Here is a 44,141-nt window from a genome sequence, read left to right on the forward strand (position 1 = left end):
TCGGCGCGACGGCGATGTTCCACTTTCTGTTTGTACCCCTCACCCTGGGGCTGTCCTGGATCCTGGTGATTGCCGAGTCGGCCTACGTGATGACCGGCAAGGTGATCTACAAGGACATCACCCGCTTCTGGGGCAAGTTGTTCGGTATCAACTTCGTGATGGGGGTGACTACCGGGATCACGTTGGAGTTCCAGTTCGGGACCAACTGGGCCTACTACTCCCACTACGTCGGCGACATCTTCGGCACTCCGCTCGCGGTGGAGGGACTGATGGCCTTCTTCCTCGAATCCACCCTGGTGGGACTCTTCTTCTTCGGCTGGGACAAACTCTCCCGCGGTCAGCACCTGATGGTGACCATGCTGGTGGCGCTCGGCTCCAACCTCTCAGCGCTCTGGATCCTCATCGCCAACGGCTGGATGCAGAACCCGGTCGGCGCCGAGTTCAACCCCATGACGATGCGCATGGAGCTGGTGGACGTGGCCGCTGTCATCTTCAACCCGGTGGCCCAGGTCAAGTTCGTGCACACGGTGGCGGCGGGCTATGTGGCTGCTTCCCTGTTCGTGATGGGGGTGAGCAGCTGGTATCTGCTGCGCCGCATGGAGGTGCGCTTCGCCCTGCGCTCCTTCGCCATCGCCTCGGGTTTCGGTCTGGCCGCCATCCTCTCGGTCATAGTACTGGGTGACGAGTCTGGCTATCGCACCGGCGAGGTACAGAAGGTGAAACTCGCCGCCATCGAGGCGGAGTGGCACACCGAGCCTGCCCCGGCCTCCTTCACCCTGTTCGGTCTGCCGGATCAGAGCGCCGAGACCACCCACGCCGCGGTCAAGATCCCTTATCTGATGGGCATTATCGCCACCCGCTCCCTCGATGAGCAGGTGACGGGCCTGAAAGATCTCAAGGCCGAGCACGAGGTGCGCATCCGCAGTGGCATGCTGGCCCACGATGCCCTGGAAGCCCTGCGGGCGGATGGCGGCAATGCCAAGGCCTGGGCCACCTTCGAGCGCCACCGCGCCGATCTCGGCTACGGCCTGCTGCTGACCCCCTACGCCAAGGAGATTGGCAAGGCGGACGAGGTGGCCATTGCCAAGGCGGTGGACGACTCCATCCCCCAGGTGGCGCCACTGTTCTGGAGCTTCCGACTGATGGTAGGCATAGGCGTGGTGTTGCTGCTGCTCTTTACCGCCGCCTTCCTGCAGCTGTGCCGGGGCCGGCTGGTGCAATCGACCCAACTGCTCAAGGCCCTGTTCTGGAGCATACCGCTGCCCTGGATTGCCATCGAGGCGGGCTGGTTCGTGGCCGAGTTCGGTCGCCAACCCTGGACCATCAGCGACGTGCTGCCGGTGTCGGCATCCGTCTCCTTGCTGCGCCCGGGCCCACTCTGGTTCAGCCTCATCTCAATCTTCCTCATCTACAGCACGCTGCTGGTGGTGGAGCTGTTCTTGTTGCGTCACGTGATCCGCAAAGGGCCCGCCAGCCTGCAGACGGGTCGTTATCAAGGTGAAGTGTTGAAAAACGGGAGTCCCGTCTGATGGATTACGAAACCCTGAAACTCGTCTGGTGGGGGTTGGTGCTCTTCCTGCTCATCGGCTTCGTGGTGATGGATGGCTTCGATCTCGGGGTCGGCATGCTGTTGCCCGTGGTGGCCAAGAACGATGAGGAGCGGCGGGTGCTGCTCAACAGCGTGGGCCCCGTGTGGGAGGGCAACCAGGTGTGGCTCATCGCCGGTGCCGGCACCCTGTTCGCCGCCTGGCCCCTGGTCTATGCCGCCTCCTTCTCGGCGCTCTATGTGCCCTTCATGTTCCTGCTGTTCGGCCTCTTCCTGCGCCCGGTCGGTTTTGACTATCGCAGCAAGCTGCCGGACCCCGTGTGGCGCCGCTGGTGGGACAGGGCCCTGGTGATGGGGGCCCTGCTGCCGACCCTGGTGTTTGGCGCGACCCTGGGCTTCTTGCTGCAAGGCTTGCCGTTTCGCTTCGATTCGGCCCTTCGCATCCACTATGGCGCCTTCGATTTCAACTGGCCCCTGCTCTTCACCTGCATGGGCACGGCGCTGGCCCTGCTGATGCTCCATGGCTGCAGCTTCCTGCAGTGCAAGACTCAAGGGGTGATAGCGGCGCGCTGCGCTCGCCAGAGCCGCTGGCTCGGCCCTCTGGCAAGCGCTCTGTTTGCCTTGGGCGGCTTCTGGCTCAGCCAGATGCGCGGCTACCAGATAGCCGAGATTGGGGATCTCAACAGCTCCCTGACCCCCCTGATGAAACAGGTAACGACGGCGCCGGATGGCTGGTTTGGCAACTTCATTGCGCACCCCGTGCTTTGGGCTGTGCCGGCCCTTGGCCTCTTGCTGCCGCTCTTGAGCTCGCTGGCAAGCGCCCTTGGTCGGGCGCGGCTCGCCATCTTGGCCAGCGGCGGTGCCTGCACCGCCATGATGCTGACCATCGCCATCGCCCTGTTCCCCTTCGTGCTGCCCTCGTCCCTGGATCCGTCGAGCAGCCTGACCCTGTGGGACGGCACCTCCAGTGAGCGCACCCTCTTCATCATGCTGGGGATAGTCGCCGTGCTGATGCCCATCAACATCGGCTACACCCTCTGGGTTTACTGGGTGGCGCGGGGCAAGATGAGCACCGAGCAGGTGCGCGAACACGGCCATAGCCTCTACTAACAAGAGAATTGAGGAGTCATCGATATGTGGTATTTCACCTGGATACTGGGGCTGGGGTTTGCGCTGCTGTGCGGCCTGGTCAATCTGCTCTGGCTCGAGGCGCGCTGGGCCGCGGATGAGGATCTCAAGGAGTCTTGAGCCGCGCCATCTTGCCAATGAAAAAGGCCGACACTGGGTGTCGGCCTTTTTGTTGCCCGGGGCTTAGGCGATCGCCGGGCGCGCGGCGCGCCGTGCACTGGCCTCGCTGACATGGGTGAGACCATAGGCCAGCAGCACGATGAGGGCCCCAATCCAGGGGGTGTGCATCAACCCAAGGTGCTCCACCACGAAACCACCCACCACAGAACCCAGGGCGATGCCGACGTTGAAGGCGGCGATGTTGAGGCCGGAGGCCACGTCCACGGCGCCCGGGGTGTGGATTTCGGCCTGTTTCACCACCAGCACCTGCAGCCCAGGCACGTTGCCGAAGGCAAAGGCGCCCCACACCAGCACGGTGAGCACGGCGAGCACAGGGTGGGTTGCGGTGAAGGTGAGGGTGAGCAGCACCAGGGCGAGGCCTGCAAACAGCAGCTTCAGGGCGGGCAGCGGGCCCATCTTGTCGGCGAGCTTGCCGCCCCAGATGTTGCCGACCGCCACCGATACCCCGTACACCAGCAGGATGAGACTCACCGCGTTGGCACCAAAACCGCTCACCTGCTGCAGGATGGGGGCGAGGAAGGTAAAGGCCGTGAAGGCGCCACCGTAACCCAGCGCCGTCTTGGCGTAGACCAGCAGCAGCGGCTTCTTGGTCAGCACGACGAGCTGCTCGCGGATGCTGGAGGCCGCTCCCTTGGGCAGGTTATTCGGGATGAGCAGCAGGCTGCCCACCATGGCGACGATCCCGAGCAGGCTCACCACCAGGAAGGTCTCGCGCCAGCCGAACTGCTGACCAATCCAGGTACCGAGGGGCACGCCGGTCACCAGTGCCACGGTCAGGCCGCTGAACATGATGGCGATGGCACTCGCCGCTTTTTCTTTGGCCACCAGACCGGTGGCGATGGTGCTGCCCACCGAGAAGAAGACCCCGTGGGCCAGCCCGGTGAGGATGCGTGCGATGATCAGGCTCTCGTAACCGGGGGCCTGCCAGGCCAGCAGGTTGCCGGCGGTGAAGAGCGCCATCAGCCCCACCAGCAGCCATTTGCGTGGCAGCTTGCCGGTGAGTGCGGTCAGCACGGGAGCGCCGATGGCGACGCCGAGGGCATAGAGGCTGACCAGGAGGCCCGCCGAGGGCAGGGATACCTGCAACTGCTCGGCGATGGTGGGAATGAGCCCCACGATGACAAATTCGGTGGTGCCGATCGCAAAGGCACTCAGGGTGAGGGCAAACAACGCCAGTGGCATACAAACTCCTTGAAATGGACTCCCGACGGGAGAATGGCGGCAGTATGCCCCCGGAGTTTGTTGGCAAAAATGACGATGACATCAAATTACTTTTGCCAAATGAGCAGCAATACATCGAGGGCGGCGGGGATTATCGGGTTAGACGTGATGTGGGACGTACACCAAACCAAAAAAAGCGGGAGGCACAGTGCCTCCCGCTTTCACAACATCATGGTGCAGTTGAATATGCTGACAGATCAGTCCCAGGCCGGTGCAAAGTCCGGATTGGCGCAGCGCTCGCCCCGCTCCAGGGTGGCGATTTGCGCCATCTCATCGCGGGTGAGTGTCACCTCGAGGGCGGCCAGGTTGGCGGCCTGATTCTCCCGCTTGGTGGAGCTTGGGATCACCGTCATGCCCTGGGCCAGCAGCCAGGCCAGGGACACCTGGGCGGCCGAGACCCCGTGGCGTTTGCCTATTTCCAGCAGGAGCGGCTCGGTGAGCACCTTGCCATAGGCGAGCGGCATATAGGCGGTGAGGGCGATGCCCTGCTCCTGGCAGAACGCCACCACCTTGCGGTTTTGCAGCAAGGGGTGAATTTCCACCTGCTGGTGAGTGATGGCGCCCGGCCCCAGGATGGCGACGGCCTCTTTAAGTTGAGCCACGGTGAAGTTGGAAACCCCTATCTCCCGGGTCAGCCCCTGGGCTTTCGCCTCGGCCAGCTGCTCCAGATAGACCGCCATCGGCACCTCATCCTTGGGAGAGGGCCAGTGAATAAGGGCCAGATCCAGGTAGTCGGTGCGCAGTTTTTCGAGGCTGGTTTTGAGGCTCGGGATCACCTTGCCCGGGCCGAACTCGCTGGTCCACACCTTGGTGGTGAGATAGATATCCTGGCGAGGCACGTTCGTGCTTGCCAGCACCTGACCCACCTCGGCCTCGTTGCCGTAGATCTGGGCGGTGTCGATATGGCGATAGCCCAGCTCGAGGCCGGTGTTCAGGGTGGCGATCAGGGGCTCGCCCTTGAGGCGGAAGGTCCCCAAACCCATTGCGGGCATTTTCATCATCAATTTCCTCATGGTCTCTATTTTTTACGCTCTTGTTTATGGGGTTGCTCATCACTCGGGTCGCCATCATCGGCTGACCCTCTTGATGGGCAGTAAAGCGGTGCTGGCGGTCAGGTCAAGTGATAGCGGCGAACCTGGCTCGTGGCAAGCCAGTCCCGGGTCCGGGCCCGGAAGGCGATAAAGTGGGGCGCTTGTTGGTGGGCGACAAGCGCATCTTCGCTCGCCCACTCCTCGTGCAGCATCCAGCGGTGGGGCGCATCCAGGCTCTGATGCAACTGGTAGCGAAGGCACCCCGGCTCTTGCAGACTGGCCGCGATGAGCGGGGCCAGGGCGGATGGCAGCTCGGCGCCAAACTCGGGTCTGGCCTCCAGCTCGGCAATCACTGTGATGGGGACGGGCATCTGACTCTCCTCGGGACAACGAGGGTCAGTATGCCTGCGGCGGCGGGTGTGAAAGAGGGGACAGGTCGCAAAACACTATTGAGGCCAGAGCAGCAATCGGGGCAGCAAGGAAGGGATTGGCAGGCAATCCCTCAAGGGAAGAAGTGGAATAGGCCGTGCGGGATCAGGTGCTGGCTGCCTCAGACCAGACAGCAAACTCATTGCCGCTCGGTTCGACGAAATGGAAGCGGCGACCGCCGGGGAAGTCGAACAGGGGGCGGTTGATGATGCCGCCCCACTGGCTCACCTTGGCCTGGGTCGCGGCAATATCGGCGCTGTAGAAGATCAGCAGGGCGCCTCCCTGGTGGCTGTGGCTGCACAGGTCCGCCCGGTAGAAACCGCCATCCAGCCCTTCTCCCGCAAAGGCGCAGTAGTCGGGGCCGTAATCGACGAACTGCCAGCCAAAGGCTCCCTCGAAGAAGGCCTTGGTGGCGGCGAGATCCCTGGCGGCAAACTCCACATAGTTCAGTTTTTCATGAGCTCTGGTCATGGCTGCGTCCCTCTGCTGCAAATGTTCTGTAATGGCGGACTCGCGACTATCTGGGTTGCCAGCGCTGCTGGGTCCGTGGGGTGGAGCCGGGCAGTGCCTCCCAGGGGGTCAGCTTGAGCTGCCTACGGCGTACCCAGAAGACGATGGCCATCAGCAGCCCGACACCGATGGCAAAAAAACAGGTCTGGCGCAGGGCATACCCCAGGCTCACCTCATGCTCCCAGCCGAAGAACCACATCAGCAGACCCCAGATGATGCCTGTCGGCAGCCCCATGGTGAGCAGGTTGACCATAAAGTGCTCATAGTAGGGCGGTCTGATATTGATCCCCGCCTTGCGCAACAGCCAGATGAGTGGCGGGTTGTAGTTGAGTTCCTTAATGCCCTTGCTGGCCAGCTCTTTGTGGGCGGCGAACAGGCGGTGTTCAAATGACATCTGCTTCCCTTTCATGACAGCAAAGCGGAACTGGCGACAAGACGTCGGCTCCGAATATCCCTATGTGGGCGTCGATAGTAACCTTGTTGTGGGCTGGAGAGTTAGCGCCAGATCCCATCCTGGGGGTGAGGGATTGACAGAGCCTGAGGGAGGGGCGGTGGTGCAAAGGGGGCACGCCAGGGCTCGATGGCCCCGGCGTACGAATGATCTGATTCAGCGCCGACTCACAGGGCCCGGCCATCGTAGTGCTGCACCGGCAGGGCGTCGGGATCCACTCCCTCCAGGCAGCGGACATTGACGGCGACGATGTGATTGCCCTTGGGATCCACGCCGTCGCAGTAGGGGTGGATGCCGCACACCGGGCAGAAGCGGTGTTTGACCACGTGCTTGTGGAAGGTGTAGGTGCTGGCCGCCTCGTCCGGGGTCAGCAACGTCAGCTTGGCGCGCGGCAGCATCCACAGCAGGGCTCCCTTGCGCTGACAGATGGAGCAGTTGCAGGCCATGGCCTGGGTCAGCTCCCCCTCCACTTCAAATGCCACCTTGCCGCAGTGGCAGCTTCCCTTGTACTTCATGACTGACTCCTTGGTTGATGGAGCGCCGAGCCGGCGTCTGCGTGATCCAGGGCATGCCTGTGACGGGGCGATAAGCGACCCGCCTCAGTATAGTCAGGCCCCATTGCGGGGGCCGGGAGCGACAAGGGGCCTGTCTGCAGGGAAGGGTTGCGGCGCCAGTAAAGGGGCTGAGCGCCCTCATCCGTCTTGCCAACTAACCGGTATTACGCCTATAAAGACCCATCTTTCTTGCCGGGATAACAACAATGAAGACCCATTCCGATGAACTGACCCTGTTCGTGGCCGTGGTGGAGGCGGGCAGCTTTCGCCAGGCGGCGGAGAACCTGGGGATGGACAATTCCGTGGTGAGCCGCGGCATCAAGCGCCTCGAAGAGAAGCTCGCCACCGTCCTGCTCAATCGCACCACGAGGCGGGTCAGCCTGACGGAGGAGGGGAGCTGGTTCTATCAGCGGGCGGTGCGGATCCTGACCGAGATGAGCGAGGCGGAGGGGCATCTGCTGATGCGCCGGGAGCAGCCGGAAGGGGTGCTGCGGGTCGATGCCGCCACCCCCTTCATCCTGCACCGGCTGGTGCCCCTCATCGGCGAGTTCCGTCGCCGCTACCCCGGCATCGAGCTGCAACTGCACAGCTCCGAGGGTTTCATCAATCTGATGGAGCGGCGGGTGGACATGGCCATCCGCATCGGTGAGCTGACGGACTCCTCCCTGCGGGCCCTGCCGCTCGGTCGCTCCCGGCTGCGGTTGCTGGCGTCCCCGGCCTATCTGGCGGCGCGGGGCACGCCGCGCCAGCCGGCGGATCTGCTGGCTGGCCACGAGCTGCTCGGCTTTTTGCACCCCGATCACCTCAACCACTGGCCGCTGCTGAGCAGCGAACAAGGAGACAGATTCGCCATCACCCCGACGCTTAGGGCCAGCAGCGGCGAGACCTTGCGTCAGCTGGCGCTGGCGGATCAGGGGATCGTCTGTTTGTCGGACTTCATGACAGGGCCGGACAGGGCGAGCGGCGCCCTGGTGGAGGTGCTGGCTCGCAGCAACAGCGGCGCGTCCCGCCCCATCCATGCGGTGTTTTACTCCGATGCCCAGCGGGATATCCGGCTGCGGGTCTGGCTCGACTTCCTGAAGGAGCGACTCGGCGCCAATGAGCTGTGACGGGCCGGTTTTGACAGCGTATTTGCGCTGTTTTTATGGCTTTTAAAGCATAAACAAGAGGCCGACATCGCTGTCGGCCTCTTTTTCATCTTACGAAAGGACAGGTCGCCCTATCAATCCTCTTCCGCCCAGCGGCGGGAGCGCTCCACAGCCTTCTTCCAGCCGTTGTAGCGCTTGGCGCGATCGTCTCTGTCCATCTGTGGGATGAACTCACGGTCCACGCTGAACTTGTCTTCCAGCTCTTCCGAGCTCTTCCAGAAGCCGACCGCGAGGCCCGCGAGGAAGGCCGCGCCCATGGCGGTGGTCTCGATGCGGGTCGGACGCACCACTGGGGTGTGCATCATGTCGGCCTGGAACTGCATCAGGAAGTCGTTGGCGACGGCGCCGCCATCCACTTTCAGGGATGCCAGTTTGATGCCGGAGTCCTGCTGCATGGCATCCAGCACGTCACGGCTCTGGTAGGCGATGGATTCGAGCGCCGCGCGGATGATGTGGTTGCGGTTCGCACCCCGGGTCAGGCCGACCATGGTGCCGCGAGCGTAGGGATCCCAGTAGGGGGCGCCCAGGCCCACGAAGGCCGGTACCAGGTAGACGCCGTTGGTGTCACCCACCTTGGAGGCGAAGTAGTCGGTGTCGCGGGCATCGTGGATGATCTTGAGTTCATCACGCAGCCACTGGATGGTGGCGCCGCCCATGAACACGGCACCCTCGAGGGCATAATTCACTTCCCCTTTCGGGCCGATGGCGACAGTGGTCAGCAGGCCGTTGCTGGAGCGAACCGGCTCGGTGCCGGTGTTCATCAGCATGAAGCAGCCGGTGCCGTAGGTGTTCTTGGCCATGCCTTTCTCGAAGCAGAGCTGGCCGAACAGGGCGGACTGCTGGTCACCGGCGATGCCGGCGATGGGGATGCGGGAGCCGCCGCCACGGGTGGTGTAGCCATAGATCTCGGAAGAGGGTTTCACTTCCGGCAGCATGGACATGGGGATGCCGAGCTCGTCCAGCATGCGCTCATCCCACTTCAGATCGCGGATGTTGTAGAGCATGGTGCGCGACGCGTTGGTCGGATCGGTGACGTGCACCTCGCCGTTGGTCATCTTCCACACCAGCCAGGTGTCGATGGTGCCGAACAGCAGTTCGCCGTTCATCGCCTTCTCGCGGGCCCCTTCCACGTTGTCCAAGATCCACTTCACCTTGGTGCCGGAGAAGTAGGCATCCAGCACCAGGCCGGTGTTCTCGCGCACATACTCTTCCAGGCCACGGGCTTTGAGCTCTTCGCAGATGGCGGCGGTGCGGCGGCACTGCCAGACGATGGCATTGTAGATGGGCTTGCCGGTGGCCTTTTCCCACACCACTGTGGTTTCACGCTGGTTGGTGATGCCGATGGCGGCGATCTGCTCGCTGTGCAGGCCGCTCTTGGCCAGCACCTCGGTGAAGACGGAAGACTGGGTGGCCCAGATCTCCATGGGGTCGTGCTCGACCCAGCCCGCCTTCGGGTAGTGCTGGGTGAATTCGCGCTGGGAGGTCGCGACTATGTTGGCGTCCTGGTCAAACACGATGGCGCGGGACGAGGTGGTGCCTTGATCCAGGGCGACGACATATTTCTTTTCAGCAGACATGATGTTCTCCACGTTTTTATTTTCCACGTTGTTACACGCAGGGGAGGGCCGCTCTTACGCGGCGGCCTCTTCTTTATTGGACAGCTTGGCGGCCTCTTCGGCGGCGGCAACACGGTTGCCCGGCACGCAGGGAGCCAGCACTTTCACATAGAGGGCGGTACCAATCTGGGCGCCGACGATGGGGCCGAGGATGGGAACCCAGAAGTAGGGGTTGTCACGACCACCGGTCAGGGCCACGTCACCCCAGCCGGCGAAGAAGGCGAACAGCTTGGGACCAAAGTCACGGGCCGGGTTCATGGCAAAGCCGGTCAGGGGGCCGAGGGAGGCGCCGATCACCGCGATCAGGATACCGATCAGCAGGGCGGCGGCGAAGCCCTTGGGGGCACCGTTGTTGTTGTCACCGAGCGCCATGATGCCGAGCATCAGCACGGCGGTGATCACCAGTTCCACCGCAAAGGCCTGCATGTTGGAGAGCAGGGCATTGGGATAGGTGGAGAAGATGCCGGCGGTGCCGAGGCTTTCGACGCTGCCACGCACCACGTTGTGGGTCAGTTCCCACTGGGTGAAAAGGTTATCATACAGGAAGTAGACCAGGGCGGCGGAGGCGAAGGCACCCGCTATCTGGGCGATGATGAAGGGCACCACCTTGCGCTTGTCAAAACCGGCGAAGGTCATCAGTGCCAGGGTCACGGCCGGGTTCAGGTGGGCACCTGAAATGCCGCCGGTGACATAGATGGCGATGGCAACGCCCAGCCCCCAGGTAATGGAGATTTCCCATTGCCCGAAGTTGGCGCCAGCCAGCACCATGGCGGCCACACAACCGACGCCGAAGAAGATCAGCAGGCCGGTTCCGATAAACTCGGCGATGCACTCGCCAAGCAGGGTATTGGGTCTTTGTATGCTCATACCTTTTATTCCTTATATCCACCCAGAGTAGGTTTGATGTTCCGTTTCGTTATCTTTTCGTCCTAGTTATTGCGCCCGAAAACGTTTCTTCTTGTTGTTTGAGTTGACGCAAACGTTATGCTCGTTTGCGCTCGTTCTTGGACGAGTGAGAAAATAACTCTTCTGCGCCGATTCACCATCCCCTCGCCATCGGAAATGTGGGCAAGATCCCACTCATTGCTAATAAAATGTGACTAATAACCGCTAACTTCGATTGGATTACCACTTAGTGGGTACTGCGAAACCTTGTTTCATAAGGCCTTTTGGTTAATGAGCAAACACTCATTCGATGGTTTATTTTGTAATAAAACTGCAATAATTGAGTCTTCATCACAGATTAAATGTTCACAAGTGAGCACAATTGGCTCGCTTGCGAATGAGGTCTTCCTTGGTCGCAGCTGTACTCGGGGCACTCTCAACGGCCCATAACAACAATAAGGAAGCAGAACATGCTTAGTCTCTTCAGGCCTGCACCCCATATCGAGCGGTTGCCGGCCGACAAGGTCGATCCCTTCTACAAACGCATGCGCTGGCAGGTGTTCTTCGGGATCTTCTTCGGTTATGCCGGTTATTACCTGGTGCGCAAGAACTTCAGCCTGGCCATGCCCTATCTCATCGAGCAAGGCTTCTCCCGCGGTGATCTGGGTCTGGCCCTGTCCGGGGTCTCCATCGCCTATGGTCTGTCGAAATTCCTGATGGGGAACGTGTCGGACCGCTCCAATGCCCGTTACTTCCTCTCCGCCGGCCTGCTGCTCTCGGCCGGCATCATGTTCATGATGGGGACGGTGCACTGGGCCACCTCCAGCATCGCCATCATGTTCGTGCTGCTGTTCCTGAACGGCTGGGTGCAAGGGATGGGCTGGCCTCCCTGCGGCCGCACCATGGTGCACTGGTGGTCACAGAAAGAGCGGGGCGAGATCGTCTCGGTCTGGAACGTGGCCCACAACGTGGGCGGCGGCATGATAGGCCCGCTGTTCATCCTCGGCATGGGCTGGTTCAACGACTGGCGCAGCGCCTTCTATGTACCGGCGGCGGCCGCGGCAGCCATCGCGGTGATCGCCTTCTTCGTGATGCGCGACACCCCGCAGTCGGTCGGTCTGCCTCCCATCGAGGAGTACAAGAACGACTACCCGCAGGACTACAACGAGAGCCACGAGCAGGAGTTCTCCGCCAAGGAGATCTTCATGAAGTACGTGCTGCACAACAAGCTGCTGTGGTACATCGCCATCGCCAACGCCTTCGTTTACCTCATCCGCTACGGTGTGCTGGACTGGGCACCGACCTACTTGAAAGAGGCGAAAGACTTCAGCGTGGATCACTCCTCCTGGGCCTATTTCCTCTATGAGTGGGCGGGCATCCCGGGCACCCTGCTGTGCGGCTGGATCTCCGACAAGATGTTCAAGGGCCGCCGCGCACCGGCCGGCATCCTGTTCATGGTGCTGGTCACCATCGCCGTGCTGGTCTACTGGCTGAACCCGGCGGGCAACCCGAGCGTGGACATGATGGCCCTGGTCGCCATCGGCTTCCTCATCTATGGCCCCGTCATGCTGATCGGCCTCTACGCTCTGGAGCTGGCACCGAAGAAGGCCGCCGGTACCGCCGCAGGCTTCACCGGGCTGTTCGGTTATCTGGGGGGCGCCGTGGCCGCCAACGCCATGCTGGGCTATACCGTCGACCACTTCGGCTGGGATGGTGGCTTCATGGTGCTGGTGGTCTCCTGCGTGCTCTCCATCGTGCTGCTGGCCATGACCCTCAAGCACGAGAACCAGTCTCTGGCACACAAGGCTAGCGTCAACAAGGCATAAAACGTGATCCTGCCCTTATCGATCCGAAAAGGGATAGGGTACACTGCCAAAGGCCCCGCACTGCCGGGGCCTTTTTTCGTCTCATCTGCGGAGTGCAAGCGTGAAGCAAACCCAACGACATCTGGAGATCCTGGACGTCCTGACCCGGCAGGGCTTCGTCTCGACCGACGATCTGGTGACCCATTTTGACGTCAGCCCCCAGACCATTCGTCGGGATTTGAACGATCTGGCGGAGCAGAACAAGATCCGGCGTCATCACGGCGGAGCCTCCCTGCATTCGAGCACGGTCAACACCGCCTACAGCGCCCGTAAAGTGATGCAGCTCAAGGAGAAGGAGCGTATCGCCCGCGAGGTGGCCGCCAATATCCCGGACGGCTCGTCGCTGTTCATCGACATCGGCACCACCACGGAAGCCATCGCCCGCGCCCTGCTCGATCATCGCGAACTGCGCATCGTCACCAACAACCTGAACGTCGCCAGCATTCTCACCGCCAAGGATGACTTCACCGTCATCATCGCAGGGGGCGAGATCCGCAACCGGGACGGCGGTATCGTGGGGGAGGCGACCCGGGACTTCATCGGCCAGTTCCGCATGGATTACGGCGTCATCGGCATCTCCGGCATCGACAACGACGGCTCACTGCTCGATTTCGACTATCACGAGGTGAAGATCGCCCAGGCCATCATCGCCCACTCCCGTCAGGTGTTCCTGGCCGCGGATCACACCAAGTTTGGCCGCAACGCCATGGTCAACCTCGGCAACCTCAGCCAGATCCATGCCCTGTTCACCGACGAAGAGCCGCCGGAGCGGCTGATGCGGCTGATGACCCAGCACCAGATCCCCTGCCACATCTGCTGAACCTTCTGCACCCGCATTAGCACAGGCCGCCTCCGGGCGGCCGCTTTGACTCTGCGCTTCGCCCAATCCCCCGCACATTTCCCTGCGCCTGCCGCGCACGCTTGTGCACGGCACCTTCACGGCCACTCTCGCGGCTTCGTCTGCGCGTCGTTATCCGGGTTGCGACCGAGTGACCAGACGGTCACCGACTGGCAGCATTTTTAGCATTGTCAGAACAATCCCGATCACATTTCCTCCATGAAATGTTCGTTTATCATTTTTTAATGTTCTAATATGAGCGAAATCAAACATTGCCACCGTGGCAAACCCAAAATAAGAAAGTAGGTGAACATGAGCGAACATTATGATCTGGTCGTCGTCGGCGGCGGCATCAACGGGGTCGGCATTGCGGCAGATGCGGCGGGGCGCGGGCTGAAGGTGGCGCTGTTCGAGGCGCAGGATCTCGCCTCGGCTACCTCTTCCAACTCCAGCAAGCTGATCCACGGTGGCCTGCGTTACCTCGAGCATTACGAGTTCCGGCTGGTGAAAGAGGCCCTGGCGGAGCGGGAGGTGCTGCTTGGCATGGCCCCCCACATCGCCCGTCCCATGCGCTTTCGCCTGCCTCATCGCCCACACCTGCGACCGGCCTGGATGATCCGCGCCGGCCTCTTCCTCTATGACAACCTGGCCAAGCGGGATCGCCTAAAAGGCAGCTGCGGGGTGCGTTTCCTGCCGCAAGATGGCCTGAAACAGGGGATCAACAAGGGGTTCGAGTATTCGGATGCCTGGGTGGATGATGCCCGCCTGGTGGTGCTCAACGCCATGCTGGCCCGGGACAAGGGGGCCGAGGTGCAGACCCGCACCCGCTGCGTCAAGGCGGTGCGCGGCTCCAAACATTGGACCCTGACCCTGGAGCGGGAAGGGGGCGAGCAGTTCAACGTCAGTTGCCGCGCCCTGGTCAATGCGGCCGGCCCCTGGGTCAAGACCTTCTATGACGAGAGCCTGCACGAGAAATCCCCCCGTGGCATTCGCCTCATCAAGGGCAGTCACATCATAGTGCCGCGCATCCACGAGCGCGAAGAGGCCTATATCCTGCAAAACGAGGACAACCGCATCGTCTTCGTCATTCCCTATCAGCAGGACTTTTCCCTGATCGGCACCACGGACGTGGAGCATAAAGGGGAGCCGCGAGACGCCAAGATCAGCAGCGCCGAGGTGGAGTATCTGTGCAAGGTGGTCAATGGCCACTTCAACCACCAGATAGCGCCATCCGATGTGATCTGGACCTACGCCGGGGTACGTCCGCTGTGCGATGACGAGTCGGACTCCCCCCAGGCGGTGACCCGCGACTACACCCTGGAGCTCAGTGGCGAGTCCGATGGCGCCCCGCTGCTCTCCGTGTTTGGTGGCAAGCTCACCACCTATCGCAAGCTGGCCCAGGCCGCCTGCAACAAACTCAAACCCTGGTTCGGCCAGATGGAGGAAGACTGGACCGCCACCACCCGGTTGCCGGGCGGCGAGTTCGACTGCACCACGAGCGAACTGGCCCGCGCCTATCAGCTTGAGTTCGACTGGCTGGATGAGCGCAGCGCCCATCGTATCGCCGAGGCGTATGGCAGCCAGGCCCGCCTCTGGTTGCACGAGGAGCGCGGCCAGCACTTTGGCGCCGGTCTGTATGAATCCGAGGTGCGCTACCTCATCAACCGGGAGTGGGCCCATAGCCTGGAAGACATCCTGTGGCGCCGCAGCAAGCTGGGGCTGCGCCTCTCCGAGCCCGAGCAGCAACAGCTGCAAGCCTGGCTCGGCGAACATCATCACGCCTTGCCCAAGGCGAGCTGACATGATGGCGGGCGGCCCTGGCCGCCCGCCGCATTTCTGCAACAAACCTCTGCTATAACAATCACCTACATCCAATAAACAATAACAAAGAGCACTAGCCATGAAAAAATCCTCCCTCTCCCTGGTCGCCCTTGGCCTCGGGGCCGCACTCAGCTTGCCTGTACTCGCCGTCGACGAAGGCAAGGTGGTCATCGCCCACCGCGGCGCCTCCGGTTACCTGCCCGAACACACCCTGGAATCCAAGGCGCTCGCCTATGGCATGGGGGCCGACTATCTGGAGCAGGATCTGGTGATGACCAAGGATGACCAGCTGGTGGTGATGCACGATCACTTCCTGGATGGCATCACCGACGTGGCCGAGCGCTTCCCGGGCCGTGCCCGCGCCGATGGTCGCTACTATGTGGTGGATTTCACCCTGGCTGAGGTGCGCTCACTGCGCATGACCGAGCCGTTCCAGCTGGTGGATGGCAAGCAGGTGCCCGTCTACCCGGCGCGCTTCCCCCTTTGGCAGTCCAGTTTCAAGATCCACACCTTCCAGGAAGAGATCGAGATGATCCAGGGGCTCAACAAAAGCACCGGCAACAACATCGGCATCTACCCGGAGATCAAGGCTCCCTGGCTGTTCCGTCACGAGGGCAAGGACATCTCCAAGGCGGTGCTGAAGGTCTTGAAGCAGTACGGCTACACCAGCAAGGAGAGCAAGATCTACCTGCAGAGCTTCGATGCGGATGAGCTCAAGCGCATCGACGGCGAGCTGATGCCGGCCCTCGGCATGGACTTGAAGCTGGTACAGCTGATGGCCGAGACCGACTGGAACGAGACCATGGTCTACGACGCCAAGGGCAAGGCGACCCCCTATGACTACGACTGGATGTTCAAACCGGGGGCCATGAAGACCATCGCCACCTACGCCGATGGCATCGGTCCCTGGAAGCCGATGATCGTCACCGAGCCGGGCACTCCGGGCAAGCCGGTCATCACCGGCATGGTGAAGGAGGCCCACGCTGCCGGTCTGAAGGTGCATCCCTATACCTTCCGTCAGGATGAAGGTCAGATCCCGGCCTATGCCAAGGACTTCACCGACCTGCTCAACATCTTCCTCTATCAGGCGGATGTGGACGGGGTGTTCAGCGACTTCCCGGACAAGGCGGTCGCCGTCATCAAGGCGCACGGCAAGGTATAACAACGGGAAGAGAGCATGGAAACACAAGCGGGGCAGGTGCCCCGCTTTTTTATGCCCGATAATGGCAAAGGGGAGTCATCTGCCTGTGGCCTAGGCTCTTTTCGTGTAAACGTATGTTTACGATATTTTGTGTTTTGGTGGCTAGAGATGCCCGATTTTATGGCTGCTTAGATTCGCGGGGTGGTCGTTTATTCACCTGTTGAGCCGTTTCACCGCTGGTTTCACTTGATTGTTTGTTTTTCCTTGGTAAGGTGGGGGCGGTTGCGTAACAAAGTGCTGACTCGTGTAAACATAAAAATACACTCGCACTTTTGGCTTGATACAGTAGAGAGAATGAGAAAATGCAAAGAGATCCCCTGAACAACATCCATATCCAGTCCGAACAAGTGATGATCACGCCTGCCCAGCTCAAGGAGAAACTGCCCATCTCCGATCGCGCGCTGGCCTTCGTGCAAGGGGCCCGCAACACCATCGCCGACATCATCCATCGTCGCGATCACCGTCTGCTGGTGATCTGTGGACCCTGCTCCATCCACGACATGGACGCCGCCAAAGAGTACGCAACCAGACTCAAAGCGCTGCATGATGCCTATCAGGATTCTCTCTACATTGTCATGCGGGTCTACTTTGAGAAGCCACGCACCACGGTCGGCTGGAAAGGTTTTATCAACGATCCCAACCTCGACGGTACCTTCGATGTGGAGCTCGGGCTGCACCGCGCCCGCGAGCTGCTCTGCTGGCTCGCCGAGCTGGAGTTGCCACTCGCCACCGAGGCGCTGGATCCCATCAGCCCCCAATACCTGGCGGAGCTCTTCTCCTGGTCGGCCATCGGTGCCCGCACCACGGAATCCCAGACTCACAGGGAGATGGCGTCCGGCCTCTCCATGCCGGTCGGCTTCAAGAACGGTACCGACGGTAACTTGGGCACCGCCATCAACGCGCTGCAGGCGGCTTCCAGCCCCCACGCCTTCATGGGCATCAACCAGCAGGGACAGGTCGCCTTGCTGCAGACCCAGGGCAATCCGGATGGCCATGTGATCCTGCGCGGCGGCAAGCACCCGAACTACGATTCGGTCAATGTGTCGCTGGCAGAAGAGGCGCTGGAGAAGGCGGGTCTGCTGCCGGGCCTGGTGGTGGATTGCAGCCACGGCAACTCCAGCAAGGATCACCGCCTGCAACCCAAGGTGGCGGACAACGTCATCCACCAGATCCAGGAGGGCAACCGCTCCATCATCGGGGTGATGCTCGAATCCAACCTGCTGGAGGGCAACCAGTCCAGCGAGCAGCCCAAGGCGCAGATGCGCTACGGCGTCTCCATCACCGATGCCTGCATCGACTGGGACACCACCGCCGACTTGCTGGCCCGTTGCCATCGCCAGCTGGCCGCGCCCCTCAAGGGCAGAACCGCATCTTAAGCCGTGGTATCTTGTCATCACTGACTTGGGAGGAGAGCACCACGGCCAGCGGTCGTGGCGCTCTCATGACATCTGTTGCGATCGATTGGATCACAGGGCGCGGCCAGCGGCGGCGCCAACAAGGACTGGATATGGCCGAAGAGTTGAATGCCCTCAGGGACAAGATAGACGCGGTGGACAAGCAGCTGATCGATCTGCTGGCCGCCCGTCTGGCCCTGGTGGGGGAAGTGGGTGAGGTGAAGAGCCGTCATGGCCTGCCCATCTATGCGCCGGACAGGGAGGCGAGCATGCTGGCCCGCCGCCGCGCCGAGGCCGAGACCCTGGGGGTGCCCGGGGATCTTATCGAGGATGTGTTGCGCCGGGTGATGCGCGAATCCTATATTCTCGAATCCGCCAGTGACAAGGAGCATCACTTCAAGTGCATGAATCCGACCCTCGGCAAGGTGGTGATCATCGGCGGACAGGGCCAGCTCGGTCGCCTGTTCGGCCAGCTGTTCAGCCTGTCGGGTTACCGGATCGAGAGCCTGGAGCAGGCCGACTGGCCGCGCGCCGACGCGATACTGAGCGGCGCCGGCATGGTGATGGTGGCGGTGCCCATCGACGTGACCTGCGACATCATCGACCGGCTCGGCCACTTGCCCGCCGACTGCCTGCTGGTGGATGTGACCAGCGTCAAGACGGAGCCCCTTGCCCATATGATGGCGGTGCACAAGGGCCCTGTATTGGGGCTGCACCCCATGTTCGGGCCCGACGTGGCGAGCCTCGCCAAGCAGGTGATCGTCTGCTGTCAGGGGCGGGAACCCGCCGCCAGCCAGTGGCTGCTGGATCAGATGACCATCTGGGGGGCCCGTTTGCAGCAGGTGGAGGCCAAGGCTCACGACGAGGCCATGACCTTCATCCAGGCGCTGCGCCACTTCGCCACCTTCGCCTATGGTCTGCACCTCTCCCGGGAGCAGGCCAATCTGGACAGGCTGCTGAACCTGAGCTCCCCCATCTACCGGCTGGAGCTCGCCATGGTGGGACGGCTGTTTGCCCAGGATCCCCACCTCTACGCCGACATCATCCTGTCGTCACCGCAGAACCTCGCCATGATCCGCCGCTACTACCAGAACTTCGGCGAGGCGCTGGGGCTGCTGGAACGGGGGGATCGGGCGGGCTTCATCGATGCCTTCTCCGAGGTCTCCGGTTACTTTGGCGAGAAGGCGGACGACTTCCTGCGCGAAAGCCGCATGCTGCTGGCCCAGGCCAACGATCGTCGCCACCACGGCTGACACCCGGTTTTTACCCAGACAAAAGGGGCCATCAGGTCCCTTTTTCGTTTCACTCGCGCTGCCTTTCTTGAATCACGCAGATAAATGATGAGGTAAAACTGCAATCAGGCAGCATGACATGGGGCCGCAATAGCCCCCATTCAGCCTGCCGTGCTCACAGCAGCTGACTCATGGCGTGGCGGGCAGCCGCAGATCCGCGCCATCCCAGCCCAGGGGCAGGGTCAGCAGTTGATCGATGAGCTCCCGGCGATCGGATTTCTCCAGATAGGCGAGGTAGAGTGGGCGGCTCAGGGCCTGGGCCCCGTCCACCAGGTGCAGTTTGCCCTGCTCCAGGAAGGGGCTCACCATCCGCCGTGGCAGATAGGCGGCGCCACCGTTGGCCAGCACGAACTGCAACGCCATGTTGGCGGAGCTCGAGTGCAGCACCGGCGTCTTCTGCAGGCTCTGCAACCGGCTCGGCTGGGCCTCGAAGCTGGTACCCCAATCCAGATGAATATGGGGCATCTGCATCAGGCTGTCGGCGTTGGCGCTGCCATCCCGGCTCACCAGTTCGAACACCAGTTCACCGATGGGGTGCAGGGCAATCTCGTCGATCTTGGTCGGCTCGGAGAGCAGGGCCAGGTCGAGGGAGCGCTCCAGCAGCTGGCGGCACAGGTGCTCGCGCGATGCGGTTTCGAGGCGTACCGCGAGACCGGGAGCCAGGGCATAGACGTGATTGAGCCAGTCGTTGAAATCGAGTTCCCAGAATACCGCAGGGGCACCGATGGCGAGTTGTTGGCTGAACCCGGGGGAGAGGGCCACGTCCTGCTTGGCGCGGCCCAGGGTGTGCAAGATGGCATCGGCGTAGGGCAACAGCCGCTCGCCGGAGGCGGTCAGGCGGATGTTGTTGCGATGCCGGGCAAACAGACTGACCCCGAGCTGCTGCTCGAGCTGGCGGATCCGAAAGCTCACCGCCGACTGGGTCAGGTAGAGATTCTCAGCAGCCCGGCCGAAGTGCCGGGTCTTGCTCACCTCGATAAAGGTCCGAAGCAGTTCGGTATCCATTAATCGAGGGACTCGTCACTGCCACCACCGCCACTGCTCTCGAAGCTGCCACCGGCATCTTCGTTGGCACCACCGGCCACGGTGCACAGGCGGTGCACCCGCTTGGGGCCGATGACCTTCAGATACTTGAACCACACCTTGGCGTGGGGGTTGCTGCCGGCGGCGCCGGATTTCACCTGCTCGATAAAGGCGGTTTCGACATCATCACGGGGGGCCAGATTGCCCTGATAGAGCGCCAGCATGACGGTACCGTATTTTTCCAGACTGTCCGCTTCGGCGACGGTAAATTCACCGCTGCGACGCAGGCCACGGGGGAAATGTTTGAAGTCATTGAAACGCTTATCTGATTCGAAGCTCATAGTCTCTTGTTCTGGTTAGTTTGACCTTTGCGGGCAAGTATCATCAGGCCGTCGCAGAGTGCAAAATCAATTTTTTTACTATGTTAATAAATATCTTTCATCGAAAGGCCTTTGTCTCATCCCGCACCGGGATTTTGCGCTGCCGGACACAAAAAAGCCTGAAAAATAGTGGAGTTATGTCAGTTTCTGTAAAGGAAACGTCACTGTTTGACAGACAAAAGCCAAAAAATAAAGCGCCAAATGGCGCTTTATTTGAGTCTGGGTGAAGCCGCTGAACCTGAGCTTCAATACTCACTCGATCATGGCTGGCTGGGCCAGGTTGTCGGCACGCCACAGGCGGTAGCGTACTTCATACTCCTGCGGCACATAGATGACGAAGGGCAGCTTGGAGTTGTAGTTCACGAAGAAGCCCTGACCGTAGATCTGGATGAAGGTCTCCTTCTTCTGGCCATCCGGGCAGGCCATCAGGGTGCTGACGGGGCCGGAGACCTGGCCAAGTGCCAGGTAGTTGTAGCCCCAGCCCTTGACGCTGTGCTGTTCCAGGTTGCCGGCGAAACGCGGCAGGTTGCAGTCCACCAGCATCTTCTTGCCGACCTGCAGCTCGACCATCATGTCCGCTTCATTCTCGACTTCCGGCAGACGGATCACGACACGTTCCTGGTTCACTTCGGCGGCGGGGAACATGCTGATATCGAATTTTTTAGGCTCGGCGGCGAAGGCATGGCCGCCCAATAACAAGGCGCCCAGCAGGCTAAAACGCAATACGGTTTTCATCTGTACCTCATGGGGTTGGTTCAACGCCGCTAGACTAACCGCTCTGCCGGTTTCATTCCAGCGCCCCGGGGGGCAAAACCTGCATGAACCGGCACGCAATGACGTAATTTGATGCTTTTTTGACGAGGCGCCTCACAAATATACGCCTTCTATATATGGGAAGGGACCGGATCCTGGGGATCCGGTCCCTTTCATTGGTCAGCGAACCAGCAGCACCTGCTTGGCCCAGGCGCTGGGGGCGCGCAGTCCGACAGAACCGCTGGTGATGTCGAGGTAGGCCACCGTCTTGCCCGCGGGGAAGGGCGTGGAGGACCAGAGATAGACATAGCCGTCGTTCACCTCTTTGCCGTCACCGGCCATGGCCCGCGGGAAGATGGTCTCGTTCAATGCCGGTTTGTAGCAGGCCGATTCCAGCAGGCTGGTGAGCTCCTTGATGGTGGGCAGACGCCAGTCGGTGTGACCGCCAAAGCCATAGAGGGTGTGATTGGATTCGGTGCGGATCCGCTCGGCCGTCAGCAGGGCCTGTTGCCAGTAGAGGCGGGTCGGCTCGCCGCTGCAGCTGTTGCCCTGCCAACTTTGTCCCAGTTGGCAGCGCATCCAGGTGAGGCCGGAGGCTCTGTCCGTCACCGTGCCGTTGCCGTGATCGAGGAAGCGGGACGTCGGACTGGTTCTGGGCAGGCTGTCGTCACAGATGGCGATGGCCAGGGCCAGCGGGCTGCAGAGACTGAGCAGCAGAGTCAGGAGAAACTTGTTCATCGGGTTACCTCGGCCACCAGGCGCAGTTGCAGGGCATTGACTTCATCGGGATTCTGGACCGCATAGGGATAATCGGCGCCCGGATCCTCCCCTAGGAACTGGGGACCCAGGACCGCGATGGGCACACTCTCAAGGCGTCTGGACGGGGTCAGGGTCTGGCTCCAGTAGATGCCATCGTAGTCCCCGTTGGAGGGACCAACATCCGGGAAGTAGCGCACATCCATGCTGACCACCTGGCCATCTTGCTGAGTGAGGGAGCCGAAATGCTGCAGGCTCATCAACTCCTGATTGTGGGGCAGGCGCCACGTCTGGATGCCGCACAACTTCTGGCTGTTGAGCCATTGACGGTACTCCTCGGTGGAGCAGATGGCATCGCCATCGGGGCAGGCGTAGTCCCGCTCATCCTGGCTTGGGTGATAGTTGCCAAATTCCCAGGCGAAGACCCGGTGCAGATCCCGCGGGCTGTCCGGATCATCCAGCTTCTTCTCCCAGACGAGGCCGGTGTTGAGATCTTCCACGCAATCCCACTGGGTGGCACTGTCTGGCAGCGGCTGTCCCTGGCTGTCGAGCTTGCGATAACGCAAGGGGGACTGCTTTAGGCTGGCATCCTGACCTGGGTGATCCGCAGGCTCGCTGGTCAGCAGGTAGTCCACCCCGTCCGTGTAGGTGGTGACGCCGCTGGCGGTGACCAGGGCCCTGGGTTGTTGCTGTCTCAGCACGTCGGCGAGACGGGATTGCAAGCTCAACAGTTCGGGGCTTTGCGCAAAATGTTGGCCAAGTTCGGGCAGCAGGGTCATCAGACCCTGCCAGATCTGGCGGCGACGTTCATTGGCCGCCACGCCCGGCAGGGTAGTGGCATCGTCGAGGGCGGCCAGCGCCAGTTCGGCGAGGGCCTGGTTGAACGCCTCAAGCTGGCCGAGGGCGGCCAGATCCTGGCCCGGCTGCAGGGGGGCCAGATCCGCCAGCAGGGCGGTCAGCGCCTGGGCGGGGGGAATGCCGTCACCGATGCGCACCTGCAGCAAGGTACTGAGCGGGGTCGGGGTGAGGGTTTGACCATCCAGACGTGCCGCCGGGTGGGTCAGGGTCAGGGCCGCGGCATCCGTCGGGATGAACAGCAGCGGGCTGGTCAGCAGGGCGGGAGAGGTGCCGTTCAGCTGGCGGGCACCGGCAGTGCCGCTGACCTCGGGTTCACCGGCATCGCAGCTCTCGTTCTGGTTGAGGTTGACACAAAGGGTGCCCGCCTGGGGCAGGTTGACCGTCAGGTGATAGTCCGGCGCCGCCAGGGGGGCCTCATCCGTGCCACCACCGCCGCAGGCGGTGAGCAGGGGCGCCAGCAAGCAGGCCAGCGGGGTCATTCTCATCTTCATCTTTGTTCCTTGGAGGGGCACCGGCCCCTCGCGCTTGATTAAGGGTTGATCGGGTCTTTAGCCGCGACGGCTCCATCGACGCCAGAACGCCAGCGGCAGCAGCCAGAGCAGATTGAAGGCACCGCCTCCGCTGCTGTCGGGGACGTTGAAGTGAAGGATGCCGTCATCCGGCTGGGGGATGGGCTCGCCGCACTGGGCACCGATGCGCTGGCTGATGCTCCAGCTGTTGAGACGACCCTGTTTGCCGGGGGCGTTGTCGACGATCTCCAGGGTCCATTGGCCCGCCAGTGGCTCGCCATTGAACAGGCTCAGGGACTGGAGGGATTGCAGATCGGTCGGGAAGGTCCCCTTGAGTCGTGGCAGCGGGCTGTGGCCCTTGTCCCAGATCTGCACCCGGGTGCCGGAGGGGGAGTTGAGCCAGATCTCCAGCTCGTCTAGGGCCTCGTGCTGCAAGTCAATATTCAGCAGCAGCTCGCCACTCACGCGGGCATCGCTTCTGGCCATCACCAGGCTGGCCTGACTCAGTCCCTTCTCGTCGGTGCTCTGGGCATCCTTGAGGGTCTGGGCCTGGCCGCTCGCCCGGGCGATGACAGGGGTACCGATGGGCAGGCTCAGGGACTGCTGCCATTGACGCTCGCTCGGACTGGCGCCGGTGAGGCCCAAGGTCAGGGGCAGCTCGGCCACATCGCCACAGGCGAGGGGGCTCTGGGCTTGCAGACGCAGGGTGGTGTTCATGCTGGCCCCCGCCGCCAGGGTGCTGGTCTGCCACTGATAAGGATCGGCCTGCAAGCCGCTCGGCAGGGCCAGGGCCAGGCTGTGCAGGGTCACCGGGCTGTTGCCCGGGTTGCTCAAGGTGAGCACCACGGACTGGGGTTGACCCAGTTCGATGGCACTGCCATCGGCCAGGGCCAGGTTGACGGGGGCCTGCAACAGACCGTGCTGGCGGAACGCCTGCTCCAGATGACGGCCGTAGTGACGGGCCGGATAGAGCCGCTCGGCGGTTTCCACCGTGAGGCGGGCTAGCTGCGGCATCTTGATGGCCGGGCCCAGGCCGAAGTGGGACTCGATGATCAGACGATCGAATTCATCGCGCGCCGCTTCGCCGTGTTCGGCGACCGAGGCCAGCAGGGCCTGGAACAAGGGGGTGCCCCAGAGTTGATCGCCGTTGCTGCCGTTGACGGTTCTGTGGGCCGGGTAGGTGTAGTCCGGGTGGTAGCGGGCGCGCATGTCGTCCAGCTGGCGCGGGGCACGATCGGTGAAACGGGCATCCCAGTTGAATACCAGGGCCGGTTCGAAGTTGCGGCCCGCTTCGCTGCGCTGACGATGGCTGGCGGCCAGATAGTCGCTGAAGCCCTCGCCGATGGCGCCCCAATCCGCCTCGTCCCCCATGTCCGGCACTATGTGGTGCTGCACCGCATGACCGAACTCGTGCCAGACCACCATGGGATCCTCGGCATCGGGCACCCCGCTGCGACCCAGCTCCAGCCTGCGCTCGAAGGGGTCATAGAGGGAGTTGTCCTGATAGCCGGAATCGGTATCGATATCGATGGCACCCGGGATGAGATCCGCAAAGCCGAGCGCCTTGATGTGGCGCTGGGCGAGATCCAGGTGGTAGTAGGCATTGATGTCGGCAAAGCCGATATCATCCCGGGTCAGGCGAAATGCCTGCGGATTGTCGGCGCTGTAGGGTGCCGTGTTGGGCTCCATGGCATCCACCACCCGGGCGTTGGGGCCGCTCAGTACATAGTCGCTGCCGCGCAGGGTGACCGGCAGGGCGACCCTGTCCTGATAGGCGGCATCCGCAAGTACCAGGGATTCGTGCCAGACCAGGCTGGCATCTTGCAACTGGGTGCGGGGGTCCGGATCGAACACCCGCGCCTCTACGCTGACGTCGCCGGCATCGGCAGGGTCCGTCGGCGTGGTGGTGGCGGCATCGAGCCAGCGACCGAGCTCCTGGCTGCCATCACAGCTGGCAAACAGCTGCTGGTAGGCCGCCTTGGCGTTGCCATCCCGATGTTCGCGGATGCGCAGACGCAGGGCCGGCGTCAGGGTCTCCCCGTCGCGCCAGTACCAGGCCTCCACCGGGCCGAGAGAGTCAATCTCGGCTCCCGCATCCCGCAGGCTGGTGAGCAGGGGATCCAGGTCCGTGCTGGGATCGCAGCCGGCCTGGGTGCTCTGGAGCGGGCGCAGGTTGTGATAGAGGCGCCAGGGTTTGCCGGCGGCGTCGAGACTGACGGCGGCCTGGGTGGTGGCCACCGGCAGGCCGTTGACCTGCTGGCGGAAACTGTAGTGATGGCCGAGCAGGCTGGCCCTGTCATAGTCGGGGGTCAGGGTCACGCCGAGGCGCTGTTCGAGCCAGGCTTGGGGCGTGGTGGAGAGCGGCGCCTCATCGACATAGATGAGCTCGGCCGCGACGAGGGGCTGGGCGAGCAGGGTGGCCGCCAGCCAGAGGGCCAGGGAAGAGGGCTTCATAAATGACTCCAAAACAGGAAGATTGAGTGCTGGCATCAGTGTTTGACTCCGGCCAGGTCGAGCAGGAAGGCATACTCCTGGGCGGCCCGCTGGGTGGCGGTGTTGGGGTTGGCCAGGTGCCCCCCCTCGAGCTCGGTGTTGAGCAGATAGGGACCCGTCCCCGTGCTGTGGACACGCAGGCGGGCCAGCCACTTGAGGGGGTCCCAGTAGGGGACCTGACTGTCATGCAGGCCTGCCGTCACATAAAGTGGCGGGTAGTGAGCCTCATGCAGATTGTCATAGGGGCTTAATCGGCGTATGGCAGCATAATCGTCGGTATTTGCCGGGTTGCCCCATTCCGCATACTCCTGCCGGGTGAGGGGAAGCTCGGGGTCGGTCATGGTGCCCAGCATGTCGACGAAGGGCACCTGCAGCACGGCCCCAGCGAAACGGGTCGGCGCCTGGTTCAAGGCTGCCGCCACCAGCAGACCGCCTGCACTGCCACCCATGGCGAACAGCCGGGCCGGATCGATGGCGGGATCCCGGGAGAGGCTCTCGGCCACCGCCAGGAAGTCATCCACGCTGTGCTGCTTTTGCTGGCCACGGCCTTCCCGATACCAGGGGTCGCCGAGCAGGCCGCCACCGCGCACATGGGCGATGGCGTAGACGAAGCCGCGATCCAGCAGGCTCAATACCCTGGGCTGGTAGTAGGGGCGCATGGGGGTGCCGTAAGCGCCATAGCCGTAGAGCAGCAGCGCCTTGGGGGTGGTGATGTCCTTGCGCCACACCAGGGAGACGGGCACCTTGACGCCGTCCTTGCCCACTATCCAGCGTCGCTCGCTCTGATAGGGGGAGGCGACCGCCCGGGTGTCATCGTCCTGCCACTGACCCGAGTCCAGACTCAGCCAGCGCTGGTGCGGCGCCTCGGCCATGCCCTGACGACGAATGAGAATCCCTGTGTCGGCCGGATCCTGACTGCCCTGGATCCAGGCCGTGCCGGCGCCCTCGGTCAGGGGGACGCTGTGACGCAGCTTGCCGTCGGCATCCAGCACGTCGAGCCAGTCGTCCCCTTCCTTGCGATATTGCAGCACGGTGTGGTGCTCAAACAGGCGCCACTTCTCGAGGCTGTGGCCCTTGCCGGACCAGAGCGGGCGCCAGGGTTGACTCCCTGCCTCGGTCAGGCTGCCGGCCTGATAGAGACCGAGATCCCCATCCCGATTGCTCTTGATGAGCACCCGGCTGCCCTGGGTATCCAGGTAGTACTCGAGCCCGCGCTGGCGTTCCTTGATGAGGGTCGCCTTGCCGTCATCCAGCAGGTATTGCTCCGAGCTGTTGTGGTTGTTGCTCTGCAGGATCAGGTGACGCCGATCCGTGGTGCGGTAGAGGCCGATAAGCCAGGCGGGATCGGCTTCCTCGTACACCAGGGTCTCCTTGCCGTTCTGCCAGGCTTGCAGTTGCCAGGGGCGCAGGGTGCTGCGCTCGTTGGCCACCGTGTAGAGGGTCTTGCCGTCCAGGCTCCAGAGCAGATCGCTGGCGCGATGGGGCAGAGTTGCCAGGGTTTTGCCGCTCGCAAGGTCCAGCAGGGTGATGCGGTAATCCCGATCGCCACGGCTGTCCTCGGCCAGCGCCAGCCAATGGCCGTTCGGGTGCAGCGCCCAGGCGGCAAGCTCGTAGTAGCCTTCTGCCGGTTGGCGCGGCGCCAGCCGCTGGCGTGGCTCCGCCTGCTCGTCCGTGCGCTGCCACAGGCTGCCATCGGCGCCCATGCGCCACTGGCTGCCGGCCTGGCTCAACCACGCCACGGGCATGGGTTCGCCCCTGGCCTGGCGCTGCCACTCCCCTTGCAGGGTCTTGACCAGGGGTTGCAGGTCGGCGAGCCGTTGCTCGGTCCAGCGGTTCTGCTCGCGCAGCAGGGTCAACAGCTCGGGTGAACTGCGACTGTCATCGCGCCAGCCGCCGTAGGGGTCGACCCGGGCGATGCTGCCTTTCATCAGCGCGGGACGCTCCGGGATGAGCGGCGCCTCTTCCTCGGCCAGGGCCGGGATGGCCAGCAGGCTGGCCAGTATCAACAGGCGACGCATCAGAGCCCCACGAAGGTGTAGCGCAGGCTGGCGCTCAGGGAGCGGCCTGTCTGGGTGAACAGATCGGCGTCGGTACCGGCTTCCAGCCCGGCCACATCCTGATAGCGGGTGTAGCGGGTGTCGAACAGGTTATCGAGCTTGAGGTTGACCTTGAGGGCATCGGTAACCTGCCAGTCGGCGGTCATCGCCATGCTGAACCAGCCGGCGCTCTTCAAGCAGTCACCCTGGCTGCTGGTCAGGCTGTTGCTGCAAGTGGGCACCCGGTTCATGGCGGCGGCGTAGTCCGCCTGCAGGCCGAGGCTCCAGGCATTGGCCTGATAGGTGAGGCGGGTGTTGCCTTCCAGCGGTGTGAGGGTACGCAGGGCCTCGCCCTGACTGTCTTCCCCGTCAACCCAGCCGAGCTTGGTGGCGAGTTCCCACTCCGGGGTCAGCCAGTAGCTGGCGGCCACTTCGGCGCCCCAGGTCTCGGCCTTGGCCACGTTGCGATACTGACGCAGGTAGACGCCGTCGCGCAGGCGCATGCCCACTTCCCGCCAGTCGATGAAGTTGTAGTAACGGTTGTAGAAGAGGGACGGTTTGATGCTCCAGTTCTCCCCCTCGCCGCTGACCCCCCATTCGAAGCTGTGGCTGGTCTCTTCCTCCAGCTCGGTATTGGCGATGATCTCGAACGGTGGCAGGGCAAAGTAGTGGGGGATGTTGCCGTATACCTTGTCATAGGAGGGGGCACGGAAGCCGTTGGCGTAGCTCAGCCAGCTGCGCCACTCCTCGTTGAAGCGATAGCTGGTGGCCAGGCTCGGGGAGAGGTGCCAGCTGTGGTTTTCGCCATTGCTGCCATCGAGGGGCTTGAGCCACTGGTGATCCATGCGCAGGGTAGGGGTGAACTGCCACTGGCCGAGGGAGGCCACGTCACTCAGCCAGACCCCGGCCCGGTCGGTGCGGGCACGGCTGAAGGGGGCGGATTGCTGGGGCTGGGGCACGCCGGCCTCCAGGCTCAGTTTTTCGACCGGCCGCTCGTGGGTGGTGCGCTCCAGCTCCAGGCCGTAACTCAGCTTGTGGGCGATATCGCCGGTGACGAGATCCCGGCGCACATCCAGCTCGGTGCCGACCCTGTCTTCGGTGAAGGTGGCGAGTTCCCGCTCGCTGCGATAGCGGGGATAGCCGCTCAGCAGATCGTTTTGCAGCAGGCTGCGCTTGTTGGCAGTGTTCTTGGAGTGGTTGCCGTAGGCACTCCAGGTAAAGCTGTCGGCCAGCAGGGTGCCCAGGTCGCTGGCCTCCCAGCCGAGCTTGCCCCCCTGGGTTTTCTGGCTGGCATTTTCCCGGTACTGGCGCACCTGCCACTTGCCGTCTGGCTGGGGGACTTCGAGAGGCCCCTGATCCCGCTCGGCATTGTCCTCGAAATAGTCGAGCTCGAGGCGCAGCAGGTGATGGTCGCTTAGCTGGAAGCGGGAGCTGGTGGAGGCACTGAGCCCGTCCAGATCCGCCGGAATGCGGCTCTCGTCATAGTTGGCGGTTTCGTGCCCCTGCCAGCCGGAGACCCGCAGCAGGTGCTCGGTATCCATGATTCTGGCGGCGCCGGTGGCGCTGAGCTTCTGCTTGTCTGAGCTGCCGTCTTGCAGCACCTTGCTGCTGAGGTAGGCATCCTGACCCTGCAGGTAGTCTTCCGGCTGCTTGGTGCTGATGACGATGGTACCGCCGATGGCGTCCGAGCCATGCAGGGATGACCCAGCCCCCTTGGCGACTTCGATCTGCTTGACGTCATCGAGGTCGAAGCTGAAGCGGCCCACCTTGTCGTTGAGATCGTCGGCGCCGAAGCCGTCGCTGACCCGAACCCCGTCCTTGATGATCAGCACCCGGTTGCCGCCCATGCCGCGGATGATGATGTTCTGGGGCCGGCCTGCGGAGCCGGTGACCGAGACACCGGGTTCGTTCTTGAACACGTCGGTGAGTTCGGTCGCCACCTGACGATCCAGGTCTTCCTCGGTGATGACGGTGATGGCACCGGACACGTCGGATAACTTCTGCTCTATTCGCTGGCCCTTGACCACGATGGTCTCGCGCGCCTTGAGTTCCGGATTCATGTCGGTTGAGTCGATCCTCGCCGGATCGCTGGCAGCCAAAGCTGTACCGGACAGCAGCATGGGCCAGTAGTGCAGTAGTGTTTTCATTGTTGATAATGATTGTTATTTAAGCCTGAAGGGCGCGGATTATTGCAGATGAATCTTTTTAGTTCAACGATTGATAATCATTATCATTTTGTTTTTATGATCTTGATCGGATTGGACTTTTTCTGACTGATAACTCATTAGCAGTTGATGAGGTATTCCGGATGGAAATCGAAAAGCAGCGCAAACGTCTGCGAGACAGCAGGGGAAAGGTGGGCCCGGGAGGCCATAAAAAAAGCCCGCCATGAAGGCGGGCCTGGTGACACTTATCGCGCCGATCAGGGGGAGCGATAGAAGCGATTGAGCTCGTTCATCACCTGGATCATGGCCCCCATATCCGGCGTACCGTGTTTGATGGGTTTGTAGCTCGCGCGATCCAGCAACTCGAAATCCCCCTGCTTGTTGAAGTGGGTGATGGTGTTGTCCTGGTAGATGGCGAAGTCATTCTGATCCCCCGCCAGCAGCCAGTTGCGCGGACTGATATCGAACAGGCTGCGGCCAATGCTGTAGTCTCGCGGCGGGTTGCGCACGCCCAGCATGCCCTTCATCAGGGTCGGCACCAGATCCAGGTGGCTGCTGGCCTGCTCCTGAGGCTTCTCCTCGGCCCCTGGCCAGGCGAGTACGAAGGGCACCTGCACCTGATAGGGGGAGTAGTTGCTGCCATAACCCCAGCTGTTGCTCTGGGTTTCGTTGAATTCCTGACCGTGATTGGAAGTGATGACGACGATGGTCTTCTCGCTCAGGCCCTGCTGCTGCAACTGATCCAGCATCTGCTCGAGCAGCTGATCCGTATAGAAGACGGTGTTCTTGTAGCGATTCTCCAGCTTCTGCAGATTCTCGGACCGATAGGCCGTCGCCGGGTTGAAGCGGGTCAGCTCAGGCTGGAAGGGGCCCTTCACATCGGCGGGCACCTGATAATCCCCCGGGCTCGACAGATAGACCAGGGAGAACCAGGGGCGATCGGTCGAGCGCTTGCCGAGCCACTGCTGCCAGTCGCCGATCAGGCGGGTATCGTCGGTCTGTTCGGAGACAAACACCTGCTTGCGCAGGCCGGCCAGCAGGCTCTGGCGGTACTTCTGGGCATCTTCCAGCGAGCCGAACAGGCCAAACTGGTAGTCCTGGCGCAGCATCTCGTCGAACAGCACCGGAGGGCGCTTGTCGGCACTGATGTCGTCGTAATAGTGGCCGGGCAACCCGTAGAAGAGCCCGAACATCCCCATGACATCGTCATTGCCGCCACTCATGTGCTGGCGGAAATTGAGATGATTGTCTGCGTAGCGCTGCAGATTGGGCATGTTGATGTTGTTGAGCATGTCCGCCCGCAGGGAATCCACCACCACGACCAGCAGGTTCATGTGCTCAACCGGGGCGCTCACGTTGAGGGGGCGCAGGGGATAGATCAGCCTGTGTTCGGCACTGCCCTGGCTCTCGGCCTTCTTCTCGTATTGCTCCAGATCCAGCCAGCCGTGCTTGGCCAGGAAGCTGCGCGCCGTCATGGGGTAGGAGAGGGGGAAGTTGGCCCGCTGCATGGTGATGGGCTGATAGAGGGTCGCATCGGCCCAGCTGTTGACCAGATGGGTCAGGATGAAGCAGACCAGCAGGGCCAGCCCGACCTGATTGCCGTACTGGCGGCGCTTGCGCTTGTTGATCTTGCGCCATACATAGGCTGACAGCAGCAGCTCAAGCAGGAAGATGGTGGGCACCGCCACGAAGATGATGCTCCAGATTGAGCCCTCCTCGGTCTGGGCCTGATCCAGCAGCAATTGCCACACCTGACCGTTCAGGTGGAACTTGAACAGCTGGAACACCTGGGTGTCGATGAGCAGCAGCACCAGCGCCAGGGTGGCGATGATGGCCGAGGTGAAACGCAGCACCCGCTCCTTGGGCAGCACGAAGCTCAAGGGGAAGATGGTCAACAGATAGGTGACGAAGCTCAGGAACGAGAAATGCCCTATCCAGCTGATGATGAGATAGGTGACACCGAGCGTGGTCGATGGCCAGCTGATGGAGCCCAGATAACGGGTGGCGATCAGCATGGCCAGGATGATGTTGAAGAAGGAGAACCAATGCCCCCAGGTGATCAGGCGAGAGACATTATCACGATAGGGGTTGCCGGTTTCGACCATAGTGATCCATCAGGGTTGAGAAACGTCAAAGAATGCGAAGAAACTCAGTGAGCATCGTGACGAAGACTCACCGAGGCGGTGAGCGCCTGGATGTACTTCTCGGTGATCGCCTGACGCTGGGCCGGGGCCATACCGTTGATGATATTGGTGGTCAGGTTGCCAAGCACCATCAGACTGAGATCCACCGGCGCCTTGTGCTTTTCCAGGGCGGTGATCAGGTCGTTCATCAGGGCGTCAAACTGCTCGTTATTGTACTTTGATACGATGGGCATAATCTTCAGTTCATCTCGGTTCAAAGCGCCTTATAATACTTCACCCTTTCGGCTAACACTATGGCTTTGTGACATGAGTCTCGATATCGACAAGATCATTCTTCACTCCCTGCGCCAGGGCGGCGATGGTCAACCGCACGCCGACACCCGCAGCCAGACCCTGCCCGCAGACGAGGCGGTGCAAGGGCTGATGGCTGAACTGCATCGCATCTACAACGGCAAGGGTGGCAAGGGCTTCGGCTTCTTCGCGGACCCGGAAGCCGCCGTCGCCGAGCAGGCAGAAGGGAGCGATGCCCCCAAACAGCCTTCCCCCGCATTTCGCATCGCCCTCGAACAGCTGCTCGCCGAGCAGACTGAGTTCGTCCCCTTCTCCGTGACCATGACCCAGCTGCTGGTGAAGAACCTGGTGGAACATGCCCTGGGAGAGCAGGGGGTGCTGCTGTTTGCCAAATACAACTATGTGGGGGTTGATTATCTGATGATCGCCCTCCTGGAAGGCAAGGAGAGCGTCACCGTCAGCGAGGCGCTGGAGCTGCGTCATATCCAGTATCTGGATATCGGCAAACTCAATCTGGTGGCCCGTATCGATCTGACCGAGTGGAAGACCCAGCCCGATTCTCGCCGTTATATTACCTTCAGCAAGGGGCGGGTCGGTCGCAAGCTGGGGGACTTCTTCATGGATTATCTGGGTGCCCGTGAAGGCATGGATGCCAAGGTGCAAAACAAGGGATTGCTGCAGGCGGTGGACGATTATTGCGACAGCCGCCAACTCGAGCCCGCCGAGCGCCATGATTACAAGAAACAGGTCTTCCAATATTGCACCGAGCAAGCCAGTGCCGGTGCAGAAATAGAGATAAAAGAACTCTCGGCTGAACTGGCTGCAAAAGATGAAGGGGATCTCGACTTCTACAGTTTCATCGGCCAGGAATATGAACTGGAAGATCGTTTCCCGGCGGACAGGTCCACCCTGCGGGGACTCACCAAATTCGTCGGTTCAGGCGGTGGTCTGACCCTGAGCTTCGAGCAGAAGCTATTGAACAGCCGCGTGTTTTACGATCCCCAGACCGACACGCTGACCATCCGTGGCGTCCCCCCCAACCTCAAGGATCAACTGCTGCGCCAGTCATAATGTGATCCACTCTCCATTTTCGGCAAAAAGACACCCGGGCTGCCCCGGGTGTCTTTTTATTTATGGGGATGGCGCACATCGAAATGGACTCGGTACTTTGTTAACACATTGGACAAAATAAAGGGTTTGAAAGGGCTTTCATGGGGGTGAAACCCCTTTCATTCATGAAATTTTATTACCGATTGGTAATTTTATTTCCTTGTGGAGTCAAAAATACGGGAATAAACCCCCGGTATTCGCGGAAATAAGAAAATGTTTTCAGAACTTTCTGGAAGAAAATACGTAATTGCATTTCAAAAATGCGAGGCGTGTCATGTGAGGCATGCACGGCTTGGGATAATATTCACTTGCACACAATGCTCTTACAGCGCGGAACTTATACAAGGAAAGGCTCATGAAAAAGAAATTGCTGTCATCCCTGATCGGTCTGGCTACTCTGGGTGTGGCTTGCTCTGCCACGGCTGCCATTGACGAAGGTCAGCTGACCATCTGGATCAACGGTGACAAGGGCTATAACGGCCTGGCCGAAGTCGGCAAGAAATTCGAAGCGGAGACCGGCATCAAGGTGACCGTGGCTCACCCGGACCAGGTTGAAGTGAAATTCCAGCAAGCCGCTGCCACCGGCAACGGTCCCGACATCTTCTTCTGGGCTCACGACCGTTACGGTGAGTGGGTCAAGGCCGGTCTGCTGGTGCCGGTGACCCCGAATGCCGCCGAGAAGGCCAAGTTCGAGCAGTTCGCCTGGGACGCCATGACCGTCGACGGCAAGACCTACGGCTACCCGGTTGCAGTTGAAGCCGTCAGCCTGATTTACAACAAGGATCTGCTGCCGAACCCGCCGAAGACCTTCGAAGAGATCGCCAAGATCGACGAAGATCTGAAGAAGAATGGCAAGCGCGCCATCATGTGGGCCTATGACACCCCCTACTTCAGCTATCCCCTGGTGGCTGCCAACGGTGGTTATGCCTTCAAGAAGACCGCCACCGGTTATGACGTGAAAGACACCGGCGTGAACAACGCGGGCGCCAAGGCGGGCGTGGGCTACATCTCCGAGATGATCAAGTCCGGTCACCTGGAGAAGGGCATCGACTACGGTGTCATGGATGCCAAGTTCAACAAGGGCGAAGTGGCCATGATGATCAACGGTCCCTGGGCCTGGAGCAACCTGGACAAGAGCGGCATCAAGTACGGCGTAGCGCCGCTGCCGACCCTGCAGGGCAAACCGGCCAAGGCCTTCGTTGGCGTACTGGGTGCGACCATCAACGCCGCCAGCCCGAACAAGGATCTGGCCATCGAGTTCCTCGAGAACTATCTGCTGACCGATGCCGGTCTGGCGCCGGTGAATGCCGACAAGCCGCTGGGTGCCGTGGCATTGAAGTCCTTCCAGAAGACCCTGGAAGCGGATGCCAACATCAAGGCCACCATGCAGAACGCCCAGAATGGCGAGCCGATGCCGTCCGTGCCTGAGATGAGCCGTTTCTGGTCCTCCTTCGAAACTGCCCTCAAGAACGTCACCTCTGGCCGTCAGAGCGTTGACGAAGCCCTGGATACTGCAGCCAAGCGTATCGTCCAGTAAGCATGCTCTACCCGGGAGGCCTTCGGGCCTCCCACTCTCTCAACTCTCTCTTGGCGTAATAAAGGTTAATTGGCATGGAAGTAGTACCTTCTATTGAATCCTATGCCGGTCCGAAGGCTAAGCACTCCTGGCTCAAGTGGACCATCGCTGCCCTGGTCGCCATCCTCAACGGCTATGCCGCCGTGATGATGTATGCCAGCGGTGAGTGGGTGTTCGCGCTGCTGGATCTGGTGGTGGTTTCCGTCGGGCTGTATGTCTTCATGAACAAGAAGACCTATGCCCACCGCTATATCTTCCCCGGTGTGGCTGGCATGGTGGTGTTTATCATCTTCCCTCTTGCCTACACGATCGGCATCGCCTTCACCAACTATTCGGGCACCAACCTGCTCTCCCTCGAGCAGGCACGCAATTTCCATCTGAAAAAGATCTACAAGGTGGCGGGGGGCGAATTCGACTTCACCCTGCTGGGTGGGGACAAGGGTCAGTACCAGTTGCTGTTGCAGCAGGATGACCAATCCTTCATCAGCCAGCCTCTTCACCTGCAGAACAACAAGGCGCACACCCTGGCCGTTCGCGAGGGCAGCGCACCGAGTGAGCCTGAAACCGTGCAACTGCAGCCCCTGAACGGGGAAGCGGTCGGCCAGGCGGCGCCCATTCGCGCCATCGTCGATCACCGCAGCCATCTCAATGCCCTGGATCTGGTGCTGCCGGACGGCAGCGTGCACCTGACCATGAGCAGCCTGCGCAAGTTTGCGGCGCAAAAACCGCTCTACACCCAGCTGGTGGACGGCGCAGTGCTCAAGTCCGGGGTCATGATCAAGGATGTCAACCTGCTGCGTGACAACCAGACCGGCGAGCTGATGCTGCCCAACCCCGACACCGGCTTCTACCAGTACATCGACGCGGATGGCCAGTTCGTCGGCAAGGGGCTGGCACCGGGCTTCGTGGTCAGCGTGGGCTGGAAGAACTTCGTGCGGATCATGACAGACCCGGGTATCCAGGGTCCCTTCATGCAGATCTTCGTCTGGACGGTGATCTTCTCCGCCTGCTCCGTGGCCTTCACCCTGGCCATCGGCATGGTGATGGCCTGCCTGGTACAGTGGGAACAACTGCGCGGCCGTGGTTTCTACCGGGTCATGTTGATCCTGCCCTACGCCATACCGGCGTTCATCTCCATCCTGGTGTTCAAGGGCTTGTTCAACCAGAACTTCGGCGAGATCAACCTGTTCCTGGAAGCGGCGTTCGGCATCAAGCCGGACTGGTACACCACCCCCTTCCTGGCCAAGATGATGATCCTCATCGTCAACACCTGGCTCGGCTATCCCTACATGATGATCCTCTGCATGGGCCTGCTCAAGGCGATTCCGGAAGATCTCTATGAGGCGTCCGCCATGGACGGGGCGGGTCCGGTACAGAACTTCTTCAAGATCACGGTACCGCTGTTGATGAAGCCGCTGACTCCGCTGCTCATCGCGTCGTTTGCCTTCAACTTCAACAACTTCGTGCTTATCCAGCTGTTGACCAACGGGGCACCGGACATCATCGGGGCCAGTACCCCGGCGGGTACCACGGATCTGCTGGTGAACTACACCTACCGGATCGCGTTCCAGGGTTCGGGTGGTCAGGACTACGGTCTGGCCAGTGCCATCGCCACCGCCATCTTCCTGATCGTCGGCGCGCTCGCACTGCTCAACCTGAAATTGTCCAAAGCGGACAAGCTGTAAGGAGGCTCGAAAATGGCTATCGTACAACCCAAATCAGTCAAATACCGGGTGTGGGCAACCCACCTGGTCATGTGGGCCTTCCTGGCGCTGATCATCTTCCCGGTGATCATGGTCATCGCCATCTCGTTCCGTAACGGCAACTTCTCGGTGGGGGAGATCATCCCCACCAATCCGACCCTGGATCACTGGAAGCTGGCGCTCGGCATGTCTATCACCAACGCTGACGGCAGTATCACGCCGCCGCCGTTCCCGGTACTGACCTGGTTGTGGAACTCCATCAAGATCGCGGGCATCACCGCCCTGATGATAGTGGTGCTCTCCACCACCTGTGCCTATGCCTTTGCCCGCCTGCGTTTTCGTGGCAAGCAGACCATCTTGCAGGGGATGCTGATCTTCCAGATGTTCCCGGCGGTGCTGGCCCTGGTGGCCATCTATGCGCTGTTCAACAAGATTGGGGACTACATCCCCTGGCTCGGCCTCAACACCCACGGCGGCCTGATCCTGGCCTACATGGGGGGCATCGCCCTGCACGTGTGGACCATCAAGGGCTACTTCGAGACCATCGACTCCTCCCTGGAGGAAGCGGCGGCCATCGACGGTGCGACGCCCTGGCAGGCATTCAGGCTGATCCTGCTGCCCCTGTCGGTGCCCATCCTGGCGGTGGTGTTCATTCTGGCCTTCATCGGTTCCATCACCGAGGTGCCCGTGGCGTCCATCCTGCTGTCGGATGTGAACAATCTGACCCTGGCGGTCGGTGCCCAGCAATACCTCTATCCGCAGAACTATCTGTGGGGTGACTTCGCTGCAGCAGCAGTGCTGTCTGGTTTGCCGATCACCGTCGTATTCCTGCTGGCACAGCGCTGGTTGGTAGGTGGTCTCACTGCCGGTGGCGTCAAAGGTTAAGGTTCATGGCCGGGGGAGCCCTCTCCCCCCGCCATCACGATTTGCAAAGATTCAAGAGCGGAGCTCGACATGGCTGAAGTAGTACTCAACAAGGTTCGCAAGAACTATGATCCGGCGGTCCACAAGGACACCCTGCGCAACATCAATCTGGCCATCAAGGAAGGGGAGTTCATCGTCTTCGTCGGCCCGTCCGGCTGCGGCAAGTCCACCCTGCTGCGGATGATCGCGGGCCTGGAAGACATCACCAGCGGCGAGCTGACCATCGGCGGTCGCTACATGAACGACGTGCCGCCGGTGGAGCGCAACGTGGGCATGGTGTTCCAGTCCTACGCCCTCTACCCGCACATGAACATCTACGAGAACATGGCCTTCGGCCTCAAGCTCAAGAAGATGGACAAGGAGAACATCCACAAGCGGGTGATGCGCGCCGCCGAGATCCTCGGCCTCGAGCCCCTGCTCGACCGCAAGCCCAAGGCCCTCTCCGGCGGTCAGCGCCAGCGGGTGGCCATCGGTCGCTCCATCGTCCAGCAGCCTCAGGTGTTCCTGTTCGACGAACCGCTGTCGAACCTGGATGCGGCCCTGCGGGTCAAGATGCGCATCGAGATTGCCAAGCTGCACAAGGAGCTCAACTCCACCATCATCTACGTGACCCACGATCAGGTGGAGGCCATGACCCTGGCCAACCGCATCGTGGTGCTGAGCCCTCTCAAGGGTGAGGCCGAGACCAACCTGGAGCAGTTTGGCACCCCGCTCGAGCTCTACCACAACCCGGACAACAAGTTCGTGGCGGGTTTCATCGGCTCTCCCAAGATGAACTTCCTCTCCGGCGAGTTGCAGGAGATCGGTGAGCAGGAGGCCGTGGTCAAGCTGACTTCCGGCGATACCGTGCGGGTGCGGGTGGATGCCCGCCGCGGTGCGGTCGGTGACAAGGTGGAACTGGGCATTCGCCCCGAGCACCTGGTGCCGCTGGATCACGCCCATGCCGACAGCAAGGTGAGCGGTGTGGTGCAGGTGGCCGAGCACCTGGGGGCCGAGTCCTTCGTCTACATGGACGTGGATGGTCACGACTTCACCGTCAAGGCGAGCTCTGACGTGGACGTGGCCACCGGCCAGACCTACAGCGTCGGCATCCCGGCCGAGGCCTGCTACCTGTTCGATGCCAAGGAGCAAGCCTTCCCGCGCACGGCCAAATATATCCGCGTCTGATGACGCCAGGTTTTCCGTTATCTTCAATGCCTTTTGCCGGTCTGACGACCGGCTTTTTATTGCCCGCTCGCAGGCTGGCGGGAGGCCTCGCCCGTCTGGGGAGGTCAGGCGGCTGCCCCTCGTGCTACACTGGCGCCAGCTAGCGGGTCATAGGAGAAAACATGAAGAAAATGATGGAGATAGCAGGGCGTCGCCTGGCCTATCTGGATGAAGGGCAGGGGCCTGTGCTACTGCTGGGGCACAGCTATCTGTGGGACAGCAGCATGTGGGCACCGCAGATCCAGGCTCTCAAGGGGCAGTACCGCTGCATAGTGCCTGAGCTCTGGGGTCACGGGGATTCAGATCCCGTGCCGGAGGGCCCCTGCACCCTGGCCACCCTGGCCCGGGATCACCTGGCCCTGCTCGATGCCCTCGGCGTCGAGGAGTTCGTGCTCATCGGCCTCTCCATCGGCGGCATGTGGGGCATGGAGCTGGCCAGACTGGCGCCGACCCGTCTCAAGGGATTGGTGTTGATGGACACCTTCGTCGGCTGGGAGCCCCAGATCACCTGCGAGCGCTATCTCGCCATGCTCGCCGCCATCGAGCAGCGGGGCAACCTGCCGCCTCCCATCATCGATCAGGTGGCGCCGCTGTTTTTCGCCAACCAGCCGGATCCGGCCCTGATGGCCGGTTTCAAGGCTCGGCTGGCGAACTGGCCGCTGGACAAGGTGGCCAGCCTGGTGGCGGTGGGGCGCAGCTTCGTGACCCGGGAGGATCGCATGGAGTGGCTCGAAGAGATCACAGTGCCGAGCCTGGTGATGACAGGCTGCGAGGACAAGGCGCGTCCCGTGCTGGAAGGCTACCTGATGGCCGAGACCCTCGGCTGCCCCTTCAAGGAGATCCCGGCGGCGGGCCATATCTCGACCCTGGAGAACCCGGCATTCGTCAACCAGGCGCTGGCGGCGTTTCTCGCGGCGCTCTGAGGCGTGCCGGCCACGACCTGATTGCGAAGAAGGGAGCCTCGGGCTCCCTTCTCGTTATGTTGCACCGTTACCAGATGTATCCGACGCCGACCCCGGCATAGAACTCGCCCTGGTGTTGCACCAGGGGGCTGTCTGCGATGTCGTCGTCATAGCGCTCGTAGTTGAAGCCAAACCCGCCAATCCAGTTGGGACTGAAGCGGTAGCTGCCGATGATGGAGGCCATGGGGGAGAGGGTGGTGCCGGTATTCCACTGGGGACGACCGGGGGCCACTTCATCCGCCCCGATGCCGCCGAAGTAGTAGTTCGCCAGATTGTGGCTGCGCAGCATCAGACCCGCCCCCGGCATCAGTAGCAGGCGGCCTCGCACTATGGGGAAGTTGGCCCAGAGCATCACCTCCTGGCCGTTGCTGGTACCGGTGACATCCGTGGTGGCCCGCATCGACCAGAGGGCATAGGGGGTGATGAGATCCGCGCCAAAGCCTGCCTCGAACTCCCCTTTGCGTTTCTCCATGCCGGTGAAATAGGCATCGTCATCGGGATCCAGGTTGCCAAAGCGCACCCGCCCGAAGGCATAGGTCGACAGCCCGCCATCCCGGCTGAGGTAGTAACGGGCCCGATCCCCCAGGTACATCAGGTTGTCGCCAAAATAGAGGGCCCCCGGGATGGGGAGCAGGGCATCATCCTGATACTGATAACGGGCCTGGCCGCCGAGGACCACGCCGCCCAGCACCAATCCCTTGGGGATGGGGCTGCTCGGGCTGTCGCTGGAGAAGGCGCTGAGAGCACCGATGTCGATGTCGGCCCGGGCCGGGGCGACGAGCAACAGGCTCAGGAGTGCGGGGAGACAGGCGTGGCGCAAGGAGACAGGGGGCATCAAGGGATCCTTTTGGGTTTTCAGGCCGGGGCGTAGGTGGAGTCTTCGTCAGTGAAGCGTGTTTTTGCTGTGAATTCAAGTCGATAGCCGCAGGAATTCAGGTTGGTGTCAGCAAGTGGGGGCTAAGGGGGGAGGAAAGTACGCCGGTGTGTCCAACCACGTCGCGGGGGAGAGTAAATACGCAAAGAGGCAACAAGAAGAGAGGCCGGGGCCTCTCTTCTTGTTGGATTGTCATGGGGCTTATGGCGCGGGGCGGGGCAGCTCCTCGCGCTTGGGCCAGGCATTGATCACCGCCTTGACCAGGGTGGCGAGGGGAATGGCGAAGAAGATCCCCCAGAAGCCCCAGAGGCCGCCAAACACCAGCACGGCGATGATGATGGCCACAGGGTGCAGGTTGACCGCCTCGGAGAAGAGCAGGGGCACCAGCAGGTTGCCATCCAGCCCCTGGATGACCAGATAGGCCACCATCAGCCAGGCGAAGTCCGGGGTCAGCCCCCACTGGAACAGGGCCACCATGGCCACGGGCACGGTCACCGCCACCGCCCCTATGTAGGGGATGAGCACGGAGAAGCCCACCGCCACCGCCAGCAGCACCGAGTAGCGCAGCCCCATCAGGGCGAAGGGCACATAGGTGGCGATGCCGACGATGAGGATCTCGATCACCTTGCCGCGGATGTAATTGATGATCTGGTCGTTCATCTCCACCCAGACCCGGTTCACCAGGGTGCGGTTGCGCGGCAGGAAGCGGCGCAGCCCTCCCATCAGAACCTGCTTGTCCTTGAGCATGAAGAACACCATCAGGGGCACCAGGATGGCGTAGACCAGGATGGCGACCACGTTGACCAGGGAGCTTAAGGAAGCGCTCACCAACTGCTCGCCCCCCGCCAAGATGCGCTGGCGGATGTTGTCGATGATGGTCTCGACCAGGCTGACGTCGATGATCTCCGGGTACTTCTCCGGCAGGGCACGCACATAGTCCTGAGCGTGGTTGAGCATGGCCGGCGCTTCCTTGGCCAGGTTGATGCCTTGGCTCACCAGGGTCGGAATGAGCCCGAGGAAGGCCGTCACGGTGAGGGCGATGAACAGCAGCAGTACCAGGCTGGTGGCCAGGGTGCGAGAAAGCCCGGCCCGCTGCAATCGGCTCACCGGCCACTCCAGCAGGTAGGCCATCACCAGTGCGACCAGCAGCGGCGCCAGGATGTCGCCAAACAGCCAGAGCACGGCGAAGCAGAACACCAGCAGCAGGAATAGGGTGACCGCATCGGGATCGGAGAAGCGGGTCTGGTACCAGCGCTTCAGGACTTCTAACATCGGAGCTTCCTTACATTACTGGGGCATGGGATGACATGCGCCCGACGACGGTGTGCAAAGAGACGCATCATGACGAGGGACTGCTGACCACCAGTTGCAGCCTTAGACAGGTCTCGGTTTCCTGCAACGGTTGTACCTGATGGCCCTGTCGGCGCAACCAGACGGGAATGTCCTGTCTGGAACCCGCATCGGCCAGCAGGATCTGCACGCACTGGCCGTCATGGGCCGCCCGCAGCCAGAGCTTGAGCCGGATCAGGGGCTCGGGGCAACGCCAGGGGGTCAGGTCGAGCTGTTCCCAATGCTGTTCCATCTCGGGGAGGGCTCCATCGCGTATGATGGCCGTCATTATGGCCGCGATGGCAGGATGAAACAACGCTTGTAGGCCTTGATGGGCAAGGGTATTCTGCCCGAGCACTTTCTGATGGAGATAGAGACACAGTGGCCCGCTTTTCCCCCTTGATGGCATCCTTTCCCCTGCTGGTCTCCCTGATGAGCGCGACCTTCCACGCCCAGGCGAACAACCAGCTGCCCGACATCGGCACCGCCGGGGTAGCGGCCCTGCCCATCGAGCAGGAAGTGCGCTATGGCAATGCCTTCATGCGATTCGCCCGGGCGGGCTTGCCCATCATCGACGATCCCGTGCTGAGCGAATACATCGACGATCTGGGTCAGCGACTGCTCACCAACGCGGACGGGGTGCGCTTTCCCTTTACCTTCTTCCTCATCAACGATCCCAGCATCAACGCGGCCGCCTTCCTGGGCGGACGAGTCAAGGTGCACACCGGCCTGTTCCTCTACGCCGACAGCGAGAGCGAGCTGGCCTCGGTGCTGGCGCACGAAATCACCCACGTGACCCAGCGCCATATCGCCCGCTACATGGAGTCCCAGGCGAGCAGTTCCGCCATGACCCTGGCCGGGCTGGTGGGGTCCATTGCGCTGGCGGTGATCAACCCCACCGCCGGTATTGCCGCCTTGCAGACCACCCTGGGTCTCTCCATGCAGTCCGCCATCAACTACACCCGGGACAACGAATACGAGGCGGACCGGATCGGCATGAAGACGCTCTATGACGCCGGTTTCGATCCCATGGGGATGGCCACCTTCTTCCAGAAGCTGGCGGCGGAGTACCGCTACGCCAGCAAGCCGCCGGAGATGCTGCTCACTCACCCCCTGCCGGAGACCCGGATCAGCGAGGCCCGCGCCCGCGCCAGCAGCTATGGCCGCCGCACCCTGCCTCCCAGCCTCGACTTCTGGCTGGCCAAGGTGCGCATCCAGGTGCGCTACGGCACCGAGACCCCCCAGGGGCTGCTGAGCTATTTTGACAACCGCCTGCAGAAGGGAGATTACCCCCTCAAGGATGCCGCCCTCTATGGCAAGGCTCTGGCCCTGCTGCAGCTCAAGCGCACCGATGAGGCGGATGCGCTGATGCAGGAGCTGGCGGCGCGCCACCCCGAGGATCTCTTCATGGTGGATGCCATGACCGACATCGATCTCGCCAAGGGGCGCAGTGCCCAGGCCATCGCCCGGTTGGAGCGCTTCCGTACCCGGATGCCGGACAACGAGGTGGTGGTGGTCAACCTCGGCAACGCCTATCTGGAGGCGGGCAATTACAAGAAATCCATCGCCACCCTGGATCCTTACGCCCGCGAGCACGAGGAGAACAGCCTGGCCTGGAGCCTGTTGTCGGACGCCTATCGCAAGTCGGGCCGGATGACGGACTTGCACATGGCGCGGGCGGAGACCCTCTCCCTGCGTGGTGACTATCAGGCGGCTATCGACGAGCTGGTGGTGGCCCGCGGCACCACCACCGACAAGCTGACGTTGGCCCGCATCGAGGCGCGCATCACCCAGCTGGAGCGGGCGAAGAAGGATCTCGATAGCTTGAAAGGCTGATCCCGAGGCGGGTGATGACAGACGGGGTGGCCCATCAGGGGCACCCCGGCTGGGTTTTTTTGTGACTCAAGGTGCCCTTGATGGGGGTTGTAGAGGGGGTGGT

Annotated in this window: 38 protein-coding genes (1 of these 38 cut by a window edge); 17 read left to right on the plus strand and 21 right to left on the minus strand. The window is 61.9% G+C overall.

Annotated features, from left to right (window positions below):
* The 3 genes in view from ACW5W7_RS13505 to cydX are tightly spaced (at most 24 nt apart) and all read left to right on the plus strand, a layout consistent with a single transcriptional unit that may run on beyond the window.
* On the plus strand, positions 1–1,529 hold the 3' portion of the coding sequence (locus ACW5W7_RS13505; protein WP_456502048.1) for a cytochrome ubiquinol oxidase subunit I. The gene continues 43 nt to the left of window position 1, outside the view; only the last 1,529 of its 1,572 coding nucleotides appear in the window; its start codon lies beyond the left edge, outside the window; its stop codon occupies positions 1,527–1,529.
* A complete protein-coding gene (gene cydB / locus ACW5W7_RS13510; RefSeq protein WP_456502049.1) occupies positions 1,529–2,656 on the plus strand; it encodes a cytochrome d ubiquinol oxidase subunit II in 1,128 nt (375 codons plus the stop codon). Before ACW5W7_RS13505 ends, cydB begins: the two co-directional genes overlap by 1 nt.
* Before the next feature lie 24 nt (positions 2,657–2,680).
* Positions 2,681–2,794, plus strand: coding sequence for a cytochrome bd-I oxidase subunit CydX (cydX, locus tag ACW5W7_RS13515; protein WP_005310033.1), 114 nt, complete (start codon positions 2,681–2,683; stop codon positions 2,792–2,794).
* A gap of 63 nt (positions 2,795–2,857) precedes the next feature.
* Here cydX and ACW5W7_RS13520 read toward each other — a convergent pair whose 3' ends face one another.
* From ACW5W7_RS13520 to ACW5W7_RS13545, 6 genes are all read right to left on the minus strand, one after another.
* Positions 2,858–4,036 carry an MFS transporter gene (locus ACW5W7_RS13520; RefSeq protein ID WP_456502050.1) on the minus strand — a complete coding sequence of 393 codons (1,179 nt, stop codon included), beginning with the start codon at positions 4,034–4,036 and terminating at the stop codon, positions 2,858–2,860.
* A gap of 236 nt (positions 4,037–4,272) precedes the next feature.
* A complete protein-coding gene (dkgB, locus tag ACW5W7_RS13525; RefSeq protein ID WP_456502051.1) occupies positions 4,273–5,076 on the minus strand; it encodes a 2,5-didehydrogluconate reductase DkgB in 804 nt (267 codons plus the stop codon).
* A 110-nt stretch (positions 5,077–5,186) separates the two neighbouring features.
* Complete coding sequence (locus ACW5W7_RS13530; RefSeq protein ID WP_456502052.1) at positions 5,187–5,477, minus strand: putative quinol monooxygenase; 291 nt, start codon at positions 5,475–5,477, stop codon at positions 5,187–5,189.
* A gap of 163 nt (positions 5,478–5,640) precedes the next feature.
* Complete coding sequence (locus tag ACW5W7_RS13535) at positions 5,641–6,006, minus strand: VOC family protein (protein ID WP_456502053.1); 366 nt, start codon at positions 6,004–6,006, stop codon at positions 5,641–5,643.
* Positions 6,007–6,052: 46 nt separating this feature from the next.
* Positions 6,053–6,439: a DUF6404 family protein gene (locus ACW5W7_RS13540; protein WP_456502054.1), complete on the minus strand. Its 387-nt coding sequence runs from the start codon at positions 6,437–6,439 to the stop codon at positions 6,053–6,055.
* Positions 6,440–6,663: 224 nt separating this feature from the next.
* Positions 6,664–7,011 carry a GFA family protein gene (locus tag ACW5W7_RS13545; protein WP_456502055.1) on the minus strand — a complete coding sequence of 116 codons (348 nt, stop codon included), beginning with the start codon at positions 7,009–7,011 and terminating at the stop codon, positions 6,664–6,666.
* Between the two features lie 245 nt (positions 7,012–7,256).
* On the opposite strand from ACW5W7_RS13545, the gene ACW5W7_RS13550 reads away from it, so the two are divergent.
* Positions 7,257–8,159 (plus strand): LysR family transcriptional regulator, encoded by a 903-nt coding sequence (locus tag ACW5W7_RS13550; protein WP_349921702.1) that lies wholly within the window; start codon positions 7,257–7,259, stop codon positions 8,157–8,159.
* Positions 8,160–8,272: 113 nt separating this feature from the next.
* Here ACW5W7_RS13550 and glpK read toward each other — a convergent pair whose 3' ends face one another.
* Positions 8,273–9,775 (minus strand): glycerol kinase GlpK, encoded by a 1,503-nt coding sequence (gene glpK / locus ACW5W7_RS13555; RefSeq protein WP_456502056.1) that lies wholly within the window; start codon positions 9,773–9,775, stop codon positions 8,273–8,275.
* 54 nt (positions 9,776–9,829) lie between these two features.
* Entirely contained in the window at positions 9,830–10,681 is an 852-nt protein-coding gene (locus tag ACW5W7_RS13560) for an MIP/aquaporin family protein (protein WP_349921705.1), read from the minus strand.
* A gap of 488 nt (positions 10,682–11,169) precedes the next feature.
* On the opposite strand from ACW5W7_RS13560, the gene glpT reads away from it, so the two are divergent.
* The 6 genes from glpT to tyrA all read left to right on the plus strand — a co-directional run bounded on the left by glpT (position 11,170) and on the right by tyrA (position 19,071).
* Positions 11,170–12,525 carry a glycerol-3-phosphate transporter gene (gene glpT, locus ACW5W7_RS13565; protein WP_434667037.1) on the plus strand — a complete coding sequence of 452 codons (1,356 nt, stop codon included), beginning with the start codon at positions 11,170–11,172 and terminating at the stop codon, positions 12,523–12,525.
* Positions 12,526–12,625: 100 nt separating this feature from the next.
* Complete coding sequence (locus ACW5W7_RS13570; protein WP_349921707.1) at positions 12,626–13,384, plus strand: DeoR/GlpR family transcriptional regulator; 759 nt, start codon at positions 12,626–12,628, stop codon at positions 13,382–13,384.
* Between the two features lie 330 nt (positions 13,385–13,714).
* A complete protein-coding gene (gene glpD, locus ACW5W7_RS13575; RefSeq protein WP_456502057.1) occupies positions 13,715–15,202 on the plus strand; it encodes a glycerol-3-phosphate dehydrogenase in 1,488 nt (495 codons plus the stop codon).
* 100 nt (positions 15,203–15,302) lie between these two features.
* Positions 15,303–16,385 carry a glycerophosphodiester phosphodiesterase gene (gene glpQ / locus ACW5W7_RS13580; protein ID WP_456502058.1) on the plus strand — a complete coding sequence of 361 codons (1,083 nt, stop codon included), beginning with the start codon at positions 15,303–15,305 and terminating at the stop codon, positions 16,383–16,385.
* 341 nt (positions 16,386–16,726) lie between these two features.
* Positions 16,727–17,800, plus strand: a complete 1,074-nt coding sequence (locus ACW5W7_RS13585; RefSeq protein ID WP_349921710.1) for a 3-deoxy-7-phosphoheptulonate synthase — start codon at positions 16,727–16,729, stop codon at positions 17,798–17,800.
* 131 nt (positions 17,801–17,931) lie between these two features.
* Positions 17,932–19,071, plus strand: a complete 1,140-nt coding sequence (tyrA, locus tag ACW5W7_RS13590; RefSeq protein ID WP_456502059.1) for a bifunctional chorismate mutase/prephenate dehydrogenase — start codon at positions 17,932–17,934, stop codon at positions 19,069–19,071.
* Positions 19,072–19,239: 168 nt separating this feature from the next.
* Here the strand turns inward: tyrA and hdfR are convergent, their stop codons facing one another.
* The 10 genes from hdfR to ACW5W7_RS13640 all read right to left on the minus strand — a co-directional run bounded on the left by hdfR (position 19,240) and on the right by ACW5W7_RS13640 (position 32,460).
* On the minus strand, positions 19,240–20,115 hold the full coding sequence (hdfR, locus tag ACW5W7_RS13595) for an HTH-type transcriptional regulator HdfR (RefSeq protein ID WP_349921712.1): 876 nt from the start codon (positions 20,113–20,115) through the stop codon (positions 19,240–19,242).
* The gene (maoP, locus tag ACW5W7_RS13600) at positions 20,115–20,474 is read right to left on the minus strand and encodes a DUF413 domain-containing protein (RefSeq protein ID WP_349921713.1); all 360 of its coding nucleotides are present in this window, start codon (positions 20,472–20,474) and stop codon (positions 20,115–20,117) included. Before maoP ends, hdfR begins: the two co-directional genes overlap by 1 nt.
* A 291-nt stretch (positions 20,475–20,765) precedes the next feature.
* Positions 20,766–21,248 carry a serine protease inhibitor ecotin gene (gene eco / locus ACW5W7_RS13605; protein ID WP_434667054.1) on the minus strand — a complete coding sequence of 161 codons (483 nt, stop codon included), beginning with the start codon at positions 21,246–21,248 and terminating at the stop codon, positions 20,766–20,768.
* 198 nt (positions 21,249–21,446) lie between these two features.
* Positions 21,447–22,004 carry an Lcl C-terminal domain-containing protein gene (locus tag ACW5W7_RS13610; protein ID WP_456502060.1) on the minus strand — a complete coding sequence of 186 codons (558 nt, stop codon included), beginning with the start codon at positions 22,002–22,004 and terminating at the stop codon, positions 21,447–21,449.
* Entirely contained in the window at positions 22,001–23,359 is a 1,359-nt protein-coding gene (locus ACW5W7_RS13615; protein WP_456502070.1) for an Lcl domain-containing protein, read from the minus strand. The genes ACW5W7_RS13610 and ACW5W7_RS13615 overlap by 4 nt, the downstream gene beginning before the upstream one ends.
* Before the next feature lie 69 nt (positions 23,360–23,428).
* Entirely contained in the window at positions 23,429–25,843 is a 2,415-nt protein-coding gene (locus ACW5W7_RS13620; protein ID WP_456502061.1) for a proprotein convertase P-domain-containing protein, read from the minus strand.
* A gap of 35 nt (positions 25,844–25,878) precedes the next feature.
* Positions 25,879–27,900, minus strand: a complete 2,022-nt coding sequence (locus ACW5W7_RS13625) for a prolyl oligopeptidase family serine peptidase (RefSeq protein ID WP_456502062.1) — start codon at positions 27,898–27,900, stop codon at positions 25,879–25,881.
* Positions 27,900–30,065, minus strand: coding sequence for a TonB-dependent hemoglobin/transferrin/lactoferrin family receptor (locus ACW5W7_RS13630; protein WP_349921718.1), 2,166 nt, complete (start codon positions 30,063–30,065; stop codon positions 27,900–27,902). The genes ACW5W7_RS13625 and ACW5W7_RS13630 overlap by 1 nt, the downstream gene beginning before the upstream one ends.
* Before the next feature lie 275 nt (positions 30,066–30,340).
* Positions 30,341–32,188 (minus strand): DUF3413 domain-containing protein, encoded by a 1,848-nt coding sequence (locus ACW5W7_RS13635; protein ID WP_349921719.1) that lies wholly within the window; start codon positions 32,186–32,188, stop codon positions 30,341–30,343.
* A gap of 44 nt (positions 32,189–32,232) precedes the next feature.
* Positions 32,233–32,460, minus strand: a complete 228-nt coding sequence (locus ACW5W7_RS13640; RefSeq protein ID WP_349921720.1) for a YejL family protein — start codon at positions 32,458–32,460, stop codon at positions 32,233–32,235.
* 73 nt (positions 32,461–32,533) lie between these two features.
* Here ACW5W7_RS13640 and yejK point away from each other — a divergent pair, with 73 nt between their 5' ends.
* The 6 genes from yejK to ACW5W7_RS13670 all read left to right on the plus strand — a co-directional run bounded on the left by yejK (position 32,534) and on the right by ACW5W7_RS13670 (position 39,960).
* The gene (gene yejK, locus ACW5W7_RS13645; RefSeq protein ID WP_349921721.1) at positions 32,534–33,589 is read left to right on the plus strand and encodes a nucleoid-associated protein YejK; all 1,056 of its coding nucleotides are present in this window, start codon (positions 32,534–32,536) and stop codon (positions 33,587–33,589) included.
* Between the two features lie 394 nt (positions 33,590–33,983).
* Complete coding sequence (gene malE / locus ACW5W7_RS13650; protein ID WP_349921722.1) at positions 33,984–35,165, plus strand: maltose/maltodextrin ABC transporter substrate-binding protein MalE; 1,182 nt, start codon at positions 33,984–33,986, stop codon at positions 35,163–35,165.
* Positions 35,166–35,239: 74 nt separating this feature from the next.
* Complete coding sequence (gene malF, locus ACW5W7_RS13655; RefSeq protein ID WP_434667070.1) at positions 35,240–36,889, plus strand: maltose ABC transporter permease MalF; 1,650 nt, start codon at positions 35,240–35,242, stop codon at positions 36,887–36,889.
* Positions 36,890–36,901: 12 nt separating this feature from the next.
* Positions 36,902–37,792: a maltose ABC transporter permease MalG gene (malG, locus tag ACW5W7_RS13660; protein ID WP_349921724.1), complete on the plus strand. Its 891-nt coding sequence runs from the start codon at positions 36,902–36,904 to the stop codon at positions 37,790–37,792.
* A 69-nt stretch (positions 37,793–37,861) separates the two neighbouring features.
* Positions 37,862–38,998 (plus strand): ABC transporter ATP-binding protein, encoded by a 1,137-nt coding sequence (locus ACW5W7_RS13665; RefSeq protein WP_456502063.1) that lies wholly within the window; start codon positions 37,862–37,864, stop codon positions 38,996–38,998.
* 161 nt (positions 38,999–39,159) lie between these two features.
* Complete coding sequence (locus ACW5W7_RS13670; RefSeq protein WP_456502064.1) at positions 39,160–39,960, plus strand: alpha/beta fold hydrolase; 801 nt, start codon at positions 39,160–39,162, stop codon at positions 39,958–39,960.
* 67 nt (positions 39,961–40,027) lie between these two features.
* On the opposite strand, the gene ACW5W7_RS13675 is transcribed toward ACW5W7_RS13670, so the two are convergent.
* From ACW5W7_RS13675 to ACW5W7_RS13685, 3 genes are all read right to left on the minus strand, one after another.
* The gene (locus ACW5W7_RS13675) at positions 40,028–40,834 is read right to left on the minus strand and encodes a MipA/OmpV family protein (protein ID WP_349921727.1); all 807 of its coding nucleotides are present in this window, start codon (positions 40,832–40,834) and stop codon (positions 40,028–40,030) included.
* A 240-nt stretch (positions 40,835–41,074) separates the two neighbouring features.
* A complete protein-coding gene (locus tag ACW5W7_RS13680) occupies positions 41,075–42,145 on the minus strand; it encodes an AI-2E family transporter (protein WP_349921728.1) in 1,071 nt (356 codons plus the stop codon).
* Positions 42,146–42,212: 67 nt separating this feature from the next.
* The gene (locus ACW5W7_RS13685; protein ID WP_456502065.1) at positions 42,213–42,455 is read right to left on the minus strand and encodes a sulfurtransferase TusA family protein; all 243 of its coding nucleotides are present in this window, start codon (positions 42,453–42,455) and stop codon (positions 42,213–42,215) included.
* A 128-nt stretch (positions 42,456–42,583) separates the two neighbouring features.
* Here ACW5W7_RS13685 and bepA point away from each other — a divergent pair, with 128 nt between their 5' ends.
* On the plus strand, positions 42,584–44,038 hold the full coding sequence (bepA, locus tag ACW5W7_RS13690) for a beta-barrel assembly-enhancing protease (protein ID WP_349921730.1): 1,455 nt from the start codon (positions 42,584–42,586) through the stop codon (positions 44,036–44,038).
* Positions 44,039–44,141: the final 103 nt, after the last annotated feature.

The sequence above is a fragment of the Aeromonas intestinalis genome (assembly GCF_054052485.1).

Coding starts and splice junctions, on each gene's coding strand:
- glpQ (WP_456502058.1), top strand. CDS start 15,303: ATGAAAAAATCCTCCCTCTCCCTGGTCGCCCTTGGCCTCGGGGCCGCA.
- cydX (WP_005310033.1), top strand. CDS start 2,681: ATGTGGTATTTCACCTGGATACTGGGGCTGGGGTTTGCGCTGCTGTGC.
- malG (WP_349921724.1), top strand. CDS start 36,902: ATGGCTATCGTACAACCCAAATCAGTCAAATACCGGGTGTGGGCAACC.
- ACW5W7_RS13550 (WP_349921702.1), top strand. CDS start 7,257: ATGAAGACCCATTCCGATGAACTGACCCTGTTCGTGGCCGTGGTGGAG.
- ACW5W7_RS13625 (WP_456502062.1), bottom strand. CDS start 27,900: ATGCGTCGCCTGTTGATACTGGCCAGCCTGCTGGCCATCCCGGCCCTG.
- ACW5W7_RS13670 (WP_456502064.1), top strand. CDS start 39,160: ATGAAGAAAATGATGGAGATAGCAGGGCGTCGCCTGGCCTATCTGGAT.
- cydB (WP_456502049.1), top strand. CDS start 1,529: ATGGATTACGAAACCCTGAAACTCGTCTGGTGGGGGTTGGTGCTCTTC.
- ACW5W7_RS13610 (WP_456502060.1), bottom strand. CDS start 22,004: ATGAACAAGTTTCTCCTGACTCTGCTGCTCAGTCTCTGCAGCCCGCTG.
- ACW5W7_RS13585 (WP_349921710.1), top strand. CDS start 16,727: ATGCAAAGAGATCCCCTGAACAACATCCATATCCAGTCCGAACAAGTG.
- glpD (WP_456502057.1), top strand. CDS start 13,715: ATGAGCGAACATTATGATCTGGTCGTCGTCGGCGGCGGCATCAACGGG.
- ACW5W7_RS13535 (WP_456502053.1), bottom strand. CDS start 6,006: ATGACCAGAGCTCATGAAAAACTGAACTATGTGGAGTTTGCCGCCAGG.
- dkgB (WP_456502051.1), bottom strand. CDS start 5,076: ATGATGAAAATGCCCGCAATGGGTTTGGGGACCTTCCGCCTCAAGGGC.
- ACW5W7_RS13675 (WP_349921727.1), bottom strand. CDS start 40,834: ATGCCCCCTGTCTCCTTGCGCCACGCCTGTCTCCCCGCACTCCTGAGC.
- ACW5W7_RS13540 (WP_456502054.1), bottom strand. CDS start 6,439: ATGTCATTTGAACACCGCCTGTTCGCCGCCCACAAAGAGCTGGCCAGC.
- ACW5W7_RS13545 (WP_456502055.1), bottom strand. CDS start 7,011: ATGAAGTACAAGGGAAGCTGCCACTGCGGCAAGGTGGCATTTGAAGTG.
- glpT (WP_434667037.1), top strand. CDS start 11,170: ATGCTTAGTCTCTTCAGGCCTGCACCCCATATCGAGCGGTTGCCGGCC.
- ACW5W7_RS13520 (WP_456502050.1), bottom strand. CDS start 4,036: ATGCCACTGGCGTTGTTTGCCCTCACCCTGAGTGCCTTTGCGATCGGC.
- ACW5W7_RS13685 (WP_456502065.1), bottom strand. CDS start 42,455: ATGGAACAGCATTGGGAACAGCTCGACCTGACCCCCTGGCGTTGCCCC.
- glpK (WP_456502056.1), bottom strand. CDS start 9,775: ATGTCTGCTGAAAAGAAATATGTCGTCGCCCTGGATCAAGGCACCACC.
- eco (WP_434667054.1), bottom strand. CDS start 21,248: ATGAAAACCGTATTGCGTTTTAGCCTGCTGGGCGCCTTGTTATTGGGC.
- ACW5W7_RS13630 (WP_349921718.1), bottom strand. CDS start 30,065: ATGAAAACACTACTGCACTACTGGCCCATGCTGCTGTCCGGTACAGCT.
- ACW5W7_RS13680 (WP_349921728.1), bottom strand. CDS start 42,145: ATGTTAGAAGTCCTGAAGCGCTGGTACCAGACCCGCTTCTCCGATCCC.
- ACW5W7_RS13560 (WP_349921705.1), bottom strand. CDS start 10,681: ATGAGCATACAAAGACCCAATACCCTGCTTGGCGAGTGCATCGCCGAG.
- tyrA (WP_456502059.1), top strand. CDS start 17,932: ATGGCCGAAGAGTTGAATGCCCTCAGGGACAAGATAGACGCGGTGGAC.
- hdfR (WP_349921712.1), bottom strand. CDS start 20,115: ATGGATACCGAACTGCTTCGGACCTTTATCGAGGTGAGCAAGACCCGG.
- ACW5W7_RS13530 (WP_456502052.1), bottom strand. CDS start 5,477: ATGCCCGTCCCCATCACAGTGATTGCCGAGCTGGAGGCCAGACCCGAG.
- ACW5W7_RS13640 (WP_349921720.1), bottom strand. CDS start 32,460: ATGCCCATCGTATCAAAGTACAATAACGAGCAGTTTGACGCCCTGATG.
- ACW5W7_RS13665 (WP_456502063.1), top strand. CDS start 37,862: ATGGCTGAAGTAGTACTCAACAAGGTTCGCAAGAACTATGATCCGGCG.
- yejK (WP_349921721.1), top strand. CDS start 32,534: ATGAGTCTCGATATCGACAAGATCATTCTTCACTCCCTGCGCCAGGGC.
- malF (WP_434667070.1), top strand. CDS start 35,240: ATGGAAGTAGTACCTTCTATTGAATCCTATGCCGGTCCGAAGGCTAAG.
- malE (WP_349921722.1), top strand. CDS start 33,984: ATGAAAAAGAAATTGCTGTCATCCCTGATCGGTCTGGCTACTCTGGGT.
- ACW5W7_RS13635 (WP_349921719.1), bottom strand. CDS start 32,188: ATGGTCGAAACCGGCAACCCCTATCGTGATAATGTCTCTCGCCTGATC.
- ACW5W7_RS13615 (WP_456502070.1), bottom strand. CDS start 23,359: ATGACCCCGCTGGCCTGCTTGCTGGCGCCCCTGCTCACCGCCTGCGGC.
- maoP (WP_349921713.1), bottom strand. CDS start 20,474: ATGAGCTTCGAATCAGATAAGCGTTTCAATGACTTCAAACATTTCCCC.
- ACW5W7_RS13620 (WP_456502061.1), bottom strand. CDS start 25,843: ATGAAGCCCTCTTCCCTGGCCCTCTGGCTGGCGGCCACCCTGCTCGCC.